This window comes from Variovorax sp. OV329 (genome assembly GCF_900114785.1).
Classification (GTDB): Bacteria; Pseudomonadota; Gammaproteobacteria; order Burkholderiales; family Burkholderiaceae_C; genus Variovorax.
The window spans coordinates 220,097-275,569 of the sequence record NZ_FOUG01000006.1; the positions used below are offsets into that span (position 1 = coordinate 220,097).

Annotated in this window: 55 protein-coding genes (2 of these 55 only partly in view); 32 read left to right on the forward strand and 23 right to left on the reverse strand. The window is 68.4% G+C overall.

Annotation, left to right across the window (positions count from 1 at the left end):
* From BM345_RS12625 to BM345_RS12635, 3 genes are all read right to left on the reverse strand, one after another.
* Nucleotides 1-200, reverse strand: the start of a protein-coding gene (locus tag BM345_RS12625) for a transporter substrate-binding domain-containing protein (protein ID WP_093379970.1). Its footprint begins 595 nt before the window's first position; the window shows 200 of its 795 coding nt (coding positions 1-200); the start codon lies at nt 198-200; its stop codon lies off the left edge, out of view.
* An 82-nt stretch (nt 201-282) separates the two neighbouring features.
* Nucleotides 283-1,251: a Bug family tripartite tricarboxylate transporter substrate binding protein gene (locus tag BM345_RS12630; RefSeq protein ID WP_093380197.1), complete on the reverse strand. Its 969-nt coding sequence runs from the start codon at nt 1,249-1,251 to the stop codon at nt 283-285.
* Between the two features lie 90 nt (nt 1,252-1,341).
* Nucleotides 1,342-1,779, reverse strand: coding sequence for an OsmC family protein (locus BM345_RS12635; protein ID WP_093379971.1), 438 nt, complete (start codon nt 1,777-1,779; stop codon nt 1,342-1,344).
* Nucleotides 1,780-1,971: 192 nt separating this feature from the next.
* On the opposite strand from BM345_RS12635, the gene BM345_RS12640 reads away from it, so the two are divergent.
* A complete protein-coding gene (locus BM345_RS12640) occupies nt 1,972-3,666 on the forward strand; it encodes a long-chain fatty acid--CoA ligase (RefSeq protein ID WP_093379973.1) in 1,695 nt (564 codons plus the stop codon).
* Nucleotides 3,667-3,684: 18 nt separating this feature from the next.
* Here the strand turns inward: BM345_RS12640 and BM345_RS12645 are convergent, their stop codons facing one another.
* The 3 genes from BM345_RS12645 to BM345_RS30100 form a co-directional block, all read right to left on the reverse strand.
* The gene (locus BM345_RS12645; RefSeq protein WP_093379974.1) at nt 3,685-4,152 is read right to left on the reverse strand and encodes a GAF domain-containing protein; all 468 of its coding nucleotides are present in this window, start codon (nt 4,150-4,152) and stop codon (nt 3,685-3,687) included.
* A 114-nt stretch (nt 4,153-4,266) separates the two neighbouring features.
* A complete protein-coding gene (locus BM345_RS12650) occupies nt 4,267-4,740 on the reverse strand; it encodes a hypothetical protein (protein ID WP_093379976.1) in 474 nt (157 codons plus the stop codon).
* Nucleotides 4,741-4,747: 7 nt separating this feature from the next.
* The gene (locus BM345_RS30100) at nt 4,748-5,530 is read right to left on the reverse strand and encodes a hypothetical protein (protein ID WP_175544983.1); all 783 of its coding nucleotides are present in this window, start codon (nt 5,528-5,530) and stop codon (nt 4,748-4,750) included.
* A 269-nt stretch (nt 5,531-5,799) separates the two neighbouring features.
* Between BM345_RS30100 and BM345_RS29695 the strand changes: the two genes are divergently transcribed.
* The gene (locus tag BM345_RS29695; protein ID WP_139237507.1) at nt 5,800-6,201 is read left to right on the forward strand and encodes a hypothetical protein; all 402 of its coding nucleotides are present in this window, start codon (nt 5,800-5,802) and stop codon (nt 6,199-6,201) included.
* An 821-nt stretch (nt 6,202-7,022) separates the two neighbouring features.
* On the opposite strand, the gene BM345_RS12660 is transcribed toward BM345_RS29695, so the two are convergent.
* Nucleotides 7,023-7,433, reverse strand: coding sequence for a hypothetical protein (locus BM345_RS12660; RefSeq protein WP_093379977.1), 411 nt, complete (start codon nt 7,431-7,433; stop codon nt 7,023-7,025).
* Nucleotides 7,434-7,663: 230 nt separating this feature from the next.
* Here BM345_RS12660 and BM345_RS12665 point away from each other — a divergent pair, with 230 nt between their 5' ends.
* Together BM345_RS12665 and BM345_RS12670 are read left to right on the forward strand one after the other, a co-directional pair.
* Entirely contained in the window at nt 7,664-8,536 is an 873-nt protein-coding gene (locus BM345_RS12665; protein WP_254789709.1) for a DUF6502 family protein, read from the forward strand.
* Complete coding sequence (locus tag BM345_RS12670; RefSeq protein WP_093379979.1) at nt 8,533-9,879, forward strand: DUF5666 domain-containing protein; 1,347 nt, start codon at nt 8,533-8,535, stop codon at nt 9,877-9,879. The genes BM345_RS12665 and BM345_RS12670 overlap by 4 nt, the downstream gene beginning before the upstream one ends.
* A gap of 144 nt (nt 9,880-10,023) precedes the next feature.
* Here BM345_RS12670 and BM345_RS12675 read toward each other — a convergent pair whose 3' ends face one another.
* The 5 genes from BM345_RS12675 to BM345_RS12695 all read right to left on the reverse strand — a co-directional run bounded on the left by BM345_RS12675 (nt 10,024) and on the right by BM345_RS12695 (nt 16,238).
* Nucleotides 10,024-10,845, reverse strand: coding sequence for a methyltransferase domain-containing protein (locus tag BM345_RS12675; RefSeq protein WP_217653981.1), 822 nt, complete (start codon nt 10,843-10,845; stop codon nt 10,024-10,026).
* Between the two features lie 197 nt (nt 10,846-11,042).
* On the reverse strand, nt 11,043-11,483 hold the full coding sequence (locus BM345_RS30855) for a YciI family protein (protein ID WP_093379980.1): 441 nt from the start codon (nt 11,481-11,483) through the stop codon (nt 11,043-11,045).
* Between the two features lie 20 nt (nt 11,484-11,503).
* On the reverse strand, nt 11,504-13,900 hold the full coding sequence (locus BM345_RS12685; RefSeq protein ID WP_175544985.1) for a DNA polymerase II: 2,397 nt from the start codon (nt 13,898-13,900) through the stop codon (nt 11,504-11,506).
* Nucleotides 13,901-13,983: 83 nt separating this feature from the next.
* Nucleotides 13,984-14,868 (reverse strand): DMT family transporter, encoded by an 885-nt coding sequence (locus BM345_RS12690; RefSeq protein WP_093379983.1) that lies wholly within the window; start codon nt 14,866-14,868, stop codon nt 13,984-13,986.
* A gap of 8 nt (nt 14,869-14,876) precedes the next feature.
* Nucleotides 14,877-16,238: an NAD(P)/FAD-dependent oxidoreductase gene (locus BM345_RS12695; RefSeq protein ID WP_175544986.1), complete on the reverse strand. Its 1,362-nt coding sequence runs from the start codon at nt 16,236-16,238 to the stop codon at nt 14,877-14,879.
* 133 nt (nt 16,239-16,371) lie between these two features.
* Between BM345_RS12695 and egtB the strand changes: the two genes are divergently transcribed.
* From egtB to BM345_RS12720, 5 genes are all read left to right on the forward strand, one after another.
* A complete protein-coding gene (gene egtB, locus BM345_RS12700; RefSeq protein WP_093379986.1) occupies nt 16,372-17,649 on the forward strand; it encodes an ergothioneine biosynthesis protein EgtB in 1,278 nt (425 codons plus the stop codon).
* A gap of 1 nt (nt 17,650) precedes the next feature.
* A complete protein-coding gene (egtD, locus tag BM345_RS12705) occupies nt 17,651-18,646 on the forward strand; it encodes an L-histidine N(alpha)-methyltransferase (protein ID WP_093379988.1) in 996 nt (331 codons plus the stop codon).
* Between the two features lie 47 nt (nt 18,647-18,693).
* Nucleotides 18,694-18,975, forward strand: a complete 282-nt coding sequence (locus BM345_RS12710; protein ID WP_093379989.1) for a DUF427 domain-containing protein — start codon at nt 18,694-18,696, stop codon at nt 18,973-18,975.
* A gap of 10 nt (nt 18,976-18,985) precedes the next feature.
* Entirely contained in the window at nt 18,986-19,726 is a 741-nt protein-coding gene (locus BM345_RS12715) for a 2OG-Fe dioxygenase family protein (RefSeq protein ID WP_093379991.1), read from the forward strand.
* 109 nt (nt 19,727-19,835) lie between these two features.
* Nucleotides 19,836-20,273 (forward strand): universal stress protein, encoded by a 438-nt coding sequence (locus BM345_RS12720; RefSeq protein ID WP_093379992.1) that lies wholly within the window; start codon nt 19,836-19,838, stop codon nt 20,271-20,273.
* Between the two features lie 13 nt (nt 20,274-20,286).
* Here the strand turns inward: BM345_RS12720 and BM345_RS12725 are convergent, their stop codons facing one another.
* Genes BM345_RS12725 through BM345_RS12735 form a run of 3 tightly spaced genes read right to left on the reverse strand, consistent with a single transcriptional unit; the run spans nt 20,287 to nt 22,503 of the window.
* On the reverse strand, nt 20,287-21,204 hold the full coding sequence (locus tag BM345_RS12725) for a bestrophin family protein (RefSeq protein ID WP_093379994.1): 918 nt from the start codon (nt 21,202-21,204) through the stop codon (nt 20,287-20,289).
* Nucleotides 21,201-21,806, reverse strand: a complete 606-nt coding sequence (locus tag BM345_RS12730; RefSeq protein WP_093379995.1) for a hypothetical protein — start codon at nt 21,804-21,806, stop codon at nt 21,201-21,203. The genes BM345_RS12725 and BM345_RS12730 overlap by 4 nt, the downstream gene beginning before the upstream one ends.
* Nucleotides 21,807-21,852: 46 nt before the next feature.
* Entirely contained in the window at nt 21,853-22,503 is a 651-nt protein-coding gene (locus BM345_RS12735) for an RluA family pseudouridine synthase (protein WP_093379997.1), read from the reverse strand.
* 416 nt (nt 22,504-22,919) lie between these two features.
* Here BM345_RS12735 and BM345_RS12740 point away from each other — a divergent pair, with 416 nt between their 5' ends.
* From BM345_RS12740 to BM345_RS12750, 3 genes are all read left to right on the forward strand, one after another.
* Nucleotides 22,920-23,189: a hypothetical protein gene (locus BM345_RS12740; protein WP_093379998.1), complete on the forward strand. Its 270-nt coding sequence runs from the start codon at nt 22,920-22,922 to the stop codon at nt 23,187-23,189.
* 102 nt (nt 23,190-23,291) lie between these two features.
* Nucleotides 23,292-24,446: an ABC transporter substrate-binding protein gene (locus tag BM345_RS12745; protein WP_139237509.1), complete on the forward strand. Its 1,155-nt coding sequence runs from the start codon at nt 23,292-23,294 to the stop codon at nt 24,444-24,446.
* Nucleotides 24,447-24,580: 134 nt separating this feature from the next.
* Nucleotides 24,581-25,642, forward strand: a complete 1,062-nt coding sequence (locus tag BM345_RS12750) for a transporter (RefSeq protein WP_093380002.1) — start codon at nt 24,581-24,583, stop codon at nt 25,640-25,642.
* A gap of 40 nt (nt 25,643-25,682) precedes the next feature.
* Here the strand turns inward: BM345_RS12750 and BM345_RS12755 are convergent, their stop codons facing one another.
* The 4 genes from BM345_RS12755 to BM345_RS12770 are packed head-to-tail and all read right to left on the reverse strand — an operon-like array spanning nt 25,683 to nt 29,884.
* Nucleotides 25,683-26,729, reverse strand: coding sequence for a Bug family tripartite tricarboxylate transporter substrate binding protein (locus BM345_RS12755; protein WP_093380003.1), 1,047 nt, complete (start codon nt 26,727-26,729; stop codon nt 25,683-25,685).
* Nucleotides 26,726-28,129 carry a sensor histidine kinase gene (locus BM345_RS12760; RefSeq protein WP_093380005.1) on the reverse strand — a complete coding sequence of 468 codons (1,404 nt, stop codon included), beginning with the start codon at nt 28,127-28,129 and terminating at the stop codon, nt 26,726-26,728. Before BM345_RS12760 ends, BM345_RS12755 begins: the two co-directional genes overlap by 4 nt.
* A gap of 39 nt (nt 28,130-28,168) precedes the next feature.
* Nucleotides 28,169-28,834 carry a response regulator gene (locus BM345_RS12765; RefSeq protein WP_093380006.1) on the reverse strand — a complete coding sequence of 222 codons (666 nt, stop codon included), beginning with the start codon at nt 28,832-28,834 and terminating at the stop codon, nt 28,169-28,171.
* A gap of 27 nt (nt 28,835-28,861) precedes the next feature.
* On the reverse strand, nt 28,862-29,884 hold the full coding sequence (locus BM345_RS12770; RefSeq protein WP_093380008.1) for a Bug family tripartite tricarboxylate transporter substrate binding protein: 1,023 nt from the start codon (nt 29,882-29,884) through the stop codon (nt 28,862-28,864).
* 153 nt (nt 29,885-30,037) lie between these two features.
* Between BM345_RS12770 and BM345_RS12775 the strand changes: the two genes are divergently transcribed.
* The 6 genes from BM345_RS12775 (at nt 30,038) to BM345_RS12800 (ending at nt 36,198) form a co-directional block, all read left to right on the forward strand.
* Nucleotides 30,038-30,931, forward strand: a complete 894-nt coding sequence (locus BM345_RS12775; RefSeq protein ID WP_093380009.1) for a UDP-2,3-diacylglucosamine diphosphatase — start codon at nt 30,038-30,040, stop codon at nt 30,929-30,931.
* A complete protein-coding gene (locus BM345_RS12780) occupies nt 30,928-32,115 on the forward strand; it encodes a glycosyltransferase (protein WP_093380011.1) in 1,188 nt (395 codons plus the stop codon). The genes BM345_RS12775 and BM345_RS12780 overlap by 4 nt, the downstream gene beginning before the upstream one ends.
* 136 nt (nt 32,116-32,251) lie before the next feature.
* Nucleotides 32,252-33,004: a glycoside hydrolase family 25 protein gene (locus tag BM345_RS12785; RefSeq protein ID WP_093380012.1), complete on the forward strand. Its 753-nt coding sequence runs from the start codon at nt 32,252-32,254 to the stop codon at nt 33,002-33,004.
* A gap of 48 nt (nt 33,005-33,052) precedes the next feature.
* Nucleotides 33,053-33,997 carry a hypothetical protein gene (locus BM345_RS12790; RefSeq protein ID WP_139237510.1) on the forward strand — a complete coding sequence of 315 codons (945 nt, stop codon included), beginning with the start codon at nt 33,053-33,055 and terminating at the stop codon, nt 33,995-33,997.
* A 225-nt stretch (nt 33,998-34,222) separates the two neighbouring features.
* The gene (locus BM345_RS12795) at nt 34,223-34,513 is read left to right on the forward strand and encodes a hypothetical protein (RefSeq protein WP_093380015.1); all 291 of its coding nucleotides are present in this window, start codon (nt 34,223-34,225) and stop codon (nt 34,511-34,513) included.
* On the forward strand, nt 34,510-36,198 hold the full coding sequence (locus BM345_RS12800) for an esterase/lipase family protein (RefSeq protein WP_093380017.1): 1,689 nt from the start codon (nt 34,510-34,512) through the stop codon (nt 36,196-36,198). Before BM345_RS12795 ends, BM345_RS12800 begins: the two co-directional genes overlap by 4 nt.
* A 25-nt stretch (nt 36,199-36,223) precedes the next feature.
* Here the strand turns inward: BM345_RS12800 and trxC are convergent, their stop codons facing one another.
* On the reverse strand, nt 36,224-36,673 hold the full coding sequence (trxC, locus tag BM345_RS12805) for a thioredoxin TrxC (protein WP_093380018.1): 450 nt from the start codon (nt 36,671-36,673) through the stop codon (nt 36,224-36,226).
* A gap of 157 nt (nt 36,674-36,830) precedes the next feature.
* On the opposite strand from trxC, the gene BM345_RS12810 reads away from it, so the two are divergent.
* The 12 genes from BM345_RS12810 to BM345_RS12865 all read left to right on the forward strand — a co-directional run bounded on the left by BM345_RS12810 (nt 36,831) and on the right by BM345_RS12865 (nt 49,153).
* A complete protein-coding gene (locus tag BM345_RS12810) occupies nt 36,831-37,856 on the forward strand; it encodes a methionine synthase (protein ID WP_093380202.1) in 1,026 nt (341 codons plus the stop codon).
* Between the two features lie 23 nt (nt 37,857-37,879).
* Nucleotides 37,880-38,164, forward strand: coding sequence for a YlcI/YnfO family protein (locus BM345_RS12815; RefSeq protein WP_093380020.1), 285 nt, complete (start codon nt 37,880-37,882; stop codon nt 38,162-38,164).
* On the forward strand, nt 38,161-38,475 hold the full coding sequence (locus BM345_RS12820) for a type II toxin-antitoxin system RelE/ParE family toxin (protein ID WP_093380021.1): 315 nt from the start codon (nt 38,161-38,163) through the stop codon (nt 38,473-38,475). The genes BM345_RS12815 and BM345_RS12820 overlap by 4 nt, the downstream gene beginning before the upstream one ends.
* A 75-nt stretch (nt 38,476-38,550) precedes the next feature.
* On the forward strand, nt 38,551-39,810 hold the full coding sequence (locus BM345_RS12825; RefSeq protein WP_302847534.1) for an MFS transporter: 1,260 nt from the start codon (nt 38,551-38,553) through the stop codon (nt 39,808-39,810).
* Nucleotides 39,811-39,886: 76 nt separating this feature from the next.
* Nucleotides 39,887-40,804 carry a polyphosphate kinase 2 gene (gene ppk2, locus BM345_RS12830; protein ID WP_093380023.1) on the forward strand — a complete coding sequence of 306 codons (918 nt, stop codon included), beginning with the start codon at nt 39,887-39,889 and terminating at the stop codon, nt 40,802-40,804.
* A gap of 65 nt (nt 40,805-40,869) precedes the next feature.
* Nucleotides 40,870-41,922, forward strand: coding sequence for an extracellular catalytic domain type 1 short-chain-length polyhydroxyalkanoate depolymerase (locus BM345_RS12835; protein ID WP_093380024.1), 1,053 nt, complete (start codon nt 40,870-40,872; stop codon nt 41,920-41,922).
* A 94-nt stretch (nt 41,923-42,016) separates the two neighbouring features.
* Nucleotides 42,017-43,285 carry an urea ABC transporter substrate-binding protein gene (gene urtA / locus BM345_RS12840; RefSeq protein WP_093380026.1) on the forward strand — a complete coding sequence of 423 codons (1,269 nt, stop codon included), beginning with the start codon at nt 42,017-42,019 and terminating at the stop codon, nt 43,283-43,285.
* A gap of 73 nt (nt 43,286-43,358) precedes the next feature.
* A complete protein-coding gene (urtB, locus tag BM345_RS12845; RefSeq protein WP_093380027.1) occupies nt 43,359-44,933 on the forward strand; it encodes an urea ABC transporter permease subunit UrtB in 1,575 nt (524 codons plus the stop codon).
* Nucleotides 44,934-44,988: 55 nt separating this feature from the next.
* A complete protein-coding gene (urtC, locus tag BM345_RS12850; protein WP_093380029.1) occupies nt 44,989-46,233 on the forward strand; it encodes an urea ABC transporter permease subunit UrtC in 1,245 nt (414 codons plus the stop codon).
* A complete protein-coding gene (urtD, locus tag BM345_RS12855) occupies nt 46,230-47,105 on the forward strand; it encodes an urea ABC transporter ATP-binding protein UrtD (RefSeq protein ID WP_093380030.1) in 876 nt (291 codons plus the stop codon). Before urtC ends, urtD begins: the two co-directional genes overlap by 4 nt.
* 6 nt (nt 47,106-47,111) lie before the next feature.
* Nucleotides 47,112-47,804 (forward strand): urea ABC transporter ATP-binding subunit UrtE, encoded by a 693-nt coding sequence (urtE, locus tag BM345_RS12860; protein ID WP_093380032.1) that lies wholly within the window; start codon nt 47,112-47,114, stop codon nt 47,802-47,804.
* Nucleotides 47,805-47,899: 95 nt separating this feature from the next.
* Nucleotides 47,900-49,153 (forward strand): MFS transporter, encoded by a 1,254-nt coding sequence (locus tag BM345_RS12865; protein ID WP_093380033.1) that lies wholly within the window; start codon nt 47,900-47,902, stop codon nt 49,151-49,153.
* 31 nt (nt 49,154-49,184) lie between these two features.
* Here the strand turns inward: BM345_RS12865 and BM345_RS12870 are convergent, their stop codons facing one another.
* From BM345_RS12870 to BM345_RS12880, 3 genes are read right to left on the reverse strand one after another with little or no spacing between them, the layout of a single operon-like run.
* Nucleotides 49,185-49,919 (reverse strand): amino acid ABC transporter ATP-binding protein, encoded by a 735-nt coding sequence (locus BM345_RS12870; RefSeq protein WP_093380035.1) that lies wholly within the window; start codon nt 49,917-49,919, stop codon nt 49,185-49,187.
* Nucleotides 49,920-49,933: 14 nt separating this feature from the next.
* Entirely contained in the window at nt 49,934-51,184 is a 1,251-nt protein-coding gene (locus tag BM345_RS12875; RefSeq protein WP_093380036.1) for a M20/M25/M40 family metallo-hydrolase, read from the reverse strand.
* 5 nt (nt 51,185-51,189) lie between these two features.
* Nucleotides 51,190-54,138 (reverse strand): FAD-dependent oxidoreductase, encoded by a 2,949-nt coding sequence (locus BM345_RS12880; RefSeq protein WP_093380038.1) that lies wholly within the window; start codon nt 54,136-54,138, stop codon nt 51,190-51,192.
* 106 nt (nt 54,139-54,244) lie between these two features.
* Between BM345_RS12880 and BM345_RS12885 the strand changes: the two genes are divergently transcribed.
* Both BM345_RS12885 and BM345_RS12890 read left to right on the forward strand, forming a co-directional pair.
* Nucleotides 54,245-55,141, forward strand: coding sequence for a dihydrodipicolinate synthase family protein (locus BM345_RS12885; protein WP_093380040.1), 897 nt, complete (start codon nt 54,245-54,247; stop codon nt 55,139-55,141).
* Between the two features lie 61 nt (nt 55,142-55,202).
* Nucleotides 55,203-55,473, forward strand: partial view of an ABC transporter substrate-binding protein gene (locus BM345_RS12890; protein ID WP_093380041.1) — the 5' portion only. It continues 560 nt past the right edge of the window; 271 of the gene's 831 nt are visible here — the first part of the coding sequence; it begins with the start codon at nt 55,203-55,205; its stop codon lies beyond the right edge, outside the window.

The window sequence follows — 55,473 nt, forward strand, 5'->3', positions numbered from 1 at the left end:
GCCATGTCGACGTCCAGGCCGATGGGCGTCATGGTCTTGTCGACCGAGCCGTAGGGTGGGTAGTCGGTGGGAATGGCGACCTTGAGGGTCTTCGACTTCAGGATGTTGTCGAGCGCGGCCTGGGCCTGGGCGGCGCCGGTGCCCAGCAGGGCGGCGAAGGCAAGGCCGAGCAGGGCGATGCGGCGGGAGGGAGAGGGCATGTCGGGCGTCCTGGGCAAGAGGTAGAGGCAGCCGCCGATCGGCCGCCTCCTGCCCGACATGCAAGAGCTGTGCCGCGGGTCCTCAGTCCATGCGCGCGCCCGAGGCCTTCACCGCCTTGTCCCAGCGCGGCGTCTCGGTGGCGAGGAAGCGGCCGAAGTCCTCGCTGCCCATGAAGGCGGGGTCGGCGCCCTGGCTCACCATGCGCTCGCGCAGCTCCGGGTTGGAGAGCACCTGGCGGAAGGCGTCGGACAGCCTGGCCACCACGTCCTTCGGTGTCGCGGCGGGCGCAAAGAAGCCGTAGAAGCCCACGACGTCGAAGTCCTTGACGCCGGCTTCCATCACCGTCGGGATGTCCGGCAGCGCGGGGTTGCGCTCGCGGCTGGTCACGGCCAGGGCGCGCACCTTGCCCTGCTTGTGGTAGCTGGCCGCCTGCGGAATGGACTCGGCCATGAACTGCACCTGGCCGCCCATCAGGTCGGTGAAGGCCGGGGCGCTGCCGCGGTAGGGAATGTGGACCATGAAGATGCCGGCCTGCGTCTTGAACATCTCGGGCACCAGGTGGCTGATGCCGCCGTTGCCGGCCGAGCCGTAGTTGACCTGGCCGGGCCGGGCCTTGGCGTAGGCGATGAATTCCTGCAGGTTCTTCACCGGCAGCTTGGGCGTGACCAGCAGCGCCAGCGGCTGCATGGCGGTACGGGCGATCGGGACGAAGTCGCGCTGCGTGTTGTAGGGCAGCTTGCTGTACAGCGCGCCGTTGATCACGGCCACGCCGGTGTTGGCCAGCATCAGGGTGTAGCCGTCGGGCGCGCTCTTGGCCACGGCCTCGGCGCCCACCGAACCACCGGCCCCCGGCTTGTAGTCGACGATGATGGGCTGGCCCAGCACGGCCTGCAGTCGGTCGGTGAGCAGGCGCGCATGCTGGTCCAGCGGGCCGCCTGCAGGAAAGCCGATCACGACCTTGATGGGCTTGTCGGGAAAGGCGGCCAGCGCGGGCCACGCGGCCCATGCGGCACAGGCCGCGAGCGCGGCCTTGGCCAGGGTCCTTCTCATCATCGCTGCGGGCGCGCTGCGCTTCATGCCGGTCTCCATGTCGTTGTGATGTGGCCGGCGATGATACGCAGCAGCGCTGCCCACGCGGACTCAGCTCTTGAGCGTCGCCTTCAGCGTGATCTCCGGCACGCTGGCCAGCGCCTTCGACAGCGGGCAGCCCGCCTTGGCGCCCGCGGCCAGTTCGTCGAACTTCGCCTGGTCGATGCCCGGGATCACCGCTTCCATTTCCAGTGCGATGCGGTCGATCTTGAAGCCGGGGCCGTCCTGCACCAGCCGCACCGCCGCCTTGGTATCGATAGAGGTGGCCGTGATGCCGGCGCCTTCCAGCGCGAAGGCGAAGGCCATGGTGAAGCAGCCGGCGTGCGCGGCGCCCAGGATCTCTTCCGGGTTGGTGCCCTTGCGGTCGTCCCCGAAGCGGCTGCCGAAGCCGTAGGGATAGTCCTTGAGCGCGCCGGTCTCGGTGCTGATGGCGCCCTTGCCGGTCTTGCCGGCACCTTCCCAATGAACACTGGCTTTTTTCTCTGGCATGAAAAACTCCTTTGCGACTCAGGTGGATGGAGGGCATGCTTATACGCCCTTGCCGCGTCGCCGGTCTGTCAGCGGATGGCTCCGCATGCCAGGCTCCGGCCGCGTCGCGAAGGTGACGCCATCAGGGCCAACCCGCTTCGACGCGACGCGGGGTCCTGTGTAGGCTCACAACCCCCTGGAGACCACGCCCTCATGGAACGCCCGCACTACAAGTTCTGGCCCAAGCGCCTGCCCAAATCGATTCAAGTCCCCGCCACCTCGCTGTGGCACAACCTGGCCACCAACGCGGCCCGCTATCCGGACAAGCCGGCGCTGATCTTCTTCGGCACCGAGACCACCTATTCGCAGCTCGCGGACCAGGTCGAGCGCCTGGCCGGCACGCTGCATGCCCTGGGCGTGAAGCGCGGCGACCGCGTGGTGCTGGACATGCAGAACAGCCCGCAGCTGATCGTGGCCCACTACGCCATCCTGCGCGCCAATGCGGTGGTGGTGCCGGTGAACCCGATGAACCGGGCCGAGGAGCTCAAGCACTACATTACCGACCCCGATGCCAAGGTCGCCATCACCACCGGCGAGCTGGCGGCCGAGTTGGCCAAGGCCAGCGACGCGCTCGATCCCAAGGACCGCCTGAAGCACCTGATCGTCACCCAGTACACCGACGGCTTCGACGCGCAGGTGCAGGGAGACATCGCTCCGCCGCCCGCATGGCGCGACTGGCTGCTCACCCGCCACCCCCTGCCGCAGCTTGCCGGCGGCGAGGTCATCAGCTGGACCGACGCCTTGAACGCCGGCCACCCCGCGCCCGAGCACGTGGTGGGCATCGACGACATGGCCCTGCTGCCCTATACCAGCGGCACCACCGGCCTGCCCAAGGGCTGCATCCACAACCACTCGAGCCTGATGCACAACGCCACCGCAGGCCAACTGTGGGGACTGGGCTCGGCCGAGACGGTGGTGCTGGCGGTGGTGCCCATGTTCCACATCACCGGCACGGTGAGCATGCTGCACACCTCGATCATGATGGGCGCCACGCTGGTCATCATGCCGCGCTGGGACCGCGACCTGGCCGGCCGCCTGATCTCGCGCCACAAGGTCACGAGCTGGACCAACATCCCCACGATGGTGATCGACCTGATGGCCAGCCCCAACTTCGCCAACTACGACCTGAGCAGCCTGCAGTACATCGGCGGCGGCGGGGCGGCCATGCCGCAGGCCGTGGCGCAGCGCCTGCTGGAGCAGTTCGGCCTGAAGTACCTGGAGGGCTACGGCCTGACCGAGACGGCCGCGCCCTCGCATGCCAATCCCTACGAGAACCCCAAGCAGCAGTGCCTGGGCATTCCCTACATGAGCACCGACTCGCGCGTGGTCGACCCCGACACGCTGCAGGAACTGCCGGTGGGCGAATCGGGCGAGATCATCACGCACGGGCCCGGCGTCTTCAAGGGCTACTGGAAGCGCCCCGAGGCCGATGCGGCCGCGTTCATCGAGTTCGAGGGCAAGCGCTTCTTCCGCACCGGCGACATGGGCCGCATGGACGAGGACGGCTACTTCTTCATCACCGACCGCCTCAAGCGCATGATCAATGCCAGCGGTTTCAAGGTCTGGCCGGCCGAGGTCGAGCTGCTGATGTTCCGCCACCCCGCGATCCAGGAAGCCTGCGTGATCGCCACCAAGGACAGCTACCGCGGCGAGTCGGTCAAGGCCGTGGTCGTGCTGCGGCCCGACTTCAAGGGCAAGGTCAGCGAGCAGGACATCGTCGACTGGTGCCGCGAGAACATGGCCGTCTACAAGATCCCGCGCGTGGTGCAGTTCGCCGATGCACTGCCCAAGAGCGGCAGCGGCAAGGTGATGTGGCGCCTGCTGCAGGAGGCGGAAGACAAGGGCTGAGCCCCGGGGGCTTGCGCGTCAATCGGCCAGTTGCGGCAGGTACCCGCTCAGCATCCTGGCTGCTTGGTCGAGGAGTTCAAACTCCGCGTCGGCCAGCGGATGGCTGCGCATGTCGAAGTGACTCAGCGTTCCCCATAGCGCCCCGTGTTCGTTCACCACGGGAACGCTGTGGTACGAGACCACGACGCCGCGGTACGGGTTGCCGACCAGGCGTTCGTCCTGCGACGAATCGTCGGTGCGAAAGGCCTGGTCCCGCAGCACGAACTGGCAGAAGCTCTGCTTGAAGGGGACGGCGATCAGGTAGTCGGGGCGCATCTGCCCTCGCTTGTCGTGCAGCAGCACGTTGCGAAGCAGTTCGCCTTCGAAGCGGTAGATGGCGGTATAGCGATGCGCGACACCGCTGTTCAGGTATTTCAGTGCCGCGTCCGGCCCCTCGCTCGCCAGCAGGCGCGAGAACGCGTCCGGGCTTCGTACGGATTGCCCCATGCTTCCATTCCCCCAGGAATCATCGTGAGCGCCTCGGGGCGAGGCGCTCTTGGACTATAGCCCGCTGCAGGGCAGGCACATGCAACACCGTGTGCGTGCACCGGACTTTGGAGATCAGGGAGGAAGCTGATGGTCGCGCCGCAGGCGGCGGCGCACCGGGTGCAGCGAACTGGCATCGACTTCCTCCGGCCTGTCGAGCCGCCGGATGGAGAGCGCCATCAGTTCCGCCGGCCAGGCCGACAGGTAGCCGCATCCGCCGTGGAACAGCGGACCGCTCAGCGAACCTCGCACGATCACCCGGGCGCCGTTCCACCGGCGGAACTGGCTCTCATAGGACTGAAGCGCCGCCGAGCCGAAGTAGAGCCAGAGGCTCGAGGACTCGCGGGGTTTGCCAACTGGCGCTTCGTGTCGTTCGGACCCGGGGAAGTGGTCCAGGGCCGCGCCTTCGAACTCGAAGCGGAGGATGCCGCTGACCGCGACATGCTCGCCTGCAAAACTGGACAGGTCGTCGAGAACTGCGTTGACTGAAAGCCCGAAGTCGACAGGGGCCGGTGCGAAGGCCGGGTACTGGGTGTAGTCGGTTCTCATCTTGGGTTCACCTTGGATGCTTGCGAAGCCAGGCATGGGATTGCTCAGCGGCCAGGGCCACCGCCACCGCCAGGGCCACCGCCCCCGGGGCCGCCGCCACCGCCGGGGCCACCGCCACCGCCGGGGCCACCGCCACCGCCAGGGCCACCACCACCGCCAGGGCCACCACCGCCGGGGCCACCGCCACCGCCGGGGCCACCGCCACCGCCGGGGCCACCGCCACCGCCGGGGCCACCGCCACCGCCGGGGCCGCCGCCGCCACCGGGGCCACCGCCGCCGCCACCAGGGCCACCGCCACCACCGGGGCCACCGCCGCCACCGGGGCCGCCGCCGCCGCCGGGGCCGCCGCCGCCACCGCCAGCGCCGCCACCGCCAGCGCCGCCACCGCCAGCGCCGCCACCACCGGCGCCGCCACCACCGGCGCCGCCACCACCAGCGCCGCCACCACCAGCGCCGCCACCACCAGCGCCGCCACCACCAGCGCCACCACCACCCGCGCCGCCACCACCAGCGCCACCCCCGCCGGCGCCGCCACCAGCACCAGCACCAGCACCAGCACCAGCACCAGCACCAGCACCAGCACCAGCACCAGCACCAGCACCAGCACCAGCACCAGCACCAGCACCAGCACCAGCACCAGCACCAGCACCAGCACCAGCACCAGCACCAGCACCAGCACCAGCACCAGCACCGGCACCAGCACCAGCACCAGCACCAGCACCAGCACTCGCACCGCTACCCGAGCCACCGCCAGGCCCGCCCCCTGCGTTTCCAGAGGGCGCGCTCCCACCGGGGCTGTCGGGTCCCGCGCTCACGCCCGTACCGCCGACGCCGTTGCTGCCGCCGCTCACAGCGGTGCCAGGCCCCGTCGCTGTCGCGGACATCGCCAGCGGCGGCGAGCCCTTGCTTGCAACACCGGGACTGGCCTGCTGCGCCGCCGAGACACCGGGCGCCGGCGCGCCGGCGGAGCCTGGGCCTTGCGCCGCCGCTGCCGGCGAGTTGATGCAGACGACCTCGCCATAGGGGTTGTATCGATCGCAGCGGGATGGCGCTGCCGTCGTGCGATTCACCTCGACGGGCACTGGGGCTGGCGGCCGCGCCACCGGAGCCGGGCTTTCGGCCTTCAGGGACGCGGGCTCGTTCAAGCGCTGCATGCTCGCCGGAACCGGGTTGCCGACGGCCGGTTGGCTTCTCGCCGCCGCGCGCGCAGTGACGGCGGGGCTTGTCGTCCTGTCGCGCTCGGCTGCCCGCGACCGCTCCTTCTGCGCCGGCGCGGCGGATGCCTGGCTGGACGGCGCGCGGGAGTGCTCGCTTCGCACGATCCGCGGCTCTTCTGCCGGGGCAGTCACGGGCGCCGCCAAGGCCTGCCGCGCAGCTGCACTCTGCTCGATCGAAAGCGCGCGCAGCGGCTCCTGCGCCTGCGAAGCCTGGGTCTGCGAAGCCTGCCCTTGCGGCGCTTGAGGCTGTGCAGGCGCCGCGGCTACTTGCGGTTGCGGCACCGACGCTTGCGGCGCCGACTCGACTTCGACGCGATGCGCTTCGTTCATCGGCAAGAGTGCCGGTGGGACCGCAGCCATCTGATTTGCGGGTTCCAGCGCCGAAGCCGGAGCTGGTCCGGCTTGCGAAGCCGCTTCAGGCGCCGCCTCCGGCGGCGGCGCGCCTTGCGAATCTTCCCGAGCCACCTCGGGGCGCGACACCTGCAAGTTCTCGTCCGCGTCGCTCTCGAGGCGGTAGACCAGCGAGGCCAGGAGAGGCAGCACGACCAGCGGCACGAGGACGAACAGCAGCTTCCTGGTATTGCTGGCTCCCCTTGGCGTTGGCGCTTCGAGCGGCTCGACTGCCGGTGCTGCCTCCGCGGGTTCTGCGCGTTGCCTGGCATCGAGAGGATCCTCGCGCAACGGCGTCGGGTTCGCCGTGTGCGCCCAGGGCGCCGCGGCCGCCGCGCGAGGCACTCTGGCGGCGCTTCGCGAGGACGCCCTGGCGAGCGTCCTCGCCGAAGGCTCACGGTGCGGCCTGGCGAAGCTGCCCACTGGTGCGGGCCCCGCCGCCGTCCTTGCAAAGGTGCTCCCTGCAGGACCTGCCACCGCGGTCAGGCTGGCCGTCGGCTTTCCGAACATGTCTTCGCGCTCGTCGCCGGCTTCGGCACGCGCAGGCTGCAGCGCCGATGTGCGCACACCGCTGAACCGGCCTGCGCATCCCTTGCAGGACCGCGCGTTGTCCTTGTTCGCGGTATGGCAGGCTTCGCAATATTTGGTCATGTCAGTCCTCGCTCGGGCGGCCGGTCATTGGATGGGCATGAACTCGGCGACCATCACCAGCAGGTTGACGACCAGCGCGAACGCCGCGAAATCCGTGAACGAAGCGCGATTCACAATGCTCCAGGTGCGGCGCATCGGCAGGCTCGATTCCTCCAGGCGGGGCAGCTTCGGCTCGCGCTCACAGGCGGCGTAGTAAGCCGGAAGCTTGTGGGCGCAGCCCTTGCAGTAGTGGGCCGACCCGAGGTTGACGGTGTTGCACGCATCGCAGATCTCCACGGACGAGGCGCCGAACTGCATGCGCGCCAGATCGACCAGGCTGGCGAAGGTGCAGGAGGTCTGTGATGCGGAGGGGTCCGACAGCCAGGTGGCGGGGCTCCCCGGCAATGAGTGATCGATTCCGCTGAGGTCCTGCAAGGCGTTGAGATTCAAGGACATAACTCACTCCGAAGGAGGGGGAAGCCGCATGCCGGCCAGCAATATGGGAAAATTTCCCATGTGGAAAGGGTTATGTACTCTCGTGCGAGGGTGCTGTGTAAGACGAAAGCTTTTGAACCTGTCCCGTTGGTAACCGGCTGTTAGCGTCGCTCCCTTATCGAGGTGAAATCAGCTCCATGACGACCAGGCGTACGGACTCGCACAGTTCCGCGAAGGGCCGCCAGACGCGCGTGCCGCGCGAGCAGATGGCTCAGGTCCGGGAAGGGCAGCTGGGGTGGGTGCTCGGGGCCTGCGAGCGCGTGTTGCGTCCTCTCGTGCGCCTGGCGCTGGCCTTCGGGGTCAAGCACGCGCAGATCGAACGTGTCCTTCGCGACGTGATGCTGGACGAGGCCCGGCGCGCCTGGCTGCACAAGGGCGTCGAGCCCAACGTCAGCCAGCTCTCGGTGACCACCGGGCTGAACCGCAAGGCCATCACCAGCCGCGTGCGCGAGCCGACGGAATCGCTGCCGCAGACCGAGGTGTCCGCGGAAGCCAAGACCCTGACCCTGTGGTTGCAGATGCAGGTGGACGACCCCGCCAACCGCTCGCTGCCGATCACCTCGGTCGACCCGTCCGAACCGTCCTTCGAGGCCGTCGCACGCCTGGCAAGCCGGGGCGACGTGCACCACCGGGCCATCCTGGACGAACTGGTCCGCTTGAACATGGCGACCGAGCGGGATGGCATGGCTCAACTGTCGGTCGAAGGCTTCGTGCCGGCCGGCGACCTGAAGGGGATGCTGTCCTTCCTGGGCGACAACGCGCGGGACCACCTGCTGGCGAGCGTGTCGAACACCGTCGGTGCCAGGGCGCCCCTGCTCGAGCGCTCGGTCTTTGCGGCCGGAATCTCTCTGGAGGAGTGCGAGCGAATCCACCGCATTGCGCGGGATCGCTGGGCCGGCCTTCATGACGAAATGACGCGCGAGATGCGCGGCGCCTTCGATGCGCGAGACAAAGGCGATTCCGCACGCATTCGAGTCGGCGTCTATGCCTACTTCGAAGACGCAGTTGGCGAGCTAGATTCGGCGACGTCCGGCTCTGGAGTGCTTCCGGGAAGCAAGAAATGAGGAACCGTCTGCTGCGTGTTGGCCTGGTGACGCTGATGCTGAGCGTCGTGATGTCGTGCGGGGGCGGCGGCGGCGGCGGCGTGGACGGCAGCGCATCGGCCACGGGGGCGATGGGATCGACAACGGGGGTTGGCGCCATGCCAGGCACCGACGGCAGTCCGGGCGCGAATGGGGCCGGCAACGGCATCGGCGGTATCGGCGCGGACGACGGCAGCACCGCCACCGCCGCGAGCGGTGGCGGCGGCGACGACGGCTCCGGTGTCGGATCCGGTGGCACCGGCGTGAGCACCGCCGACGCGACCGGCGTCGGTTCGGTCGATGGCGCAGGCAGCATCATCGTCAATGGCTTGCGCTACGACACCAGGACGGCGACCGGCAGCGTCGAGGATGCGCCCAATGGGCTGCAGCTGGGCATGAGCGCGAAGGTGACCGGCCCGGTGAACACCGACTTCACCCAGGGCGTTGCGCGTTGGGTCGAGTCCGCCGCCGATGTGCGCGGGCCGGCGGCATCGGTCAACCTGGCGCGCGGCACTTTTGTCATCCTCGGAACGACCGTCACCACCGACGAAGCCACCGTGTGGGCGGACGTCAGCGGACTGGCCAGCATCCAGGCGGGCCAGACCCTGCAGGTCTGGGGCCTGCCGGGCGTGCCTGGCGTGCTGCGCGCCACGCGCATCGAGCAGCGGCCCGTGTCGTCGCCGATCCTCACCGGAACGGTACAAAACCTTGATGCGGGGCGACGCACCTTCACCCTGGGCCAGGCCGTGGTCGACTATTCGCGCGCCATGCCCGACGGAATGCTGGATGGCCGGCCGCTGGTCAATGGAACGCTCGTGCGGGTGCGCGCCGACATGTCTGGACCGGGCAACAGCCTGTTGGCGACGCGGGTGCAGTGGTGGTATCCGGTGCCGACCAACGACAACGGGATCGCCCAGCTCGCCGGCATCGTCACGGACTTCGCCGGCCTGGGCTCCCTGCGGGTGCTCGGCTTCCCGGTCGATGCCAGCGCCGCAAAGGTCACCGCGGGACCGAACGGTGCCGTCGGCAATGGTGTGAAGGTCGAGGTGGGTGGCGCGGTGAGCGGTGGTGTGCTGCGGGCCACCAAGCTGAAGATCCGCAACGTGCCGGGCACGGGCGGGCCGGCATCCTTCGACCTGTCCGGCAACGTCGGGGCATTCAGGTCGGCTTCGGACTTCCGCGTCCGGGGCCAGCCGATCGATGCGAGCGCAGCCACTTTCGTCAACGGCCAGGCGGCTGGCCTGCGCAACGGCGTGCGGGTGCGCGTGCAGGGTGCCCAAGTCGTCGACGGCGTGCTGGCTGCCCAGACAGTGACCTTCCAGTAGGCCGACCTGGTGATCGGCTGCGGCGGACAGACGCAGGCCTCGGTGCTCAAGGTGGCCAAGCGCGCCGCGGCAAGCAGGAGTCCGGGACGGCTTCCGCGCTGCGCTGGCGGGCCAGCGGAGCTGCTACTGGAACTGCGCCGGCACCTATGGCCGGTCCGTTGTGTGACCCCAAGCCTGGATGAAGACACTTGACAGCACCAGTGTTTCCGGGTCTTCAAGGTGGCGCTTCAGGAGAGCTGTCAACTCGTTCAACTCGGCTTCTCCGATCAGTTTTTGACCGAGCATCCTGACCCGCGCGTTCTCTACGAAATCAAGCAGCAACATGCGACGGCCATGACCCACCGGGTATGCGTGTACCCACGGTTGCACGCGAACATCCGCCAACCCGGCTTCACGCATCAAACGCGGCAGCTTCGAGCCGATGGTCCGGTCAATCCCGTCCATCTCGGCCGAAGCGTTGAGCAACTCGAGCAAGCGGGTCTGGGCGTGGTGGGGTGGATCGCATCGTTGCGTGCTTGACTCGGCCTCGTGCAGTGCAACGATGCCCCCCGGTCGGACAAGCCGAACCATCTCCTGCAGGAGGCCCTCGGGTTGCGGAACGTTGACGAGAACCAGCCGCGCAGTCACGAGATCGAACGATTGCTCAGGCAGGCCGGTCTTGCGGCCATCGGCATGTAGAACCTCGACGTTGGCCAGGTGACAGTCCGCGACAAAACTTTGTGCACGCTGCGCTTGCTCAACGCTGCGTTCCACGCCGACGACGCGGCCCGCCGCACCGACGCGCCCGGCGAGAAGGCCCAGACAACCCTGGGGGCCGCAGCCAATCTCCACCACCCGCCAGCCCGCCGATACACCCACATGATCGAACAGCCAGTTCGAATCGGCGGCGAGCTCCAGAGCTTGTCGCCCCAGGCGATCTTGCTCCTCCTGTCGATAGCCTAGGAAATAGGGATCAGCTTCAATCACTGCTCACCTCCGGGGCGGCGTTCAGAGCTCGATGGCGCAGAACGGATTCGACCCAGTATCGTCCAGGCATCGCCGGCCTTCAAGCCTTCGCTGGGGACCGCAGCTGTCTTGCGGTGCAAACGCATTCCACACGCTGGTGCCTGCGGCTGCAGAACGCTCCCGCGGCGTCACGGTCAATACGACTGAAACGCGAGCGATCAGCTGGGACTGGTTTCCCAAAGCGCCCTGATTTCGATGTATCCCCCAGCGCGGGCGCACGGCGTTCCCTCGACAAGGCGGTGCACCTCTTCGAATGTCTCCGCTTCGATGACTGAGAAGCCGGCGAGGGGAAGCGTGTGCGTCGCATAGGGTGCGTCAGACAAGCGGGGACTTCGGTCCCAATTGGTGACGGTACGGACTTCCGCTCGGACGGCGGACATGAAGTCTCCCCGGGCACGAATCGCCGCGTCGGCGGCCAGGACCTCGTCCTTGTCCGAAGCACTCAGGCGATTCCACCCTGCTTCATCTCCATACGCCAAACACAGGAACTTCATCTCGGACCCCAACGCAGTGTCGTTAGCAAGTTGACGCGTTCGAAAGCTCTGCAGGCCAGCTGTTGGCCGATGATTGCCTCGGTAAGCCGTTGGTCGCCATTCCATCCGAAACTCGAATCCGGAGTTCAGAAAAGACCCTGCTGCGAATTCGTGAGCGCCACGAAATTCTCCCCCATGGGCTGGAGGATGGCATCGGCGATCGGCTGGAGCTGCTTGCTCAGGTAGTGTTCGTAGTCGATGCGGGAGCGGCGCGTCTCCAGCGGCTCCGGCCCCATCTGCGTCATGACGTATCGGATCCATCCGCCTTTCTGGTACTGCAGGGGCCGGTTGGCCCGGGCGTTGTATTCGTCGGCTGTGCGCGCCGCGCGCACCTGCGGCGGCACGTTGACCTGGTAGGCATCGAGACGATGGCGCAGCCGCTTGCGGTAGATGAGCAGGTCGTCCTTCTGTCCGGCCAAGGTCGAGCGCGCATAGTCGGCCACGAACGCCTTGTACGGGTCGCCATGGAAGATGCGCGACAGCAGCCCTTCCTGGAACTGGCGCGCCAGCGGAGTCCAATCGCTGCGGGCCATCTCCAGGCCCCGGTAGACCATCTCCTCCTGGCCCGCGGCATCCACGCTCAGGCCCGCGTAGCGCTTCTTGCTGCCCACGTCAGAGCCGCGGATGGTGGGCATGAAGAATTTCTTGTAGTGTGTGTCGAATTCGATCTCGAGGAAGTTCGCCAGGCCGTGCTCCTCGCGCAGGGTGCGCGTCCACCAGTCGTTGATGTCCTTCACCAGCCCGGCCGCAACCGCGTGCGCCTCCTCGTTGGCATGGCTGCGCTTGAGCCAGATGAAGATCGAGTCGGTGTCGCCGTAGATGGCCTCGTAGCCCCGCTCCTCCACGAAGGTGCGCGTCAGCTTCATCATCTCGTGCCCCCGCAGCGTGATGGCGGAGACCACCTGCGGATTGAAGAAGCGGCAGTCGGCCGCACCCAGCACGCCGGCGAAGGAGTTCATGAGCAGCTTCAGTGCTTGCGACAGCGATTCGTTCCTGGCGCGCTTGGCCTCGTCCCGGGCCCGCCACAGGGTGGTGACGATCTCGGGCAGGCAATGCTTCTCGCGCGAGAACAGGGTGCCCTGCGGTCCCTTCACGAGCGTCGAGGGGTCGCTCGCGTTCGCGCCCTCGACGAAGCCGACCGGGTCGACCAGGAAGGTCCGGATGATCGAGGGGTAGAGGCTCTTGTAGTCCAGCACCACGACCGAGTCGTAGAAGCCCGGTTTCGAGTCCATCACGTAGCCGCCGGGAAAGGCCTTGCTCGGGATCTCGCCCACGTTCGGCGCGACGTAGCCCAGGCGGTGCATGCGCGGCAGGTAGTGGTGGCTGAAGGCGGCAATGGAGCCGCCGAAGTGGTCCACCTGAAGGCCCGTCGTGTGGGCCCGTTCCAGCATGAACTGCAGCAGCTTCGTCCTGTCGAAGATGCGCAGCACCAGTTCGCAATCGCGGATGTTGTAGATCGCGAGGGCGGGCTTGTCCTGCTGGTAACGCCGCTCGATCTCGGCCATCTTGTCGTACTCGTCGCCGATGGCCTTGCCCTCGCCCAGCAGTTCCTGCGAGACGCTCTCCAGGCTGAAGGAAGCGAAGCTCTTCGAGGCGGCCCTGAGTGCCTCGATGCCGTCGATGACCACCCGGCCGGGCATGGCTGCGAACAGGTAGCCCTGCTTCCCCGGGTGCGTGCGCCAGTCGATGGGTTGGCGCTCGCGACCCAGGAGGAGCTGCACGCCGTGGGCGTCGGCGCATTTCTGCAGCACGCGAAGGTCGAACTGGATGACGCTCCATCCGATGATGACGTCCGGGTCGTTGCGCTCGAACCAGTCGTTGAGCTTCTCGAGCATGGCCCTGCGGCTCGTGCAGTAGACGAGGGCGAAGTCCAGCGCTTCGCCCGGCTCGGGCGGCGGCTCGCCGAGCATGAAGACGACCCGCTCGGCCGTGCCGTCCAGTGCGATGGAATAGAGCTCTTCGTGTTGGCTGGTCTCGATGTCCAGCGACACCACCTTCAGCGAGGGCCGGTAGTCGGAGGCTGGCTTGAGCTTGCAGTCGACGATGGTGGAAGAGTCCGCCCTGCCGCCTTCGACCTGCACGCCGGCGGTGATGAAGCGCTCCATGAGGAAGCGGTCCTGCGGGCGCACGTCGGCTTCGAGCAGGGGGATGTCCTGTGTCCGGAGGGTGCGTGCCAGTCGCCCCAGCTGGCGGAAGCTCTTCGCATAGACGCCGACGACGGGGGCCTGGTGAAAGGTCTTCAACCCGAGTTCGCGTAACTCCATCCCTGGCATGGCGGCCAGATGCGCTTCGACCGATGCCCTGTGCTTCGCTTCGACGAATGCGACGGAGGTCTGGGATGTGAGGAGCACTTTCCGCGGCCCCGCATCGGTGGCCAGCCAGTACTCGATCTCGGTGCCCGAGCTGAGCTCTCGCGAGCGGCGGGTGAGGATGAAGCCCTGGATGTCAATGGGGACCACGGGAGCTGCACCTACAGGTGGCATGGGATCGATTTCGGCGTGCTTTCGGGATGAATCGTTGATTGTTCCGCTCAGGATCGGATTTTGCCTGCCGCGGCTCCGGCGGCCTACCGCTTGCGCTCGATTGATCTGGGTGCCTCGCTTCGCGCCAGCCACGACCCGCTCAGGATGATCAGCGCACCGCCACCCAGCGTCCAAGCATCGGGCGCGGCCTGCCAGAACAGCCAGTCCAGCACCAGCGCCCAGGCGAGGGCGCTGTATTCGAAGGGGGCGATGGCGGCGGCCTGGCCGTGGCGGAAGGCCTCGGCAATGGCCATCTGGCCGAGGAAGCCGCTGACCGCCAGGCCCGCGAGCAGCCCCGCGTGCTGCGCCTGGATCGGCACCCATGCGGGCGCCGCCAGCAGGGTGCCGCCCACCGCCATGCCGGCCGTGGTCCAGAAGACCAGCGCCGCGCTCGACTCGGTGCGGCTGATGAGCCGGCCCAGCATGTTCGACAGCGCATAGCAGACCGCGGCCGCCAGCACCGCGATGGCGCCCATGGAGAGGAAGGCGCCCTGCTCGGGCCGCAAGGCGATCACGACGCCGACGAAGCCTAGGCCGATGGCGATCCAGTGCCGCGGCTGGACGGACTCCCCCAGCATCGGCACGGCGATGAGCACCATCAGCAGCGGCGCGATGAAGCTGAGCGTGTAGGCCTCGGCCAGGCCCAGGGTCTTCAGGCCATAGACGAAGAGCACGAGCATCGTCATGTTGAGCGTGGTGCGCAGCAGGTGCAGGCGCCAGCGCAGCCGGCGGTTGAAGACGCTGGCGGCCTCGCGGCGCCATGCGATGTACAGGCAGACCAGGGGCAGGGCCGTCAGGCCGCGCAGTGCCATCACCTGCACCGGCGGGTAGTGGCCGGCCAGGTTCTTCAGCAGCGCATCCATGCTCGCGAAAAACGCGCAGGCCAGCAGCATCGCGGCAATGCCGCGCAAGGTCCCGGTCGCGTGCATGGGCGGCGTCAGCCCTTCGTCTCGGGCGGCACGCCGGCCGGCAGGTCCGGCACCACGCGCGCATAGCGCTGGAAGCTCCAGTACGCGCTGGCCCAGTCCATCAGCACGACCAGCCGGTTTCGAAACCCGATCAGGAAGTACACGTGCGCGAACAGCCAGAACTGCCAGGCGATGCGCCCGCTCATGCGCACGTGGCCGAAGGGCGTGGTGAGGTCCACCACCGCCGAGTTGCGGCCGATTGTGGCCAGGTTGCCGTAGTCGCTGTAGCGGAAAGGCTGGGTGGCCCTGCCGGCGATGCGGGCCAGGATGTTCGCGGCTGCGGCACGCCCCATCTGCTTGGCGCCGGGCGACACGCCAGGCACCGGCCGGGGCTCCTTGCCGGGCGCATGGCTCATCGCCGCGGCCAGGTCGCCCACCACGCTGATTTCGGGATGGCCCGGAAGGCTGAGGTCGGGCTCCACCTTCACGCGGCCTGCGCGGTCCACCTCCGCGCCGGTCGCCTCGCCCAGCATGCGGCCCAGCGGCGACGCGGCCACGCCGGCGGCCCAGACGATGCAATGGCTGTCGATGCGCTGCGTGCTGCCGTCGGCAAGCTGGGTCGTGAGGCCGGTGGCGTCGATGCCGGTCACGCGCGAGTTCAGGCGCACTTCCACGCCCAGCTTCTGCAACTGCACCAGGGCCTTCTGGCTGAGCACTTCGGGCATGGCCTGCAGCACGCGCCCGCCGCCTTCGATCAGCAGCACCTCGGCGCTGCCCGGGTCGATGTGGCGGAACTCGCCCTGCAGCGTGTGCCTCGCGATCTCGGCCATGGTGCCGGCCATCTCCACGCCGGTGGGTCCGGCGCCGATCACGGCGAAGGTGAGCTTGGCGCGCCGGCGCAGCGGGTCGCTCTCGCGTTCGGCCGCCTCGAAGGAAAGCAGCACGCGCCGGCGGATGTCGAAGGCATCGGCCAGGGTCTTGAGGCCCGGCGCGTTGGCCGCCCACTCGTCGCGGCCGAAGTAGCTGTGGGTGGCGCCGGCGGCCACGATCAGGTGGTCGTAGCCGATCTGCGATCCGTCGTTGAGGCGCACCATGCGTTCATCCGGGTCGACGCCGCTCACCTCGCCCAGCAGTGTCGTCACGTTGGGGTAGTTGCGGAACAGCACGCGCACCGGCGCCGCGATCGAAGGCGCCGCGAGGCCGGCGGTGGCCACCTGGTAGAGCAGCGGCTGGAAAAGATGGTGGTTGGTCTTCTCGATCACCGTGATGTCGACCTGCGCCCGCTGCAGGGCGCGCGTGGCTTCGAGGCCGCCGAATCCGCAGCCGATGATGACGATGTGCGGTCGCGCCGATGAGGCGCCGGGGCGGGTGCTGCTGCTCATGCGTCGCATGATACGCAGCGCCGACTCCTGACAGAACGCTGTCAGGAGCGAGGCACCTGGGGGCCTTGTCCTACCGGCGCCGAACGCCGAAATGGGCTAGAAACGCGATTTGGCCGTCCCAAAACAAGTGCGGAGCACCCCCATGTCCATCTCCGGGATACAACTTCAGGCGGCAAGCGGCGCCTTGCATCAGCGATTTCGCGATGTGCGCGCGCACAGCCTGGCACTGGCGGCGCCCCTGTCGGCGGAAGACCAGTGCATCCAGTCGATGCCCGATGCCAGCCCCACCAAGTGGCACCTGGCGCACACCACCTGGTTCTTCGAGACCGTGCTGCTGATGCCGCACCTGGCGGGCTACCGGCCCTTCGATGCGCGCTTCCAGTACCTCTTCAATTCCTACTACGAGGCCCTGGGTCCGCGCCATCCACGGCCACATCGTGGCCTGCTCACGCGCCCCTCGCTGCAGGCCGTGCACGACTACCGGGCGCACGTCGACGAGGCGGTGCAGCGCCTGCTGCAGCAGCAGGCCGAGTCGACATGGCGCGAGATCGAGGCGATCGTCAACCTGGGCTTGAACCACGAGCAGCAGCACCAGGAACTGCTGCTCACCGACATCCTGCATGCCTTCTGGTGCAACCCGACGCTGCCGGCCTACGACGCCTCGCCCGCGCCGGCGCTGCGCCTGGCATCCAGGCCGATGCCGTTGCAGTGGACCGAGATGCATGGCGGCGTGGTGCAGATCGGCCACGACGACAGGAGCGGCGCCTTCGCTTTTGACAACGAGACCCCTCGCCATGCAGCCCTGATGCAGCCCTGCCGCATCGCCGACCGGCTGGTGAACTGCGGCGAGTTCCTGCAGTTCATCGAGGACGGTGGCTACCGCAACCCCCAACTGTGGCTCTCCGATGGCTGGGCCACGGTGCAGGCCCAGGGCTGGCGCGCGCCGGCCTACTGGGTCGGCGCGGACGACCCGCGCCGTGCGCTGGCCCAGCAGGACGCTGGTGCTGCTGCGAGCCAGGACGACTGGCAGGTGTTCGGCCTGCAGGGCCTGCGCGCACTGGACCCCGAGGCGCCTGTGATGCAGCTTAGCTTCTACGAGGCCGCCGCGTACGCCGAATGGGCCGGCGCCCGCCTGCCCACCGAGGTCGAGTGGGAAGCCGCCAGCGCCATGCCCGGCATGCGCCAGCTGAGCGGCCACGCGTGGCAGTGGACCCGCTCTTCCTACGACCCGTATCCGGGCTTCAGGCCGCTGCCCGGCGTGGCGGCCGAATACAACGGCAAGTTCATGGTGGGCCAGCTGGTGCTGCGCGGCGGCAGCCTGGCCACGCCGGCGGGCCACACGCGGCCCACCTATCGCAACTTCTTCCCGCCGGCCGCCCGCTGGCAGTTTTCCGGGCTGCGGCTCGCCAAGGAGCTTTGACATGCGTTTTTCACCCGCCCATTCCGACGCCTTCCAGTCGGCCACGCAAGAAGGAGACGACAAGGAGGGCGAGGGCGACAGCTTCGGCCGCGAGTTGCTGGCCGGCCTGGCGGGCAAGCCGCGCAGCATCTCGCCCAAGTTCTTCTACGACGCGGCCGGCTCGCGCCTGTTCGATGCCATCTGCGAACTGCCCGAGTACTACCCCACGCGCACCGAGCTGAGCATCCTGGCCGACCGCGCCGGCGAGATCGCGCAGCAGATCGGGCCCGATGCCGAAATCATCGAGTTCGGCGCCGGCTCGCTGCGCAAGGTGCGGCTGCTGCTCGATGCATTGAAGACGCCGCGGCGCTTCGTGCCCATCGACATCTCGGGCGAGCACCTGGCGCAGGCCGCGCGGTCCTTGCGCTCCGACTATCCGGCGCTGGACGTGCAGCCATTGGTGGCCGACTACACGCGCCCCTTCTCGCTGCCGACAAGGCACGACGGCGGCGGCATGCGCGTGGGCTTCTTCCCAGGCTCCACGCTGGGCAATTTCACCCCGGAGGAGGCGCTGGCCTTCCTGCAGGGCGCGGCGCGCGTGCTGCGCGGTGGCGGCCTGCTGCTGGGCGTGGACCTGGTGAAGGACCCGGCCCGCCTGCACGCCGCCTACAACGACGCCCAGGGCATCACGGCGCGCTTCAACCTCAACCTGCTGGCGCGTGCCAATGCCGAGCTGGGCGCCGACTTCGACCTTTCTGCCTTCACCCACACGGCCTTCTACAACGCGCCGCACCAGCGTATCGAGATGCACCTGGTCAGTCGCGCCTCGCAGACGGTGAACCTGCTGGGCGAGCGCCTTCACTTCGCCGAGGCCGAGACCATCCACACCGAGAACTCGCACAAGTTCACCGTGGAAGGGCTGCGCACTTTGGCGGCGCGCGCGGGCTTCGGCATCGGCCCGGTCTGGACCGACCCCGAGCGCCTGTTCAGCGTGCACTGGCTGCCGGCGGCACAATAGGGCGGTGCCCTGCCGGCGTGCGGGGCCGGCCTGGAGATACATCGTCTATGAAAGCAACCTGGAACGGCGCCACCATCGCCGAGAGCGACGACACCGTGGTCGTCGAGGGCAACCACTATTTCCCCGCGAGCTCGCTGAACCGCGACCACGTCACCTTCAGCAACCACCGCACCACCTGCCCCTGGAAGGGCTCGGCCAGCTACTACTCGCTGCTGGTCAACGGCGAACTCAATGCCGACGCCGCCTGGTACTACGCCGACCCCAAGCCCGAGGCCGAGATGGTGCGCGACCGCGTGGCCTTCTGGAAGGGCGTGAAGGTCGAGGCCTGAGCGCCGCCGGATGAGCAAGGATTTCTCGCCTCCGGCCACGCCGCCGGAGAACCTGGATACGGCCCTGGCGGAAGACGGCTACGCGGTGTTGGCGCCGCAGGGCCTGTCGCAGTGGCTGGGCCTGCCGCTGGCCGAGCTGGAGGCCCTGCGGCCCGACTGGGACGCACTGCCCCCCGACGAATACCTCAAGGACGGCGGCCGCTACCGCACCCGCCGCCATGCCTGCTTCGTCGCCGAGGGCGAGGCGCTGCGCCCGGTGCCGCACCGTGCGCACTGGCAGCCAGTGGAGTACAACGCACTTCACGGTGGCATGCAGCGCTGGTTCGCACCCATGCTCGACGCCACCGTCGCCCGGCCTGCCTGGCAGCGCCTCATGCACCAGCTGGCCGTGGCGGCCAGCGCGTTGCGTGGCACGCAGCCCTGGTTCATCGAGGCGCACCAGTTCCGCATCGACACGGCGGGCGGCATTGGCCGGCCCACGCCCGAGGGGGCGCACCGCGACGGCGTCGACCTGGTGGCGGTCGCCCTGGTGGGCCGCCACAACGTCAAGGGCGGGGAGACGCGCGTGTTCGAGGCCGCCGGCCGACGTGGCGAACGCTTCACCATGAGCGAGCCCTGGACCCTGCTGTTGCTGGACGACGCGCGCGTCATCCACGAGACCACGCCCATCCAGCCCCTGGCCGAAGGCGAGGGCGGCTGGCGCGACACCCTGGTGGTCACCTGCCGCGCCGGGGCTTTCCAGGGCGATTGAGGGAAACCCCGGGCGGCCGGGAGAGTCCTACACCTGGCGGCCTGCGGAGTCTGTACATTTGGCCTCGCAGCCGCGATTGCGGCAAGGACTCAAAGAAAGCGAGGGCACCATGTTCAACCACATCCTGGTTCCGATCGACGGCTCCGACGCCTCGATGGCGGCGGTGAGCAAGGCGAGCGGGCTGGCGCTGGCCTTCGGCAGCCGCATCACGCTGATCCACGTGATCGACAACTACCCCTTCATCGGCGTGGGCGCCGACTACGCGCTGGGGCAGAACGAGTACCTGGCGGCCGCCACCTCCAGCGCCAACGCGGCACTGGCGCGCGGCGTGGCCGCGCTGGCGGCAGAGGGCCTGCACAGCGACCAGCGGGTGATCGACGGCCACGTGGTGCACGAGGGCATCGTCGACACCGCCAACGCCCTGGGCTGCGACCTGGTCGTGATGGGCTCGCACGGCCGACACGGCATCGAGAAGCTGCTGCTGGGCAGCGTCACGCAGCGCGTGCTGCAGGACGCCCACGTGCCGGTGCTGGTGGTGCGCAGCTGAGCAAGCCGGCCCGCTAGGTCTGCAGGTATTCGACCGGCACGGCGGAAGGAGCGGGCGGCACGGGTTTCTCGCCCATCATCTCGCGCAAGGTGGCCTCGATCGAGGCCGACATCGCGTCCAGCGCCAGGTCGTTGGGCGAGGTGCCGAACGGGTCCTCGATTTCCTCGCCCAGCGCCTCCAGCGCGAAGAAGGTGTAGGCGATGAAGGCCACGATCACCGGCGTCATCGGCCCGATGGAATCCACCAGCCCGAAGCGCAGCAGCACGCAGTACAGGTAGATGGTGCGGTGGATGATGACCGCGTAGGTGAAGGGAATGGGCGTGCCCGCGATGCGCTCGCAGCCGCCCAGCGCGTCGGTGAGCCGGCCCAGGGGCGCTTCCATGGCCTGCGCCAGCCCGGGCGACAGCTGCCCCGTGCGCAGCCGGTCGCGCAGCCATTCCCCCGCCATGAGCAGAAGCAGGGCCGGCTTGTAGCGCGCCTGCTGGAGCCGCTCGCATTCCTGCGCCGGCAGCAGGCGCCGCAGGTCGGCCATGGGGTCGGACGCGCGCAGCTGGTGCCGAAGCGCGTGCACGAAGGCGATCAGCCTCGCGCCCACCACTTCCGCGTGCGATGCCGAGTCCGGCAGCGTCAGCGCCTGCCGCACCAGGCTGCGCGTCTCGTTGAGCACCGATCCCCACAGCGTGCGCGCCTCCCAGTAGCGCGCATAGCTGGTGCTGTTGCGAAAGCCCAGGAAGATCGCCAGCGTCAGGCCGATCAGCGAGAAGGGCACGAAGTTCAGCGGGATCTTCCAGGCGAAGAGCCGTCCGTGCAGCACCGTGACGAGAATCGCGAAGGCGGTGGTGCCCAGAAGTTGCGGCAGGATCACCGGCAGCACCGAGCCGCGCACCACGAAGAGCATGCGCAGCCAGTTCGGGCGTGGCCGCACGATCATGGCGCAGTGCTGCCGCCCAGCACGTCGAAGCTGCGCAGGATCCAGGACACCTGGTAGAGCAGGTTCAGCACAGCGAAGGAAACGTGGAAGCGCCGGTTGGTGGTGCTGGCCGCGATCCACGCCAGCACCAGGTAGAAGCCCAGGCGGATCGGGTACTCGATGCCGAAGGCCGCGAAATGCTCGCGCCCCTTGAGCCAGGAGTCGATCGCGTCGAAGACCATCGACACCGCCAGCAGCGCGAAGAACCAGCGCCGGCGCGACATGAAGTAGTCGTCGTAGTCGCGGTAGTCGCGGATGTCCGCCGGGAACAGCACCGCGCACATGAAGTAGTAGAGGATGGCGAAGGCCATCACGAACAGGTACAGCTCGAAGCGCCAGGCCACGATGCCCGAGAGTCGGTATTCCCACCACCAGAAGTGCAGCATGGCCAGCAGCATCGACAGCGCCCAGGCCAGGTGGACCCAGTCGGGCTTCTGCCGCGTGGGATGCTGCACGAATCGCGCAACGCCGGTCAGCACGCTGGCGATGGCCAGGCTCACCACCATGCCGATGGCGACCTTGATGTGGATGAAGAGGGCGGGATCGCCCGCGGTGGTGCCCATGGGGCGCGATTCTTGTCCAAAAGCGGCGAAAGCCGGAAGCGTGGGCCTAGAAGGGCACCGGACTCTCGAAGCGCAAGGGCGCGCCGGTGAAAGGGTGGGCGAGCTCCAGCCGCGTGGCATGCAGCAGCAGCCGCGGCGCGCGCGCCTGCGCGGACTCGCCGGCGTAGAGCGCATCGCCCAGGATCGCGTGGCCGATGTGCGCCAGGTGCACGCGCAACTGGTGCGTGCGGCCGCTTTGGGGCGCCAGCTCCAGCCGCGTGGCGCCCGGCTCGCTCATCGGCGCCTTCACGCGCCAGCGCGTGAGGCTGGGCTTGCCCTGCACGGGATCGACGATGCGAAGCGGCCGGCGCGGCCAGTCGGCGGCGATGGGCGCGTCGATCGTCTGCCATTCGTCCTCGCCCATCGATGCAGGAGCGATCAGGCCGTCGACCACGGCCTCGTAGCGCTTGTCGACCCGCTGCTCGGCAAAGGCCTGGCTGAGCGCGCGCTGCATCTCGATGCCGCGCGCCATCAGCACCAGCCCGCTGGTGCTCATGTCCAGGCGGTGCACCACCAGTGCGTCGGGCCACTGCTGCCGCGCGCGCTCGCTGAGGCAGTCCTGCTTGTCCGCGCCGCGGCCGGGCACGCAGAGCAGGCCCGAGGGCTTGTCGAGCACCAGCAGGCCGGCGTCTTCATGAATCACTTGCAGCAAGGGCATGGGCGCAAGTGTGCCGCGGCGCATGCCATGTGCCCGTGACGAAGCGATGACGGCCCGCAAGAGCACGGGGCATTGCGGGTGCGTCACGGCGCAGCCACCTCCGGGGCCTAGTCTGTCCCTGACCTCCGAAGAAGCAAGCCTGAAATCACAATGAACACCTCGATCCTCTCCCGCATCCTTGCGACCACCGCCACGGCCTGGTCCATCGTGGAACGCCGGCGCAAGCCGGCTCCGCTCGCGCTCGCTTGCACCGTGAATTAGCAAGCGGGTGAAAGTGCGCCCGCGCAGGCGCCGCCTGGGCCTTGGGCCCCTAAAACCCCTCGGGTAAGACTCGTCTGATCGCCGATTCGACTGGCTTGGGCGAGGGAGTTCGTTCCACAATGACCCAGCCCGACCCGGGCGTCGGAGAGGCCCCCATGAACGCCATCAAGCGCGCACGCCGCTACATCGAAGACCACCACGACGAACCCGCCGCCCTGGTGCTCTCGCAACTCGTGCTGGCACTGGAGACCGAGCACAGCTTCGCCCTCTCCACCATCTACCAGCTCGACCTCGATCAGTTCGAACTGGCCATCGACATCCTCAAGGAATGGCGCCTGGACCGCTATTACGCGGGCAAGGCCAAGCTGTTCGACATCTCACTGCAGATGGCCGCGCTCCAGGCCGGCGGCGGCACGCAGCCTTGAGCTGAAAACTTTTTCCTGGCCCGGGCAGCAGCGTGAAGCAGTTCACGCGCGAAGGCTGCAACGTCGCCAAATTGTCACTAGATGTGACGAGCATTGGCCGGCATGCAACTTTCGACTTCATCCGTGCGCCGGCGCCAGGTGCTGCGCGGCATGGCGGGCGCCCTGGGCGCCAGCGCCATTTCCTTCTTTCCTTTCCTTTCGAGCGCGCAAGGCCGCCCGGACGCGGCGGGCATGCGCGTCACGCAGCTGCTGGACATGTCGCCCGACCAGCAGCAGCTCTCGCGTGACTATTCGACCGGCATCCGGCTCGCATTCGCCGAGCTGAAGAAGGCCGGCCAGCCGGTGCCGCAACTGTCCACAGTCGAGACCGACGGCAGCACGACGGCCGTGCGCAATGCGCTGCAGCTGATCCGTGACGACACTTCGCAGGTTGCCCTGCTGGGTACGGCAGGCGAGGGCGTCGCGCTCGCGAGCATGTCGGAGTCCTCCCAGCTCAAGCTCGACATCGCCCACGTCGCGCCCTGGCTGGCCGATCCGCAGATGGACGACAACCCGCGCCTGTTCGCGCTCTTCGCTTCGCGCGAGGAGCAGATCCGCTACGTGCTCAAGACGCTGTCGGTGGTGGGTGTGCACGAGCTGGGCCTGGTCTATCCCAGCCAGGCGCATGCCGACACCATCCAGGCCGGCATGGCAGCCATCGGCGGCCGCCTTCAGCTCAAGACGCGCAGCCTGGTCATCCCCAAGGACAAGGACATTGCCGCCTATGCGACACAGCTGCCGGCCGATGCGCCTTTCTTCCTGATGTTCATGGGCGGCGCCATCGAGCTGGCGCTGTTCACGCAGGGCCTGAACAAGCTGGGGCGCCAGCGCTACGTGCTGTGCCTGTCGGACGTGGACACCAACACCTTCCTGCAGCTCAACCCCGGCAAGACGGTGCCGGTGATCTTCACCGACGTGGTGCCCAACCCGCACACCAGCAAGCTGCCGGTGGTGCGCAACTACCGCAGCCTGCTGCAGAACCTGTATGACGAGGCGCCCACGCCGGTGAGCCTGGCGGGCTACCTTGCGGGCCGCTATGCCGCCACGGTGCTGGCCAGCGTCGGTGCGGGGGCCACGCGGGCGCGCGTGTTGGCGGAGTTCCAACGCCGCCGTCCGCTGGAGCTCGACGGCTGGCACCTGGCCTTCAACGCACAGGGGCGCGCAAGCAGTTTCGTGAGCCAGACCATGCTCAACACACGCGGTAACTTCGTCGGTTGAAGTCGTCTTGATGACGGCTTCGTGACACACGCTTGACACACGCAGGGTGGAGCATGCCGCCCACCGCGTGATGTCCCGCGGCTGCATGCGCGTGCCCCCACCCTTTCCGTCAGCCATCCCGAGTCCCCGCCACCTTGCCAGCCATCTTTTCGGAAGTGAGCACCGCCAACTACGGCGGCGACGAAGCGGGACTGATCTGCGGATTCGTGTTCGGAGAAGCCGGGGTCGGCCGGCCCGTGTCCTCCAACACCGCGGCCGACTGGCTGGCGCAACGCGGCCCGCCGGACGAAGAGGCGCAGGGTGCCGCGGCCGGCTTCGCCTGGCTGCACTTCAACCTCGCGCAGGTGTCGGCCGAGCGCTGGCTGGCCCGGCATGCGGGCCTGTCGGACGACTTCTTCGAGCTGCTGCACGACGACCTGTATTCCACGCGCATCGAGCGCGCCGACCAGGCGCTGATGGCGGTCATCAACGACGTGCATTTCGACTTCGAGATGGACGCCTCGGACATCTCGACCCTGTGGATCAGCGTGGACCGCCGACTGGTGGTGACGGCCCGCCGCCATCCGCTGCGTTCGGTGGACCACCTGCGCACGGCGGTGAACCGGGGCGAGGCCTTCCGCTCCACCTCCGAGCTGCTGGAGCGCCTGATGCGCACGCAGGCCGACGTGCTGGTGGGCATCGTGCGCTCGGTCACCGACCGGGTCGACAAGATCGAGGACCAGCTGCTGGCCGGCCGGCTCGCCACCAAGCGCTCGCGGCTGGGCAACCTGCGCCGCGTGATGGTGCGGCTGCAACGGCTGCTGGCACCGGAGCCGGCGGCGCTGTTCCGGCTGCTGCAGAACCCGCCCGCCTGGATGGCATCCAGCGACGTGCAGGAACTGCGCGCCGCCACCGAGGAGTTCTCGGTGGTGCTGCGCGACATGCAGGCGCTGCAGGAACGCATCAAGCTGCTGCAGGAAGAGATCGCGGCCAGCGTGAACGAGGACAACAACCGCAGCCTGTTCGTGCTGACCATCGTCACCGTGCTCGCGCTGCCCATCAACATCCTGGCGGGCCTGTTCGGCATGAACGTGGGCGGCATCCCGCTGTCCGACGACTCGCACGGCTTCTGGATCCTGGTGGCGCTGGTGGTGGGCTTCACCTGCGTTGCCGGCTGGGCCGTGCTGCGCCGGCATCGCAAGGACCGGCAGGACTGAGCCCGCCGGCGCGATCCGGTCACCGCGATGCGGCAGCCGGCTAACGGGTCCAGCGGCGCAGGCCCAGTTCCTCGGCCAAGCGGCGGTAGGCGTCCAGGCGTTCGTCCACGTAGGCCTGCAGCGCCGCGCCCGTGAGCTCGAAGGGATAGAGCCCGTAGCGCTGGCGCAGGGCGGCGTAGCCCGGCGCCGCCACGGCCTCGCGAAACGCCGCCTGCCAAGCCTGGATGGCGCTCTCGGACACGTTGGCGCTGGCATAGAGCCCGCGCACCGTGGGCCACACCAGGTCCACGCCCTGCTCGCGCGCGGTGGGAATGCCTTCGAGGCCGCCGCCCAGGCGCGTTTCGGACAGCACGGCCAGCAGCCGCGCCGGCAGGCCGGCCCCGATGGCCTGCAGGGCCTCGGCTGCATCGCCCGGGAACACGTCCACATGACGGCCACGCAGCGCATCCAGCGCGTCGCCGCCGCCTTCGAAGGAGACGAAGCGCAGGGCCCGGTGGTCGGCGCCCGCGGCGCGCACCAGCAGCGCGGCCTTCACCCAGTCCTGGCTGCCCACCGAGCCGCCGGCGCCGAAGACCACGCGCGAGGCGGACTGGCGCAGCGCCTTCAGCACATCCTCCAGAGTCCGGTAGGGCGAATCGCGGTGCACCGCCACCACGCCGTAGTCGGTGCCCAGCGCGGCGAGCCAGCGCACGGCGGAGGGCGGATGCGGGCCGAAGCGGCCCTGCGCCAGGTTGAGCAGCGAGCCGCTGGAAAAAGCCACCAGCGTTTCCGGCCCGCCCAGGGCGCCGGTGGCGATGCGGTCGAAGGCCACCGCGCCGATGCCGCCCGGCAGGTAGCGTTGCGCCAGCGGCGGCCGGCTCGGACGCACCGCCTGCAGCGCGTCGCGCGCCAGCGCGCAGGTGAGAGCGAACCCGCCGCCCGCCTTGGCCGGAATCACGCATGCGGCGGCGCCCAGCGAAGGGTCGGCAGCCTGCGCGGCCACGATCGCCGGGCCGGCCGGCAGCAGCGTGGCGGACAGCGCCCGCAATGCGTTGCGGCGCGTCATGCCGCCGGCTGCCGGCGGGACGATGCCTTTCACGCGAGTCATTGCGCGACGCCTCCAGTGCGCGGCCACCAGACGATGGCATGCAGTCCGAGCGCGCCTTCGCCCGGGAGCAGGCGCAGTTCGCCGCCGTGCCGCTGGGCGATGGAGCGCACGATGGCCAGGCCCAGTCCGAAGCCGCCCTTGCCGGCGCGGGCGCCGCGCCGGAAACGCTGGCCGAGCACGGCGCGCTCTTCCTCGCTCAGGCCGGGGCCCTTGTCCTCCACGTTCAGGCTCCAGCCCAGCGCGTCGCTTGCGGCGGACACGGTGATGGTTCCCTCGGGCGGGTTGTAGGCGATGGCGTTGGCCACCAGGTTTGTCAGCGCCTCGCGCAGCAGCGCGCGGTCGCCCACCGCCGCAGCGCCGCCGGCCGGCGGCTGGATGCCCAGGTCGATGCGCTTGGCGCGCGCCTGCGGCAGCATCTCCACTGCCACCTCGCGCAGGAGGGGCGCCAGCTCGAACTCGCTGGCCGAGACGGCCACCGTGTCGCTGCGGCCCAGGGCCAGCAGCTGCTGCGCGCTGCGGGTGGCGCGTGCGATCTCCTGGCCCAGCGCGTCCAGCGTGTCGCGCACCTGCGCGGGGTCGCTCTCGCGCTGTGCGTAGTCCACCTGCATCTGCAGCGTGGTCAGGTGGGTGCGCAACTGGTGCGAGGCGTCGTCCAGGAACTGTCGCTGCAGCGCGACCAGGTCCTGCGTGCGCGCCATGTGGTGGTTGACCGCGCCCACCAGCGGCCGCACCTCGGCCGGCAGGCCAGCGTCGTCGATGCGGGTGAGGTCCTCGGGCGCGCGGGCCTCCACATCGCGCGCCAGCCGCGCCAGGGGCCGCAACGCCGCATGCAGCACCGCCGCCGTTCCCAGCAGCAGCAAGGCGAGCACCAGGCCGTCGCGCACGGCGGCGCTGCGCACGAAGCGGGTGGTGAATTCCTGGCGCGAGCGGGTGCTCTCGGCCACCTGGATCAGCACGCTGCGGCCGCCGGCACCGGCCGGTGCGCGGTCCAGCAGGCGCTGGTAGGCGGCCAGGCGCACCGCCTCGCCGAAGTAGACGGCGTCGTAGAACACCGGCACGTTCATGGCCAGCGGGCCGGGCGGCCCTGGCAGGTCGGCGCTCCCCAGTTCGACCAGGCCGTCGGAGGTGGCCACGCGGAAATACACCTGGCCGCTGGCGGTCAGCTCGAAGAATTCGAACATGGTGTAAGGCAGTTCGACCGAAAGGCCGCCCGAGGCGGTCGAGATGTTGCCGTCGATGGACTTGAGCGCGCCCAGCAGCGAACGGTCGTAGGCCGCGTTGGCCGACTCCAGCGCGTCGTGCCGCGTCATCCACAGCTCGATGCCGGTGACCGCCAGCAGGGCGGGCAGCATCAGCAGGGCCATGCGCTGCCACAGGCTGGTGCGGCGCAGCCACTGCATCAACCGGCGGCCCGGCGCAAATCGCAGAAGCGCCACGCCTCAGTCCGCTTCCAGCACGTAGCCCAGGCCACGCAGCGTGACGATGCGCACCCCGCTGCCTTCCAGACGCTTGCGCAGCCGGTAGACGAAGACCTCCACCGCCTCGCGGTGCACGTCCTCCTCGTCGGAGAACACGCGGTCGATGATCTGCTCCTTGGACAGCGGCTCGCCGCTGCGCTGTGCGAGCGCGCGCAGCACGCCCAGCTCGCGCGGAGACAGGGCGAGCGGCTCGCCGCGCAGCATGAACTGGCGGCGCGCGCCGTCGTACACCAGCGGCCCGCAGGCCACGCGCGGATGCTCGACGCCGCGCGCGCGGCGCACCAGGGCGTGCAGGCGCGCCTCCAGCTCGGCCAGGGCGAAGGGCTTGGCGAGGAAGTCGTCTGCACCTGCATTGAGCGCGCGCACGCGCTCGTCGAGCGAGTCGCGCGCCGTGAGGATCAGGGCCGGCAGGCGCTGGTCGCGCTCGCGCAGGCGCTGCAGCACGCGATGGCCGTCCATGCCGGGCAGGCCCAGGTCGAGCACCAGGGCGTCGTGGTCGCGCTGCTGCAGGGCGCGATCGGCCAGGCGGCCATCGTCCACCCATTCGACCTGGATGCCCGCGTGCTCCAGGGCCTTGCACAGCCAGGTGCCCAGCGTGCGCTCGTCTTCCGCCAGCAGGATCCGCATGGCGCGAATGCTAACCCCGGGGCTGCCTCAATCCGGCTTGATGCCGGCCCGCGCGATGACCTTCTGCCAGCGCGCCTGCTCGGCGGCGATGAACTGGGCGAACTGCTCGGGCGTGCCGCCGATGACCTCGGCCGCATCGGCGTTGAGGCGCGTCATGGCGTCGGGCGACTTCACGGCTTTCATGGTCTCCGCCGAGAGCTTGGCGACGCTGGCCGGGGCCAGGTTGGCCGGTGCCAGCATGCCGTACCACTGCGTCATCTCGAAGCCCGGGAAGCCCTGCTCGGCCACCGTGGCCACGTCGGGCAGCTGGGGCAGCCGCTTGGCCGAGCCGGTGGCGATGCAGCGCAGCTTGCCCGACTTGATGAAGGGAATGACCGCCGCCGCACCGATGGCCGAGGCCTCGAGCCGGCCGGCCAGCAGGTCGGTCATCAGCGGGCCGGTGCCGCGGTAGGGCACGTGCAGCATGAACATGTCGGACGTCATCTTCAGATACTCGAAGGCCAGGTGGCCGGCGCTGCCGTTGCCGGCCGAGCCGTAGCTGAGCTTGCCGGGCCGGGCCTTCACGAAGGCGATGAATTCCTTGAGGTTCTTCGCCGGCACGTCGGGATGCACCACGTACAGGCTGGGCACCTTGGCCAGCAGGCTGATGGGCTTGAAGTCCTTGTTGGGGTCGTAGGGCAGCTTGGCGAAGATGTACGGGTTGACGGCCAGGGTGCCGATGTGCCCGAGGATCAGCGTGTGCTGGTCTTCGCTGCGGGCCACTTCCTGCATGGCGATGTTGCCGGCGGCGCCGGGCTTGTTGTCGACGTACACGCTCTGGCCCAGGGTCTTGGTCAGCTCGGCGGCGGTGGAGCGCGCCACGATCTCCGAGCTGCCGCCCGGCGCGAAGGGCACCACGAAGCGGATCGCCTTGCTCGGCCAGGTGGTGTCGGCCCGGCCCAGCGCGGGCAGCAGGCCGCCGGCGGCAAGGACGCCACCCGCCTGCAGGAGGCGGCGGCGCAGGGCGGATTCGGGCAGGCCGCTGGGGGCCCAGGCGAGGGGGGTGGTCATGGACTTGTCTCCGTCTTTTGGCTGGAAGTGCGCATCCTGCCGGGGCGAAGCTGTCTGAATGCTGTCAGCGCGGCGCCACGCCCAGCGCCTTGTCATCCAAGCTTCATGCCGCGGACACGGCATCGACACCGAGCCGCACAACCATGGGTGTCCATGCAACGCGACGACGCTTTTCTTGCCGCATGGCGCGACACGGCCGCAACCGACGACTCGGATGCGCGGGACGCGGATGACATCGCCACCCGGCCGTCACAGCGCTTTCGCACGCTGTGGATCTCGGACCTGCACCTGGGCACGCCCGGCTGCCAGGCCAAGGCCCTGCTGGATTTCCTGAAGCACACCGAGTGCGACACGCTCTTCCTGGTGGGCGACATCATCGACGGCTGGCAGCTGCGCCGCCAGTGGTACTGGCCGCAGGCGCACAACGACGTGATCCAGAAGCTGCTGCGCAAGGCCAGGCGCGGCACCCGCGTGATCTTCGTGCCGGGCAACCACGACGAGTTCGCCCGCAAGTACATCAACCACACCTTCGGCGGCGTGGAAGTGGCCGAGGAGTGGGTGCACGAGACGGCCGACGGCCGCAAGCTGTGGGTGATCCATGGCGACCTGTTCGACGCCGTGATCCAGTGCGCCAAGTGGCTGGCCTACGTCGGCGACTCGCTCTACGAGTTCGCGCTCAAGCTCAACCGGCATCTCAATTCGATGCGCGCGCGCATGGGGTTGCCCTACTGGTCGCTGTCCAAGTACCTCAAGCTCAAGGTCAAGCGCGCCGTGAGCTACGTGGGCGACTTCGAGGACGCGGTGGCGCGCGAGGCCCGCAAGCGGGGCCTGCAGGGCGTCGTGTGCGGCCACATACACCATGCAGAGCTGCGCGAGATCGACGGCGTGCTGTATGCCAACGACGGCGACTGGGTGGAAAGCCTCACCGCCCTGGCCGAGCACGCGGACGGGCGCCTGGAGATCCTGGAGTGGGACCAGCACATGCCGGTGTCCAGCAAGGCGTCGCAGCGCGCCGCCCGTGCCGCGGCCACCGCGCAGCACGCATGACCGACGTGCCGCCGCGCCCCGCCGCCAGCGCACCCGTCGTCGATCTCGTCTACTTCAACGCCGGGGGTGGCCATCGTGCCTCGGCGCTGGCGCTGGAAGCCGCCATCGACCGCGCCGGGCTGGGCTGGAAGGTGCGGCTGGTGAACCTGCGCGAAATGCTCGATCCCAAGGACGGCTTTCGCAAGCTCACCGGCATGGACCCGGAAGACATCTACAACAAGCGCCTGGCGCGCGGCTGGACGGTGGGCCTGGCGCAGGAACTCAAGCTGCTGCAGGGCCTGATCCGCTGGGGCCACGCGCCACTGGTGCGGCAGCTTCAGCGCCAATGGCTGCAGCGCGAGCCGGACCTGGTGGTCTCGCTCATTCCCAACTTCAACCGCCCGATGTACGAATCGCTGGCGGCCAGCCTGCCGGGCGTGCCCTACGTGACGGTGCTCACCGACCTGGCGGACTACCCGCCGAATTTCTGGATCGAGCCGGACCTGCCCATCCACGTCATCTGCGGCTCGGCGCGCGCGGTGACGCAGGCGCGCTCGGCCGGGCATGCGAGCACGCACATCCACGCGAGCTCGGGCATGCTGATCCGCACCGCCTTCTACGACACACCCGAAGTGGACCGCGCCGCCGAGCGCGCCTGCCTGGGGCTGGACCCCGACCGGCCCACGGGCCTCGTGCTGTTTGGCGGGCAGGGCTCGAAGGCGATGCTGAGCATCGCCAGGCGGCTGCCGGACACGCAGCTCATCCTCGCCTGCGGCCACAACGCGGCACTGGCAAAGGCGCTGAAGGCACTGCCGGCACGCGCCCCGCGCCTGGTGCTGGGCTTCACGCCCGACGTGGCGCGCTACATGCAACTGGTCGACTTCTTCATCGGCAAGCCTGGTCCGGGAAGCATGAGCGAGGCGGTGCAGATGAAGCTGCCGGTGATCGTGGTGCGCAACCGCTACACGCTGCCACAGGAGCGCTACAACACCCAGTGGGTGCGCGAGCACGGCGTGGGCGTCGTGTGCCAGAGCTTCGCCAAGGTGGACGAGGCGGTGACGCAATTGCTGGCGCACCTGCCGCAGTTCCGTGCCGCGACGCAGCAGGTGAACAACCGGGCGGTGTTCGAGGTGCCGCAGATGCTGCAGGGGATCCTGCAGGAATCGCGCACACCTGCGCTCGGGCTGGCCGCCAGGGTCGACTGAGTCCGCGCAAGCGCCCCGCCCTTGCGACCTTCGCAGGCCGCCTGTTCATCCCACAGCGAGTGGATGCGCATCGCCTGTCGCGCACGCAGACTGCGCAGCATCGAAGCTGCATGCAGTGGATGGAGAGGAGGCCTACATGAAAGTGCTCGATCTTCCGGTCTCGGGGCGCTGGGGATTCCTGGCGACGAGCTTCGCCGTGCCCGAGGGCGCGGCGGCAGCCACGGGCGAGTTCGATCGGCCCTGGCTCCATCCCGACGCGGCCCTGCTGCTCGACCCCTTCGCGGACAACACGATCAATTGGGAGAAGCTGAAGGCCGAGACGCGCGTGGTCGCGATCATCCACAAGTCGACCATCGGGACGACGCGAATCGACAGCGGCTACTTCGCCAGGAAGGCCGAGGCCAGGGCGCGGGGCTACCTCTGGGGCTCGTATCACTGGGGCGTCTCGGGTGAGCCGCGCAAGCAGGCCGATCACTACATCGACACCGTCAAGCCCGAGGCGGACGAGCTGATCGCACTCGACCTCGAGGACGCCAACTCGAAGGAGCTCATGAACGCCGATGAAGCGCTGGTGTTCGTCCGCCGCATCAAGGAGCGCACCGGGCGCCACCCGGTGCTCTACACCAACCACGCGAGCGCGAAGCTGATCTCCGCCGAGTTCGCCAACTCCGACTTCGCGAAGACACCGCTGTGGTACGCGCGATTCCGTGCGTCGGTCAGCGACTTTCCGGCCGGGGTCTGGCCCAGCTACACGTTGTGGCAGTTCTCCAGCGAGATCCTGCCGCAGCTTCCCATTGCCGGCACCCGGCCGGACATGGATGTCAACGTCTACAACGGGACGGTCGCGCAGCTGAAGGCGAACTGGCCGCTGACCCGCGCGGGCGACTGAGCGAGAGCTTCAACAAGACGGGCGATTCAAGCCCGAAGGGGAGGGACCATGAGACGTCGAATCATCGCGGCGGCGCTTTGGCTCGGGGCCATGACGCTGCTCGGGGGATGCGGATCGCTTCCGGACGGCAAGCCGTTCGCCGACGCGTCCAATGCGCTGCTTTCCTCGGTGAAGAGTTCCGGCAATGCCGTCGAGGACGCGTTGGGGGATGCAGCCACTGCGAGTCCGGGTGACAAGGCCGCGTACGAGGCCCTCGAAGGCAAGTTCGCCAAGGCCTGGGAAAGGCGGATCGCCATGACGCAGGCCGCGGCGCGCTACTCGGAAGCGATCGCCGACGAGATCGCCGCGGGGAACTCGGGTGGAGAGACGGCGGGGCGCGTCGCCGACTCGCTGAAGGCGCTCGCGGAAGGGGTCAACATTCCGGTGGCTGCGCCTGCCGTGGGCGTGGCGGGCGACCTGGCCCGATTCATCTTCGCGCGGGTGGCCATCGTGAAGGCCTCGCAAAGCCTGGAGTCGGCCGTGACGCAGGCCCAGCCCGCCATCGACCGGATCGCCCAGCAGATCGTGGACGACTCCGACAGGCAGCTCAAGGGCCTGCTGCTGGACCTCTACAAGAACACGGTGTCGGGCATCAAGGAGCCCTACGACCGCGACGACTCCTTCGCGCAGCAGGCGGCCAGGCGACGCGAGGCCCAGCGCCAGCTGGCGCTGAAGGACCCGTCGGCGCTTGCGAAGCTGGAGCAGTACGACCGCGTGCAGGCGTCGGTGGCGGACAGCCTCCAGGAGCGCGACCGCAAGCTGGCCGCTGCTGCCGCCGCCTACCGGACGCGGCTGCGGTTGGTCAACGCGATGTCTCATGCGACCTTGACATGGGCCCAGGCCCACCGTGACCTCGCCGCAGCCATCCAGCAGAAGCGCAAGGTCGACGCGAGCGAGCTTCAGTCCACCATCGTGGAACTCAGGGCCTTGGCCAGGAAAGTGGGTGAACTATGACCTTCGAAGACTTGGACCGCATCGACTGGGACTCGATCGCGACGACGGCGCAGTGGGTCAAGACGCTCAACGACCTGGCTGCTGGCAGAGCCGGCGCGCACGCCCGGCCAGCGGGCTGCGCTTGCCGACGCGCTGGACGCCTTCGCGGATCACTCGGCGTCGGACGACCTGGACACGATCACGCGGCTCGATCGCGTGGCCAGGCGGTCCGCCCGGGCGCTGCGGATGCAAAACATCGAAGCATCGGTCGAGGAGCTGAGCGCCGGCGCCGCCGACTTCCGCGACATCGTCAAGCAGCTGGATGCGGCAACCGCTTCGCTGAAGAAGTCGTCCTCGGTCCTGCGTGCCGAAAAGCTGAGCGCCGCCGTGTCGTCGCTGACCGAGACGATCGCGTCGCTCAAGGCACTGACGCAGATCATGGGCGACGACTCGAGCGAAGACATTGCGCGTGCGGTCACTCGGGCGGTTGGAAGTGCACAATCCCTGCGCGCCCTCCTGGAGAAGCCAAGCCCATGACCCATCCGCACGCGCCCTACCACCCGATCATCTACGTCCGCGGCTTTGCCGGCACGCAGAACGAGATCGAAGCGACCGTCGCCGATCCCTTCATGGGGTTCAACATCGGCAGCACCAAGTCCAGGCGCATCTGGGACGGGACCATGCGGCGCTACTTCTTCGAGTCGCCGCTGGTGCGCCTGAAGGACGAGATCGTCTGGACGACCATCGGCGGCCAGCGAAAGCGCTCGGACAGCTGGTACGACGATGTCTATGTCAACGGCGAGGACCTCACGGCGCCGGACCCGGTGGACAAGACGCGCCCGCTGCGATCGGACATCACCTTGCCCTACCAGTCGATTGCCATCCTGCGCTACTACGACGACGCGTCGGAGGAGTTCGGCGACGGCCAGCCGCACCCCATCACGCATTTCGCGCAGAACCTCGGCGAGCTGATCCTGCGCATGCGCACCCTGGTGTGCCGCAAGGGCGGCCGGCATCCCATCCTGGGTGACGCGTTGGACAACGGCGTGAGCGAGGAGGACTTCAAGGTCTACCTGGTGGCCCATTCCATGGGCGGACTGGTCTGCCGCGCGTTCCTGCAGAACGACACCCTGGGCCTGCCCGAGGCGAGGTCGGCGGTGGACAAGCTCTTCACCTACGCAACGCCCCACAACGGCATCGACCTGCGGGTGGTGCGCAACGTGCCGGGTTGGGGCGCGCTGGGGGAGGCCACCAACTTCAACCGCGAGACCATGCGCTCCTACCTGCAGCTCGGACCGGCGGCGGCCGACGTGTCGGAGCTGACCAACTTCGATCCGGAGCGGGTGTTCAACCTGGTCGGCTCGAACCCGGCCGACTACCTGACGCTCCAGGGCCTGTCGTCGTGGGCTGTCGGCGAGGCCAGCGATGGCCTGGTGCGGATGGACAACGCGACCACCTTCGGCATGGTGGGCCCCGATGGGGCCAGGACGCGTGTCGATTCGCCCCGGGCCTACGTGTACCGCAGCCACTCCGGGCACTACGGCATCGTGAACTCGGAAGAGGGCTACCAGAACCTCACGCGCTTCCTGTTCGGCTCCGTGCGGGTGGACGGCATCCTGGATGTGAATGACGTCACCTTGCCCGAGGAGGTGGAAGCCAAGAAGAAGAGCGGCCAGCGGGTGCGTGCCTCCTATCGCTTCGAGATCGTCGCGACCCTGCGGCGAAGCCAGTGGCAGCTTCATCGCCGCGTGGTCCGCGAGAACTCCGCCATCCAGCGCAAGTACGACGAGCTCTTTCCGGACGAGGGGCCTGGCGTGCCGCGAAAGGCGAACACGGCGCAGAGCCCGCACCTGTTCTCGATCTTCCTGGACCCGACCAAGGCCAGCCCGGAGCTGGGCAATTCGATCGCGTTCGCCTTCGACCTGAACGTGCTGGTGCCGGACTATGAAGTCGACGGCGTGCTGTGGCTGAACAAGCACTACGAGGGCGGCTTTCTCTTTCGTGACCAGATCCTCGTCGAGGCGCTGCCCGATGCGACGCAACCGGGCGGCTGGCGGCTGCAGTACGGCTTCCAGAGCGTGACGCCCAACGTCGCGAACACGCCCGCGGTGGTGGCGCCGCGGGCCAATGCGCTGAGCTTCAGCATTCCGGTGAACTCGCCGGCGGGTGCATCGCCCTCGATCTCGGCCGTGCTGCGCATCGAGATGCGCAACTGGGCCTGAAGCGCAAGCAGGAGGGAGCGGGCCCCTAGCCCAGGCTGGCTTGGCGCGCCCAGCGGACGATGTCTGCGGCACCCATCGCACCGGCCTGCCGCGCCACCTCGCGGCCGCCCTTGAACAGCGCCAGGGTCGGGATGCTGCGGATGTTGTAGCGCGCGCCCAACTCGGGCACTGCCTCGGTATCCACCTTCGCCACGCGCATGTGCGGCTCCAGTTGCGCGGCGGCCTGCTCGTAGCCTGGCGCCATCTGCCGGCAGGGGCCGCACCAGGGCGCCCAGAAGTCCACCAGCAAGGGGATCTGGCTGCGCTGCAGGTGCCGGTCGAAGCCCTGGGCATCGAGCGCGACCGAGCGGCCGCCGAACAGCGGCTGGTGGCAGCTGCCGCAATCGGGCGCGCTTCCCAGTTGGTCGCTGCGCACGCGGTTGGTGGTGTGGCAGTGCGGGCAGACGATGTGCAGGGTGTCGGTGGTGGTGGTCATCGCGTGTCTCGGGAGGCTGTCTTCGTCAAAACTGTACGCCTGCATCGTTGGGGCGTCTGCAGGAAATGCAAGTGCATGCCCCGTGGCGCTGGCGTAGCATGCGGGGCCGTATTTTTCGACAACCCGCAAGAGAGATGGAGACCCCATGACCCGCCCCCTGTTCAGCGCCACCATTGCCGGCAGCCTGCCCAAGCCCGGCTGGCTGGCCGAGACGAACAAGCTCTGGCCCCGCTGGAAGTCCGAGGGCGAGGAGCTCGCCCAGGCCAAGGCCGACGCCACCCTGCTGTGGATCAAGACGCAGGAGGACGCCGGCCTGGACGTGATCGGCGACGGCGAGCAATCGCGCCAGCATTTCGTGCACGGCTTCCTGGAGCAGGTCGAGGGCATCGACTTCGAGCACAAGGTGAAGATGGGCATCCGCGACAACCGCTACGACGCCATGGTGCCGCAGGTGACCGGCCCGCTGCGCCTGAAGGGCCGCGTGCATGCCGCCGAGGCGCAGCTGCTGCGCGCGCACACGGCGAAGAAGATCAAGTTCACGATGCCCGGCCCGATGACCATCGTCGACACCGTGGCCGACCGCTTCTACGGCGACAAGGTGAAGATGGCCATGGCCTTCGCCGAACTGCTCAACCAGGAGGCGCTGGCGCTGCAGGCCGATGGCGTGGACATCATCCAGTTCGACGAGCCGGCCTTCAATGTCTACATGAAGGAAGCCGCCGACTGGGGCGTGAAGGCGCTGGAGCGCGCGGTGCAGGGCCTGACCTGCACGAAGGCCGTGCACATCTGCTACGGCTACGGCATCCAGGCCAACGTGGACTGGAAGGCCACGCTGGGCGAGCAGTGGCGCCAGTACGAGCTGGTGTTCCCGGCCCTGGCGCGCAGCAGCATCGACCAGGTGAGCCTGGAGTGCTTCCACTCGCACGTGCCGCCCGAGCTCATGAAGCTGCTGGACGGCAAGGACGTGATGGTGGGCGTGATCGACGTCGCCAGCGACGTGATCGAGACGCCCGAGCAGGTGGCCGACACCATCGGCGAGGCGTTGAAGTACGTGCCCCTGCAGCGCCTGCTCCCCTGCACCAACTGCGGCCTCGCGCCCATGGACCGCGAAGTGGCGCGCAGGAAGCTGGAGGCACTGGGCAAGGGAGCGGCGCTGGCGCGCGAGCGCTACCAATCCATGTAGTGCATTTGCGATACACTGGAGGGATGAAGACGACGACCATTCCTTCGGTGCGCGTGGCTCCAGAGCTTCGCGATGAGGTCGAACGCTTGCTGGGCGATGGCGAGACGCTTTCGCAGTTCGTGGAGCAGGCGGTTCGCGATTCCGTGATGCGTCGCAAGGCGCAGGGCGAATTTGTTGAGCGGGGCATGAAGTCGCTGGCCTTGGCGAAAGCCTCGGGTGAGTACTTCGATGCGGCCACCGTGATGCAGCGGCTGCGTGGCAAGCTCGACGCGGCGAAGACCCGGCGCGCCAAGTCCGAGACGTCGTGACCTACAGGTTGCGGTTCACGCACGAAGCCCTTGAAGACCTGGAGCGCCTGTATGACTTCGCTCTGGAGCGCGAGCTTCGGCGAGGCGGTGATCTGGCCATTGCCGAGCGGGCGCTGGAGGCCATCGAAGTGGGTCTTGCCACCTTGAGCTTCACGCCCTTCACTTGCCGCAAAGTCGGGCAGGATCCCTTCGTGCGGGAGCTTGTGATTCCTTTTGGCGCAACAGGCTACGTGGCCCTTTTCGAGATCGAGTCGAGCGATTCGGTCGTCGTGGCCGCGGTTCGCCACCAGCGCGAGGACGACTTCCACTAACCCGAGCAGCGCACTCATGCGCTGCGGAGGATCCCGCAAGGAACCGGCGGCGTCCGCTATTTTCTGGCCCCCCCCATGCCCGCCCCCTCCACGTACACCTTCTCCGACCTCACCCGCGAGCGCCCCTTCATGTACGTCTGGGGCGCCCGGGTCTTCGGGACCGCGGCGATGCAGATGCTGCTGGTGGCCATCGGGTGGCACATGTACGACCTGACCGGGAGCGCCTGGGACCTGGGCCTGGTGGGCCTGTACCAGTTCGCGCCGGCGCTGCTGCTGGCGCTGTGGGCCGGCCACGTGGTGGACCGGCATCACCGCGGCCGCATCGTCGCCCTGTGCCTGGCGGTGCAGGGCGTGGTGGCGCTGGCGCTGCTGTTCGCGCAGGAGGCCGGCTTCGCGACGCGCGGCCTGCTGCTGGGCCTGTCGCTGGTGCTGGGTGCCGTGCGCGCCTTCCAGATGCCGGCGCAGCAGGCGCTGGTGCCCCTGCTGGTGCCGCCGCTGGCCCTGCCGCGCGCGATGGCATTCAGCTCCGCCGGCATGCAGGGCGCGGTCATCGGCGGACCGGCACTGGGCGGCCTGCTCTTCGTGGCCGGCGCCGGGGCCGTGTACGGCGCCAGCCTGCTGCTGTTCCTGATCGCCGCGGTGCTGATGGCCTGCCTGCGCTACCAGCAGCCCGAGCGCGTGAAGGAGCCGGTGACCCTGGAGTCGCTGCTCGCCGGCGTCAAGTTCATCTGGCACCGCAAGACAGTACTGGGCGCGGTGTCGCTGGACCTGTTCGCCGTGCTGCTGGGCGGCGCAGTGGCGCTGCTGCCCATCTATGCGAAGGACATCCTGCACACCGGCGCCTGGGGCCTGGGCCTGCTGCGCAGCGCGCCGGCGGTGGGGGCGCTGGCGACGTCCATCGTGCTCACGCGCCGGCCGGTGGAGCGACGGGTGGGCCGCACCCTGCTGATCGCCGTGGGCACCTTCGGCGTGTGCATGATCGTGTTCGGCTTCTCGCGCAGCTTCGCGGTCTCGCTGATCGCGCTGGCGGTGTCCGGCGGGGCGGACATGGTCAACGTGGTGATCCGCCAGACCCTGGTGCAACTGGAGACGCCCGACGAGATGCGCGGGCGCGTCAGCTCGGTCAATTCCATCTTCATCGGCGCGAGCAACCAGCTGGGCGAGTTCGAATCGGGCGCCACAGCGGCCCTGCTGGGGCCGGTGGGCTCGGTGGTGCTGGGCGGCATCGGCACCGTGCTGGTGGCGCTGGGCTGGGTGCGGCTCTTCCCGACCCTGGCGCAGCGCGACCGGATCGTGCCTGCGGCCAAGGTGCGGGCGAGCGAGGCCGGTGCCTAGGCGCGGCAACCCTTTGTCACTTCAGGGTCATGGTTTGGACACATGATCTGGAGTTCTCCAGCGAACCTGAAAGATCATGACCCTGCCCAGCTATCTCGGCGACCAGAACGAGACGATGGATCGCATCGCACGCGAATTGGTCGACAGCTATGACGAAGAGATCGAGCTCGAGCTCGAAGACCGCGAGTTCGACGAGTCCGGCGTGGTCAAGGAAGAAGACAAGGAGGCCCGGCGCCTGTACTTCCGCGAGCTGTTCCGCCTGCAGGGCGAGCTGGTCCAGTTGCAGGACTGGGTGCAGAACACCGGCCAGCGGGTGGTGATCCTCTTCGAAGGACGCGACGCCGCCGGCAAGGGCGGCGTCATCAAGCGCATTACCCAGCGCCTGAACCCGCGCGTGGCCCGCGTGGCGGCGCTGCCGGCCCCCAACGACCGCGAGCGCACGCAGTGGTATTTCCAGCGCTACGTGGCGCATCTGCCGGCCGCCGGCGAAATGGTGCTTTTCGACCGCAGCTGGTACAACCGCGCCGGCGTCGAGAAGGTGATGGGCTTCTGCACGCCCGAGCAGTACGAGGAGTTCTTCCGCAGCGCGCCCGAGTTCGAGCGCATGCTGGTGCGCTCGGGCATCCGCCTGATCAAGTACTGGTTCTCGATCACGGACGACGAGCAGCACATGCGCTTCCTCAGCCGCATCCACGACCCGCTCAAGCAGTGGAAGCTCAGCCCCATGGACCTGGAAAGCCGGCGCCGCTGGGAGGAATACACCAAGGCCAAGGAAATCATGCTGGAGCGCACCCACATCCCCGAGGCGCCGTGGTGGGTGGTGCAGGCGGTGGACAAGAAGAAGGCGCGCCTGAACTGCATCCATCACCTTCTACAGCAGATGCCCTATCACGACGTGGAGCATCCGACGGTGGTGCTGCCCTCGCGCGAGCGCCATGCCGACTATCTGCGTCATCCGGTGCCGCCCGAGATGATGGTGCCGGAAGTCTATTGAGCCTGCATCTCGCGCAGCGCGGAAGCTGCTAAGGTGCGTCGGTCGGCATCGACGACGCACACTTCATGGCTCGCCGCTCCTCCCCCTCCGCCGCGTCCATCCTCGCCAAGGCCTACCAGCGCAATCTCAAGGCGATGACACGCGCCACCCTCGCAGGTGGCAAGAAGCTGGCCGGCCAGGTGCAACGCACGGCAGAACGCATGAAGCGGCCGCCGCCGGGTCCGGGCGACTGGCTGCCCGGCGTGGCCCTGGGGCCGGCCGGGGCGCGGCGCTATCACCTGTACCGGCCGCCGGGCGTGGCCTTCGGCGAGAAGCTGCCGCTCATGGTGATGCTGCACGGCTGCGGGCAGACCGGGCGCGACTTCGCCGCCAGCACCCGCATGAACCGGCTGGCGGCTCGCGAGCGCTTCCTCGTGCTCTACCCGGAGCAGGACCGCATGGCCAACGCGCAGGGCTGCTGGAACTGGTTCGAGCGCCGCTCGGGCAAGGCCGGCGCCGAGGTGGCCACCCTCATGGCCGCCATCGACCAGGTGATGCTGCTGTACCCGGTCGACCGCGAGCGGGTCGCCATTGCCGGGCTGTCGGCGGGGGCCAGCATGGCGGCGCTGATGGCCACCCAGCATCCGCTGCGCTTCCACGCCGTGGCCGCGCATTCGGGCGTGGCGCCCGGCGCTGCCAAGTCGGCCACGGCCGCCGTGGGCGCGATGCGCGGCAGGCACATGGCGCCCGTGCTGGCGACTGCGGTCGGCAAGGCGATGGGGGCCGCGGCGCAGTTCACCACGCTGCCACCGCTGCTGGTGCTGCATGGCGACGGGGATGCCATCGTGTCGATCAACAACGCGGAGAACCTGGCCAGCGTCTGGGCCACCGCCACCGGTGCGCGGCCGGGCACTTCGCGCACGCTGCAGCGCGGCCAGCGCCTGGCAGCCAGCGTCACCGAGTTCCGCCGCGCCGGCCGCGTCCAGTTGACGGTGTGCGAGATCGCCGGCCTGGGCCACGCCTGGAGTGGCGGGCTGGGCAGCCAGGCCTTCTCCGATCCGCGCGGCCCGGATGCCACGAAGATGATCTGGGCCTTCGCCCAGCGCGCCTTCCGCGACCGGGAACGCGCGCTGCCGTAGGCACCGCGTACCTGTACGCCACTGGGCGTATTTGCTCCAAAGCGGTGCGTCCGCAGACTCCGGTTCACCAGATTCACACAACCGGAGAAGACTCATGCATCAACGTCGTTTCACCCTCAAGGCGCTGGCCGCGTCGGTCGCGCTGGCAGCCGTCGGCATCAATGCACATGCGCAGGACACCATCAAGGTGGGCGTGCTGCACTCGCTGTCGGGCACCATGGCCATCTCGGAAACGGTGCTCAAGGACACCGTGCTGATGGCCATCGACGAGATCAACGCCAAGGGCGGCGTCATGGGCAAGAAGCTCGAACCCGTGGTGGTGGACCCGGCCTCCAACTGGCCCCTGTTCGCCGAGAAGACCAAGCAGCTGCTGGGCCAGGACAAGGTCGCCGTGATCTTCGGCTGCTGGACCTCGGTGTCGCGCAAGTCGGTGCTGCCGGTGGTCGAGGAAATGAACGGCCTCCTGTTCTACCCCGTGCAGTACGAGGGCGAAGAGCTTTCCAAGAACGTGTTCTATACCGGCGCCGCGCCCAACCAGCAGGCCATCCCGGCGGTGGACTATCTGATGAGCAAGGAAGGCGGCGGCGCCAAGCGCTGGGTGCTGCTGGGCACCGACTACGTCTACCCGCGCACCACCAACAAGATCCTGCGCGCCTACCTCAAGAGCAAGGGCGTGAAGGACAGCGACATCGATGAGAAGTACACCCCCTTCGGCCACAGCGACTACCAGACCATCGTTGCCGACGTGAAGAAGTTCTCGGCCGGCGGCAAGACCGCGGTGGTGTCCACCATCAACGGCGACTCCAACGTGCCCTTCTACAAGGAACTGGGCAACGCCGGCCTGAAGGCCAAGGACGTGCCGGTGGTGGCCTTCTCGGTGGGTGAGGAAGAGCTGCGCGGCGTGGACACCAAGCCGCTGGTGGGCCACCTGGCCGCCTGGAACTACTTCATGAGCATCAAGAACCCGACCAACACCGAGTTCATCAAGAAGTGGAGCGACTACGCCAAGGCCAAGAACATCCCCGGCCACAAGGACAAGCCGCTGACCAACGACCCGATGGAAGCCACCTACATCGGCATCAACATGTGGAAGCAGGCCGTGGAGAAGGCCAAGAGCACCGACACCGACAAGGTGATTGCTGCCATGGCCGGCCAGACCTTCGCGGCGCCCTCGGGCATCGTCTCGAAGATGGACGAGAAGAACCACCACCTGCACAAGAGCGTGTTCATCGGCGAGATCAAGGCCGACGGCCAGTTCAGCGTGGTCTGGAAGACCAAGGAGCCGGTGAAGGCCAAGCCCTGGAGCCCGTACATCGAAGGCAACGACAAGAAGCCCGACTACCCCGCCGGCAAGTCGATGTAAGCAGCAATGCGGCGCGCCAGGGCGCGCCGCCTTGTTTGGGAGCTTCAATCAGAAATCGCGAGACCTCAGTCGCATGTTCTTCAGATACCTTCTGGCCGCCGCTTTGATGCTGGGATCCGCCGCACACGCGCTGACCCGCGAAGAGGCGCTGGCCATTGCCTCCGGCGACACCGAGGATCGCGTCACCGCCCTCAACAAGGCGGTGGCGGATGCCGACGAGAAGACGGCCGCCTTCATCCAGGCCATGCAGGACGACGCGGTCAAGTTCAAGGACGACAAGGTCTTCGTCATCAAGGACGACAAGGCCTTCGACCCGGTGAGCGGCGCGCAACGGCAGTTGCCGGCCGATGCCGAGGACGTGGTCAACAACAACCTCATGCGTGGCGCGCTCGATGCAGCGCAGGCCGCGCTCCAGCTCACGAGCAAGGACGACACGGTGCGCGCCGCCGCTGCACAGGCCCTGTTCAAGGAGCCCGACGAATCGCGCGTGCCGCTGGTCGACAAGGCCCTGGCGGCCGAGACCAACCCGAAGATCAAGGCGCAGCTCGAACTGGTTCGCGCGGCAGGCCTGCTCAGCAGCAGCGACAAGGCCAAGCGCCTGGCCGCCGCCAAGGACCTGGGCAGCAACCGCAACCCCGAGACCAAGCTGCTGCTGAACCAGCGCCTGGCCGACGAGACCGACGCCGACGTCAAGACCGCCATCCAGCTAGCGGTGCAGAACATCGACGCCTCGCTGGTGTGGGGCGACCGGATCAACGCCATCTTCAGCGGCGTGAGCCTGGGCTCTGTGCTGCTGCTGGCGGCCCTGGGGCTGGCCATCACCTACGGGCTGATGGGCGTCATCAACATGGCGCACGGCGAGCTGATGATGATCGGCGCCTACGCCACCTTCGTCATGCAGGGCCTGTTCCAGAAGTTCATGCCGGCCTCGATGTTCGGCTGGTACCTGGTGGCGGCCATCCCGGTGGCCTTCCTCGCCTCGGCGCTGGTGGGCGCGATCCTGGAGCGCGGCGTGATCCGCTTCCTCTACGGCCGCCCGCTGGAGACGCTGCTGGCCACCTGGGGCATCAGCCTGATGCTGCAGCAGCTGGTGCGCTCCATCTTCGGCGCGCAAAACGTGGGCGTGGAGAACCCGGCCTGGATGAGCGGCGGCCTGCAGCTGCTGTCCAACGTGACACTGCCCTGGAACCGCATCTGCATCATCATCTTCGCGGTGCTCGTGCTGCTGGCCATGGGCTACCTCATCGGCCGCACGCGCCTGGGCCTGTTCGTTCGCGGCGTGACGCAGAACCGGCCCATTGCCTCCTGCATGGGCGTGAACACCGCGCGCATCGACACCTACGCCTTCGCGCTGGGCTCGGGCATCGCCGGCCTGGCGGGCTGCGCGCTCTCGCAGATCGGCAACGTGGGCCCGGACCTCGGCCAGAGCTACATCGTCGACTCCTTCATGGTGGTGGTGATGGGCGGCGTGGGCCAGCTCGCCGGCACCGTCTATGCGGCGCTCGGCCTGGGCATCCTGAACAAGTTCATCGAAGGCTGGGCCGGCGCGGTGCTCGCGAAGATCGCGGTGCTGGTCTTCATCATCATCTTCATCCAGAAGCGGCCGCAGGGCATCTTCGCAGTCAAGGGCCGGAGTGCTGAGGCATGAGCCGCCGGGCCGCTCCCAAGGCGAATACCGCAGCGCGAAGCGCGAAGGATTTGGAATGAGCAAGGTCGTACTTCCTTCGAAAGGGCCGCTGCTCAGCGGCAAGGGCTGGACGGCTTTCTTCGTGGCGCTGATCGCGGTGTGCGCGCTCGCGCCGGTGCTCAACCTGTGGGTGCCCGTGGGCAGCGCCTTCCACATGAGCGACTACTCGGTGGCGCTGGTGGGCAAGATCATGTGCTACGCCATCTGCGCGCTGGCCATGGACCTGATCTGGGGCTACACCGGCATCCTGAGCCTGGGCCACGGCCTGTTCTTCGCGCTGGGCGGCTACATGATGGGCATGTACCTCATGCGCCAGATCGGCCGCGACGGCAACTACAAGAGCGACCTGCCGGACTTCATGGTGTTCCTGGACTGGAAGACGCTGCCGTGGCACTGGTCGCTGTCCGACAGCTTCGTGGCCACGCTGATCCTCGTCGTGGCGGTGCCTGGGCTGCTGGCCTTCGTGTTCGGCTTCTTCGCCTTCCGCTCGCGCATCAAGGGCGTGTACTTCTCGATCATCACGCAGGCCATGACCTTCGCAGCCATGCTGCTGTTCTTTCGCAACGAGACGGGCTTCGGCGGCAACAACGGCTTCACCGACTTCAAGCGCATCCTGGGCATCCCGATCGCCACGCAGGAAATGCGCATGACCCTGTTCGCGCTCACCGGCGTCACGCTGCTGGCCTTCTTCCTGTTCGCCAAATGGCTCATCGGCAGCAAGTTCGGCCGCGTGCTGCAGGCCATCCGCGACGCCGAGTCCCGTGTCATGTTCTCGGGCTACAACCCGCTGCCCTACAAGCTCACCATCTGGGTCATCTCCGCCATGATGTGCGGCGTGGCCGGCGCGCTGTACGTGCCGCAGGTGGGCATCATCAACCCCGGCGAGATGAGCGCCGCCGCCTCCATCGAGATCGCCATCTGGACCGCGGTGGGCGGGCGCGCCACGCTGGTGGGCCCAATAGTCGGCGCCTTCATCGTCAACGGCGCGAAGAGCTGGCTCACGGTTGCGGCGCCGGAGTTCTGGCTGTACTTCCTGGGTGCGCTCTTCATCGCGGTGACGCTTTTCTTGCCGGACGGCATCGTGGGCCTGATCAAGCGGCTGGGCGCGCGGCGCAGTGCACCTGCCAACGCCGACGCCGCGGCACCCGCCGTGGCTGTGGAAACAATGAAGCCCGCGCGGCGCTCGCTGGCCCTGGAGGAGGGCGCCGACGAGAGCGCGCTCGCCCCGCTGTCCGCCGACCCCAAGGGAGCCCGCGCATGACGCCCGACCTGATGGACGCCGGCGCCGAGCGCGTCGCCCGCCACCTGCATCCCGAGAACCCGCTGCACACCGAGTCGGGCGGGCGCGCCGCCGGCTTTGGTCGCCACGTGGAGCAGGGCGAGGTCGACGTGACGCACGGCCGCATCCTGTACCTGGAAGACGTCAGCGTGAGCTTCGACGGCTTCAAGGCCATCAACAAGCTGAGCCTGGACATCGCGCCCGGCGAGCTGCGCTGCATCATCGGCCCCAACGGCGCGGGCAAGACCACGATGATGGACATCATCACCGGCAAGACCCGGCCCGACGAGGGCACGGTGTTCTTCGGCAGCACCATCGACCTGCTGCGCCACAAGGAGGCCGACATTGCCCAGCTGGGCATCGGCCGCAAGTTCCAGAAGCCCACGGTGTTCGAGCACCTGACGGTGTTCGAGAACCTGGAGCTGGCGCTGAAGACCAACAAGGGCGTGAAGGCCTCGATGATGTTCAGGCTGGACTCGGCGCAGAGCGACCGGCTGGCCGAGGTGCTGGAGACCATCCACCTGGCGGCCAGCGTGTCGCGCATGGCGGGCAACCTCAGCCATGGGCAGAAGCAGTGGCTGGAGATCGGCATGCTGCTGATGCAGGACCCCAAGCTGCTGCTGCTGGACGAGCCGGTGGCCGGCATGACCGACGAGGAGACGGCGCGCACCGCCGAGCTCTTCCTCACGCTCAAGGGCCAGCACTCGCTGATGGTGGTGGAGCACGACATGAGCTTCATCAAGACCATCTCCGACATCGTCACCGTGCTGTGCGACGGTTCCGTGCTGGCGCAGGGCACGCTGGACGAGGTGCAGGCCGATGAGCGCGTCATCGAGGTCTACCTGGGCCGCTGAACGAACATGCTGAACGTCAAGAACATCCACCAGTACTACGGCGGCTCGCACATCCTGCGCGACGTGAGCCTGGAAGCCCGCCTGGGCAAGGTCACGGTCCTGCTGGGCCGCAACGGCGTGGGCAAGACCACGCTGCTCAAGTCGCTGATGGGCCTGGTGCCCATCAAGAGCGGGAGCATCGAGTTCGACGGCCAGCCGATCCAGAAGAAGACGCCCTACGAGCGCGCCCGCGCCGGCATGGGCTTCGTGCCGCAGGGCCGCGAGATCTTCTCGCGCCTGACAGTGGAAGAGAACCTGCGCATGGGCCTGGCCTACAAGAGCGCGGGCACGCCGATTCCGGCCGAGTTGTTCGAGCTGTTCCCGGTGCTCAAGCAGATGATCCATCGCCGCGGCGGCGACCTGTCGGGTGGGCAGCAGCAGCAACTGGCCATCGCGCGGGCGCTGGCGCCCCGGCCCAAGCTGCTGATCCTGGACGAGCCCACCGAGGGCATCCAGCCCAGCATCATCAAGGACATCGGCCGCGTGATCCGCATGCTGGCCGACCGCGGCGACATGGCCATCGTCCTGTGCGAGCAGTACTACGACTTCGCGCAGGAGCTGGCCGACGACTACCTGGTGATGGAGCGCGGCGAGGTCATCGCCCGCGGCCTGGGCAAGGACATGGAAGCGCAAGGCGTGCGGCAGCTGGTGGCCATCTGAGCCTTCCAAGAGCGAGAGTCTAGGGTTTACCCTAAAATCCAGACTTCTCGCCCGAGGCGCTCGGGCTTCCCCCGCAGCACCCGAGGAGTCCGGCCTTGAACGCCACCCCGAGCGCGTCGTCCGACGCCGCTGACAGTAGCAGCAGTAGCATTTCCGCTTCCGTCTCCAACGCCGCCTTCTTCCGCGCCGTGCTCGCGCTGGGCGTGGGCGGCTTCGCCATCGGCACGGGCGAGTTCGTCATCATGGGCCTGCTGCCCGAAGTGGCGAGCGATATCCGCGTCTCCATTCCGCAGGCCGGCCACGTCATCAGCGCCTATGCGCTGGGCGTGGTGATCGGCGCGCCGGTGCTGGCGGTGCTCACCGCCGGCTGGCGGCGACGCATGCTACTCATCGCGCTGATGGCGATGTTCGCGGTCGGCAATTTCGCGAGCGCGCTGGCACCCGGCTACCTTTCGCTCAACCTGCTGCGCTTCGTGGCCGGCCTGCCGCACGGCACCTACTTCGGCCTCGCTGCATTGACGGCGGCGGCCCTGGCGCCGCCCGGGCGGCGTGCCCGTGCCGTCGGGCTCGTGATGCTGGGGCTGACCACCGCCACGCTGGTGGGCGTGCCCATCGCGGCCTGGCTGGGCCAGCACTGGGGCTGGCGCTCGGCCTTCGTCTTCGTGGGCGTGATCGCGCTCCTCGCCATGGTGATGATCCGGCGCGACGTGCCCGACATGGCGCCGGTGCCCGGTGCCAGCCCATGGCGCGAACTGGGCGCGCTGGCGCGCAAGCAGGTGTGGTTCACGCTGGGCATTGCCGCCGTCGGCTTCGGCGGCATGTTCGCGGTGTTCAGCTACGTGAAGCCCACGCTCATCGAAGTGGCGGGCCTGCCGCTGTCGGGCGTGCCCTTGGTACTCGCGCTCTTCGGCCTGGGCATGGTCACGGGCAACCTGGTCGGCTCGCGCCTGGCCGACCGCTCGCTGATGAAGACCATCGGCGGCGTGCTCGCCTGGTCGGCACTTGTGCTGGCCATGTTCACCTTCGCGGCGCACAACGTGGTCACGGCCTCGATCAACATCTTCCTGGTCGGCACGCTGGTCGCCATCGGCCCGGCGCTGCAGATCCGGCTGATGGACGTGGCCGGCGACGCGCAGGCGCTGGCCGCGGCGCTGAATCACTCTGCCTTCAACATGGCCAACGCGCTGGGCGCCTGGATCGGCGGGGTCGCCATCGGCGCGGGGCTGGGCTGGACCTCCACCGGCTGGGTGGGCGCGCTGCTGTCGCTGGCCGGCATGGCGGTGTTCGGCTGGGGCATCGCGAGCGCGCGCGCAGAGGCGAGGCGGCAGCCGCGCGTGGCGGCCTGCTGAGGGCTCGAACGCCGGCGCCGGGCCGGCACACTCAGTGCTGGAGGATCTTGGACAGGAACTGCTGCGCGCGGTCCGAACGTGCGGACGGGTTGCCGAAGAATTCGTCCTTGGTGCAATCCTCGACGATACGGCCGCGGTCCATGAAGATCACCCGATTGGCCACCTTGCGCGCGAAGCCCATCTCGTGCGTCACGCACATCATGGTCATGCCTTCGCGCGCCAGCTCCACCATCACGTCCAGCACCTCGTTGACCATCTCCGGGTCCAGGGCGGAGGTCGGCTCGTCGAAGAGCATGGCCACAGGGTTCATTGCCAGCGCGCGAGCAATGGCCACGCGCTGCTGCTGACCGCCCGAAAGCTGGTTCGGGAATTTGTGTGCGTGGGCGCTCATGCCCACGCGCCGCAGGAGCTGCAGCGCTGTGTCGCGTGCTTCGTCGGCCGTGCGCTTGAGCACCTTGCGTTGTGCGATGGCCAGGTTTTCCTCGATCGTCAGATGCGGAAAAAGATCGAAATGCTGGAACACCATGCCCACGCGTGCGCGAAGCTTGTTGATGTTGATCTTCGGGTCGTTCACCGAAGTTCCGTCGACCGTGACGCGTCCTTGCTGGAAGGGTTCGAGCGCGTTGACGCACTTGATCAGGGTGGACTTGCCCGAACCCGAGGGCCCGCAGACCACGACCACCTCGCCCTTGCGTACGCTGGCGGTGCAATCGGCCAGCACCTGGAAGCTGCCGTACCACTTGCTGACTTGCTGGATATCGATCATTTCGTTTCTTGCCTTCAGCGTTGCAGGAGTTGGAGGAGGGTGTTCGCCACGACCTGCGTGGCCTGCCGCAGCTCGGCCAAAGGCACCCGCTCGTCTGCGCGGTGGCCGTTGGCTTCGAGCAGTGACTCGGGGCCCGCGCCATACATCACGGTGGGAATGCCCGCTTCGCTGTACAGGCGCGCGTCGGTGTAGAGCGGCACGCCGATCGGCGTCACCGGCTTCCCCATGACGGCACTGGCTTCGCTGCACAGCAGTTCGGTCAGTTCCTTGGCGCCGGGGGCGGGCGCGAAGGGCCGCGCCAGCAGGATGCGGCGAATGTCGACCGAGATCCCCGGCAACGTGCTGCAGGCCGTCTCGATGACTTCCTTCAGTTCTGCCTCCACCGCCTCGGGCGATTCCTCGGGCACGATCCGCCGGTCGATGCGCAGGCTCAAGCGGTCGGCCACCACGTTGGTGTTGATGCCGCCTTCGATGAGCCCGACGACCAGCGTCGGATGCGTGATGCCTGGCGTCTGCGAAGGCCGCGCGGCCAGCGCGTCGCGATGGCGGTACAAGGCAGGCAGCAGCGTCGCGGCGGCCTCGATCGCGTCATGGCCCGTGTCTGGCCGCGCGGCGTGGGCGGATCTGCCGCGAAGCGTCACCTCCATGTGCAGGCAGCCGTTGTGCGCCACCACCACGTGATGCGAGAAGGCTGCGGACAGCACGTAGTCGGGCCGGCTCAGGCCTTTGGAGAGGATCCATCCGGGACCGGTCATGCCGCCGGTTTCCTCGTCGTAGGTGAGGTGCAGCTCCAGGCTGCCCGCCAGCGGCACGCCCTGGGCTGCCGCCTGCTTGAGTGCACGCACGGCAAAGGCGTAGGTGGTGAAGTCCGACTTGGAGACTGCCGCGCCGCGGCCATACAGCCAGCCGTCGATCACCACACCGCCATAGGGGTCCACGCTCCAGCCTTCGCCGGGCGGCACCACGTCGCCATGGGCATTGAGGGCCACCACCGGGCCGCCTTCGCCGAAGCGCTCGCGCACGATCAGGTTCAGCACGCTGCGCATGCCATGCTCGGCGGCGAAGGCGGCTGGCACCGGGTGCCGTTCGACATCGAAGCCTATGGCTTCCAGGAGCCCGGCGGTGAGTTCGGCGTGTGGCGCGCAGTCGCCCGGCGGGTTGTCGGACGGGCATTGCACCAGGCGGGCGAGCATCTGCACCTGCTCGTCGAAATGGGCGTCGATGAATTGGCGGAGGATGTCGTGCGCAGCGGGTTTGTCGGTCATGGCGGTCAAAGGAAGCGGTCGATTCGGAAGGGCGCGATGTCGATGTCTGTGCGGCCCCGCTTGATGAGATCGGTCACGAGCCGGGCGGTGATCGGCGCCAGCGTGTAGCCGTTGGAGGTGACGGCGTTGTAGAAGCCCGGCACGCCGGGAACTTCGCCGAGTATCGGAGCGCCGTCGATATTCACGTTCATGCCGGCCCAGCAGCGCACGACGTGCAGTCCCGCGATGGCGGGCAGCACATGCCGCGCCACCCAGAGATTGCCTTCGATGCTCGCGCGCTCGGCGCGATTGAGCCGCATGTCTTCGTCGAATGCGGCGGTCCAGCCTCCGCCAACCAGAAGTGCGCCGCTGGCTGCCTGCTTCAGGCTGAGGTGCCGGTTCGCGTGGGCGATGAGATGGTCGACCAGGGGCGGCGCCGGCTCGGTCACGATCATCTGAAGGGGCGCGCCCTTGACAGGGATCTTGACCCCCAGCATGTCGCCCACCGTGCTGGACCAGGCGCCGCTTGCGTTGATCACTCGGCCAGCCCGGATGATGCCGCGCGAGGTGTGGACTTCGAAGCCGGCCGCTTTTCCCGGAAGCCTGACGATGGCACGGACGTCACAGCCCCGCAGCAGGCGCGCCCCGTGCTGCTGCGCACGCCGGGCCACGGCGTAGGTCGCGCGCAGCGGGTTGATCTTGCCTTCCATCGGGCACAGTTCGGCACCGAGCAGCCTGGCGGACAGCGAAGGGGAAAGGCGGCGAAGTTCGGTGCCGTCGATCACCTGCGCATCGATGCCGTGGCTGCGCTCCAATGCGGCCTTGGCATCCAGGAAGCGCATGCCCTCTTCGCTGTCGGCCACCATGAGGCCGCCGGTGATCTTGATCTCCAGGTCCTCGGCGCAGTCCGCCTCGATCTGCTGCCACAGCCGCACCGACATCGGTCCCAGCGGCAGCGTTGCGGCGGCGGGTCCGCCGCCGTCTTGCGCGCGCGTTCCGAAGTCGAAGGAGAGCAACTGCACATGCAGGCTGCCTGCATTGGCCCCCGAGGCCTGGAGATTCAGGTCGTCGCGATCGGCCACGGCCACATCCAGGCCGGCCTGAGCGAGGTAGTAGCCCAGGCAGGAGCCCAGAACCCCGGCACCGATCACCAGCACCTCGGCCTGCAGCGGCTGCTCGAATGGCGGCTCGGCGACCGGCCGGGCCAGGTTGGGCGTGATGGCCGGCTTGTGGCCACCCCATTCGGGCTTCTCGAAGCCGAGCGCGCCGGCGGGCACGGGCTTGGCAGGCGGGCGCGGTGCGAGGTATTGCTCTGCGCCGGGGGAATGGCCAGTCATTTCGCCAAGCAGACGCGCAGCGGTGTTGGCGCAGTAGCGGCCCTGGCAGCGGCCCATGCCCAGTCGCGTATTGCGCTTGAGCGCGGCCAGCGTGTCGCGCCCGGCGAGGATCTGTTCGCGCACGGAGCCGAAGGTGATTTCCTCGCAGCGGCACAGGATGGTCTCGTCCGGGACGCTGGACAGCGACACGGGCGGCGCCTGGTACAGGGTCCACAGCGCCTGCTGGAAGCGTTCGGCGCGCTGAAGGCGGCTTACAGGTGTGGCAGCCTCGACGGCGTTCAGCCCGAGGCTGCGGGCCGCCGCCGTTCCGGCCAGGGTTCCGCGCGCCAGCGCCACGCGCGAGCCGCCGAGGTCCGCGCCGTCGCCCACCACGTAGACACCCGGCAGGCTGGTGGCACCGCTCTGGTCCGTGACCGTGGCGAGGTAGCCCAGGTGGCGCTGTGTCACCCGGTGCTCGCAACCCAGCATGCGCGCCAGTTCGGTGGACGGAACGAAGCCGTGGCCCAGGCACAGGGTGTCGACCTCGAAGCGCCTGGAGGTGCCGGGCAGCGCCCGCCCTTGCGGGTCGAGCTGGGCGGCATGCGCGCGTTCCAGGCTGGCCCGGCCTTCGGCCAGCGTAACGGCGAAGTTCCACAACACCGGGACGCGATGCGCACGCAACAGCCGCAGGTAGCGCAGGCCGTCGCGCAGCAGGTCGGGGGCAGTACGGGCCGCGGCGAGCAGCGCGCGCCACTGCCTTGCCGACGGACGTGGCGCGGATTCCAGCACCGCCACCACCTGCGCACCACCCGCGAGCAATTCGGCGGCCAATTGGAGATTGAGTGGCCCGTTGCCCGCCACGAGCACGCGCTGCCCCGGAGCCACCCGGTACGCACGCGCCAGCGTCTGGCCAGCCCCCGTGGTCATGACCCCCGGCAGGGTCCAGCCAGGGAATGGCACCGGGCGTTCGTAGGCGCCCGGCGCAATGATCAACTGCCGGTAGCCGATGAGGTGCGCGCGGCCGTCGATGAGCGCGCCGATCTCCCGCGTGGAGAACGCTGCCCAGACCTGCGCCCCTTGCTCGATGGCCACGCCCGCGCGCCGGACCTCGTTTTCCAGCGCCTGGCCATCGGCGAACTGGCGGTCCGTCGCCTGCTGCGCGGCATGTGAAGGGGCAAGCGGCTTGTAGAACTGGCCGCCGGACTGCGGGCGCTCGTCCAGCACCAGCACCTGCGCGCCTGCACGTGCTGCCGCAAGCGCCGCGGAAAGGCCGGCCGGGCCCGCGCCCACCACGAGCAGGTCGACTTCCAGGCGGGCCGGTTCGAGGCCGGCTTCCGGCGTGAGCGGCCGCAGGGGGTCGGACTCGGTGCCCGCGGGCATGTCGGAGCGCACCTGCTGGCCCTGCGCGACCTTCGTCAGGCAGGCGCGCTGGCTGGCGCGGCCGTCCACGGTGACCAGGCAGTCGAAGCAGGCCCCCATGCCGCAGTAGACGCCCCGGCGTTGACCGCTGCGGGTGTGCCGCATCTCCCGGATCCCGGCGGCCGCCAGAGAGGCCGCGATGGTCTCGCCTTCCAAGGCCTCCACCGGTTGACCGTCGTACCAGAAACGCACAGGGCGCCCGGCGGCGGAGATCGATGGATGGGTCAGTCTGGCGCTCATGGGGCTCGGAATCGGCGAGAAAAAGTTCGTTGACGCGATCGAGTGTATACGTATACTTCACGTATACCAAGTCGATCGCGCCCCATTTTTCAGCCAGGAAAGCCCAATGACAGCGTTTCGCGGCACCTATACGGTGCTCATCACCCCCATGACCGCCGACGGCAAGCACGTCGACGTGCCCGCCCTCAGGAAACTCGTCGACTGGCAGATCCAGGAGGGAATCCATGGGCTGATTCCGCTGGGTAGCACGGGGGAGTTCCTGTCGCTCACTGCGGATGAGCGCCAACTGGTCATCGAAACCTGCGTCGGCACTGCAGCAAAACGTGTGCCTGTGCTGATCGGCACCGGGGCGGAGTGGACGGACGAGTGCGTGCGGCTGAGCCGCGAGGCCGAGTCCATGGGAGCCGACGGCGTGATGATCATTCCGCCCTTCTACAGCTCGCCGACCGACGACGAACTGTTCGAGCACTACCGCAAGGTGGGCGAGGCGATCGGCATTCCGATCATGGTCTACAACAACCCGGCAACTGCCAACGTGGACCTGCGCCCGGAACTGGTCGCGCGCCTTTCGCGCATCGACAACTGCCGCTACATCAAGGAATCGACGCTGGAGGTCACCCGCGTGCGCGACATCATCGAGCTGTGCGGCGACCGCATGACGGTGTTCGCCGGCATCCTCGGGTACGAGTCGTTCTGGCTCGGTGCGCAGGGCTGGGTGGCGGTCTGCTCCAACCTCATCCCGAAGATGTCGGCCCGCCTGTTCGAACTGGTCGCCGACGAGCGCGACATGCCTGCGGCCCTCGAGCTCTACAAGAAGATGCTGCCCATCGTCCGCTGGGTGGGCGGGCATCGCTACGTGGCTGCCTCCAAGGACGGCCTGTCGATGATGGGCCTGCCGGTGGGCAAGCCGCGCGCGCCTCGACTGCCACTGCCCGACGCCGACGCTGCCGCGCTGCGCCGCGAACTGGAGCGCCTGGAGCTGATCGACACGATCCGCATCTGAGCTTCCGTTCACATCCCGATTTCCATTCGCCGCCTCGTTCACTTCCCCGAAGGACATTCCCATGAAACTGCTCTCCGCCTTTGCGTCGGCCTCGGTCTTCTTCCTCCTTGGCACAGGCGCCGCGCATGCCCAGGCCTGCAAGTCGCCGGTGCCCGATTCCGCGCTGGTCAAGAAGGGCACGCTCGTGATGTCCGTCAACCCGACCTTGCCGCCCATGCAGTTCGTCGATCAGACGGGCGCACTCAAGGGCATGCGCGTCGAGTTGGGCGAGGCCATCGCCAAGCGCCTGTGCCTCACGCCGGAGTACGTCCGCATCGAGTTCTCGGCCATGA

What these genes read in the sequence shown, in the direction of transcription:
- BM345_RS12715 (WP_093379991.1), top strand. Translation starts at nt 18,986, where the DNA reads ATGAGCAAGGATTTCTCGCCTCCGGCCACGCCGCCGGAGAACCTGGAT.
- BM345_RS12725 (WP_093379994.1), bottom strand. Translation starts at nt 21,204, where the DNA reads ATGATCGTGCGGCCACGCCCGAACTGGCTGCGCATGCTCTTCGTGGTG.
- BM345_RS12770 (WP_093380008.1), bottom strand. Translation starts at nt 29,884, where the DNA reads ATGACCACCCCCCTCGCCTGGGCCCCCAGCGGCCTGCCCGAATCCGCC.
- urtE (WP_093380032.1), top strand. Translation starts at nt 47,112, where the DNA reads ATGCTGAACGTCAAGAACATCCACCAGTACTACGGCGGCTCGCACATC.
- BM345_RS12710 (WP_093379989.1), top strand. Translation starts at nt 18,694, where the DNA reads ATGAAAGCAACCTGGAACGGCGCCACCATCGCCGAGAGCGACGACACC.
- urtD (WP_093380030.1), top strand. Translation starts at nt 46,230, where the DNA reads ATGACGCCCGACCTGATGGACGCCGGCGCCGAGCGCGTCGCCCGCCAC.
- BM345_RS12645 (WP_093379974.1), bottom strand. Translation starts at nt 4,152, where the DNA reads ATGGGGCAATCCGTACGAAGCCCGGACGCGTTCTCGCGCCTGCTGGCG.
- BM345_RS12745 (WP_139237509.1), top strand. Translation starts at nt 23,292, where the DNA reads ATGCAACTTTCGACTTCATCCGTGCGCCGGCGCCAGGTGCTGCGCGGC.
- BM345_RS12720 (WP_093379992.1), top strand. Translation starts at nt 19,836, where the DNA reads ATGTTCAACCACATCCTGGTTCCGATCGACGGCTCCGACGCCTCGATG.
- BM345_RS12875 (WP_093380036.1), bottom strand. Translation starts at nt 51,184, where the DNA reads ATGACCGACAAACCCGCTGCGCACGACATCCTCCGCCAATTCATCGAC.
- BM345_RS12870 (WP_093380035.1), bottom strand. Translation starts at nt 49,919, where the DNA reads ATGATCGATATCCAGCAAGTCAGCAAGTGGTACGGCAGCTTCCAGGTG.
- BM345_RS12800 (WP_093380017.1), top strand. Translation starts at nt 34,510, where the DNA reads ATGACCCATCCGCACGCGCCCTACCACCCGATCATCTACGTCCGCGGC.
- BM345_RS12630 (WP_093380197.1), bottom strand. Translation starts at nt 1,251, where the DNA reads ATGAGAAGGACCCTGGCCAAGGCCGCGCTCGCGGCCTGTGCCGCATGG.
- BM345_RS12695 (WP_175544986.1), bottom strand. Translation starts at nt 16,238, where the DNA reads ATGCGACGCATGAGCAGCAGCACCCGCCCCGGCGCCTCATCGGCGCGA.
- egtB (WP_093379986.1), top strand. Translation starts at nt 16,372, where the DNA reads ATGTCCATCTCCGGGATACAACTTCAGGCGGCAAGCGGCGCCTTGCAT.
- BM345_RS12795 (WP_093380015.1), top strand. Translation starts at nt 34,223, where the DNA reads ATGCAAAACATCGAAGCATCGGTCGAGGAGCTGAGCGCCGGCGCCGCC.
- egtD (WP_093379988.1), top strand. Translation starts at nt 17,651, where the DNA reads ATGCGTTTTTCACCCGCCCATTCCGACGCCTTCCAGTCGGCCACGCAA.
- BM345_RS12825 (WP_302847534.1), top strand. Translation starts at nt 38,551, where the DNA reads ATGCCCGCCCCCTCCACGTACACCTTCTCCGACCTCACCCGCGAGCGC.
- BM345_RS12765 (WP_093380006.1), bottom strand. Translation starts at nt 28,834, where the DNA reads ATGCGGATCCTGCTGGCGGAAGACGAGCGCACGCTGGGCACCTGGCTG.
- urtB (WP_093380027.1), top strand. Translation starts at nt 43,359, where the DNA reads ATGTTCTTCAGATACCTTCTGGCCGCCGCTTTGATGCTGGGATCCGCC.
- BM345_RS12755 (WP_093380003.1), bottom strand. Translation starts at nt 26,729, where the DNA reads ATGACTCGCGTGAAAGGCATCGTCCCGCCGGCAGCCGGCGGCATGACG.
- BM345_RS30855 (WP_093379980.1), bottom strand. Translation starts at nt 11,483, where the DNA reads ATGGAATGGCGACCAACGGCTTACCGAGGCAATCATCGGCCAACAGCT.
- BM345_RS12790 (WP_139237510.1), top strand. Translation starts at nt 33,053, where the DNA reads ATGAGACGTCGAATCATCGCGGCGGCGCTTTGGCTCGGGGCCATGACG.
- BM345_RS12690 (WP_093379983.1), bottom strand. Translation starts at nt 14,868, where the DNA reads ATGCACGCGACCGGGACCTTGCGCGGCATTGCCGCGATGCTGCTGGCC.
- BM345_RS12685 (WP_175544985.1), bottom strand. Translation starts at nt 13,900, where the DNA reads ATGCCACCTGTAGGTGCAGCTCCCGTGGTCCCCATTGACATCCAGGGC.
- BM345_RS12785 (WP_093380012.1), top strand. Translation starts at nt 32,252, where the DNA reads ATGAAAGTGCTCGATCTTCCGGTCTCGGGGCGCTGGGGATTCCTGGCG.
- BM345_RS12650 (WP_093379976.1), bottom strand. Translation starts at nt 4,740, where the DNA reads ATGAGAACCGACTACACCCAGTACCCGGCCTTCGCACCGGCCCCTGTC.
- BM345_RS12730 (WP_093379995.1), bottom strand. Translation starts at nt 21,806, where the DNA reads ATGGGCACCACCGCGGGCGATCCCGCCCTCTTCATCCACATCAAGGTC.
- BM345_RS12670 (WP_093379979.1), top strand. Translation starts at nt 8,533, where the DNA reads ATGAGGAACCGTCTGCTGCGTGTTGGCCTGGTGACGCTGATGCTGAGC.
- urtC (WP_093380029.1), top strand. Translation starts at nt 44,989, where the DNA reads ATGAGCAAGGTCGTACTTCCTTCGAAAGGGCCGCTGCTCAGCGGCAAG.
- urtA (WP_093380026.1), top strand. Translation starts at nt 42,017, where the DNA reads ATGCATCAACGTCGTTTCACCCTCAAGGCGCTGGCCGCGTCGGTCGCG.
- BM345_RS12815 (WP_093380020.1), top strand. Translation starts at nt 37,880, where the DNA reads ATGAAGACGACGACCATTCCTTCGGTGCGCGTGGCTCCAGAGCTTCGC.
- BM345_RS12880 (WP_093380038.1), bottom strand. Translation starts at nt 54,138, where the DNA reads ATGAGCGCCAGACTGACCCATCCATCGATCTCCGCCGCCGGGCGCCCT.
- BM345_RS12780 (WP_093380011.1), top strand. Translation starts at nt 30,928, where the DNA reads ATGACCGACGTGCCGCCGCGCCCCGCCGCCAGCGCACCCGTCGTCGAT.
- BM345_RS12775 (WP_093380009.1), top strand. Translation starts at nt 30,038, where the DNA reads ATGCAACGCGACGACGCTTTTCTTGCCGCATGGCGCGACACGGCCGCA.
- trxC (WP_093380018.1), bottom strand. Translation starts at nt 36,673, where the DNA reads ATGACCACCACCACCGACACCCTGCACATCGTCTGCCCGCACTGCCAC.
- BM345_RS12640 (WP_093379973.1), top strand. Translation starts at nt 1,972, where the DNA reads ATGGAACGCCCGCACTACAAGTTCTGGCCCAAGCGCCTGCCCAAATCG.
- BM345_RS12635 (WP_093379971.1), bottom strand. Translation starts at nt 1,779, where the DNA reads ATGCCAGAGAAAAAAGCCAGTGTTCATTGGGAAGGTGCCGGCAAGACC.
- BM345_RS12885 (WP_093380040.1), top strand. Translation starts at nt 54,245, where the DNA reads ATGACAGCGTTTCGCGGCACCTATACGGTGCTCATCACCCCCATGACC.
- BM345_RS12740 (WP_093379998.1), top strand. Translation starts at nt 22,920, where the DNA reads ATGAACGCCATCAAGCGCGCACGCCGCTACATCGAAGACCACCACGAC.
- BM345_RS12660 (WP_093379977.1), bottom strand. Translation starts at nt 7,433, where the DNA reads ATGTCCTTGAATCTCAACGCCTTGCAGGACCTCAGCGGAATCGATCAC.
- BM345_RS12760 (WP_093380005.1), bottom strand. Translation starts at nt 28,129, where the DNA reads ATGCAGTGGCTGCGCCGCACCAGCCTGTGGCAGCGCATGGCCCTGCTG.
- BM345_RS12735 (WP_093379997.1), bottom strand. Translation starts at nt 22,503, where the DNA reads ATGCCCTTGCTGCAAGTGATTCATGAAGACGCCGGCCTGCTGGTGCTC.
- BM345_RS12835 (WP_093380024.1), top strand. Translation starts at nt 40,870, where the DNA reads ATGGCTCGCCGCTCCTCCCCCTCCGCCGCGTCCATCCTCGCCAAGGCC.
- ppk2 (WP_093380023.1), top strand. Translation starts at nt 39,887, where the DNA reads ATGACCCTGCCCAGCTATCTCGGCGACCAGAACGAGACGATGGATCGC.